This is a genomic window from Pseudomonas sp. WS 5410 (assembly GCF_012985645.1).
In the GTDB taxonomy this organism is placed as follows: Bacteria; Pseudomonadota; Gammaproteobacteria; order Pseudomonadales; family Pseudomonadaceae; genus Aquipseudomonas; species Aquipseudomonas shahriarae.
Genome location: NZ_JAAQWS010000014.1, coordinates 115,012 through 172,682, shown reverse-complemented (window position 1 = coordinate 172,682; position 57,671 = coordinate 115,012). Strand labels below are relative to the sequence as shown.

The 57,671-nt window shown below is 59.9% G+C and carries 49 protein-coding genes (2 of these 49 only partly in view); 30 read left to right on the top strand and 19 right to left on the bottom strand.

The window, feature by feature from the left end:
• On the bottom strand, window positions 1–295 hold the beginning of the coding sequence (locus tag HBO24_RS20325; RefSeq protein ID WP_057960624.1) for a LysR family transcriptional regulator. It extends 581 nt beyond the left edge of the window; 295 of the gene's 876 nt are visible here — the first part of the coding sequence; the start codon lies at window positions 293–295; its stop codon lies off the left edge, out of view.
• Between the two features lie 114 nt (window positions 296–409).
• On the opposite strand from HBO24_RS20325, the gene HBO24_RS20320 reads away from it, so the two are divergent.
• Genes HBO24_RS20320 through catA form a run of 3 tightly spaced genes read left to right on the top strand, consistent with a single transcriptional unit; the run spans window position 410 to window position 2,813 of the window.
• Window positions 410–1,537 (top strand): muconate cycloisomerase family protein, encoded by a 1,128-nt coding sequence (locus HBO24_RS20320; protein WP_057439315.1) that lies wholly within the window; start codon window positions 410–412, stop codon window positions 1,535–1,537.
• A 13-nt stretch (window positions 1,538–1,550) separates the two neighbouring features.
• Window positions 1,551–1,841 carry a muconolactone Delta-isomerase gene (catC, locus tag HBO24_RS20315; protein WP_029299901.1) on the top strand — a complete coding sequence of 97 codons (291 nt, stop codon included), beginning with the start codon at window positions 1,551–1,553 and terminating at the stop codon, window positions 1,839–1,841.
• 42 nt (window positions 1,842–1,883) lie between these two features.
• Complete coding sequence (gene catA, locus HBO24_RS20310; protein WP_057439314.1) at window positions 1,884–2,813, top strand: catechol 1,2-dioxygenase; 930 nt, start codon at window positions 1,884–1,886, stop codon at window positions 2,811–2,813.
• A 153-nt stretch (window positions 2,814–2,966) separates the two neighbouring features.
• Here catA and HBO24_RS20305 read toward each other — a convergent pair whose 3' ends face one another.
• Complete coding sequence (locus tag HBO24_RS20305; RefSeq protein ID WP_170060185.1) at window positions 2,967–3,440, bottom strand: Lrp/AsnC family transcriptional regulator; 474 nt, start codon at window positions 3,438–3,440, stop codon at window positions 2,967–2,969.
• 143 nt (window positions 3,441–3,583) lie between these two features.
• Between HBO24_RS20305 and kynU the strand changes: the two genes are divergently transcribed.
• Together kynU and HBO24_RS20295 are read left to right on the top strand one after the other, a co-directional pair.
• The gene (gene kynU / locus HBO24_RS20300) at window positions 3,584–4,834 is read left to right on the top strand and encodes a kynureninase (RefSeq protein WP_170060184.1); all 1,251 of its coding nucleotides are present in this window, start codon (window positions 3,584–3,586) and stop codon (window positions 4,832–4,834) included.
• A 178-nt stretch (window positions 4,835–5,012) separates the two neighbouring features.
• Window positions 5,013–6,419, top strand: coding sequence for an amino acid permease (locus HBO24_RS20295; RefSeq protein ID WP_057439312.1), 1,407 nt, complete (start codon window positions 5,013–5,015; stop codon window positions 6,417–6,419).
• Here HBO24_RS20295 and HBO24_RS20290 read toward each other — a convergent pair.
• On the bottom strand, window positions 6,365–7,261 hold the full coding sequence (locus tag HBO24_RS20290; RefSeq protein WP_057960621.1) for a LysR substrate-binding domain-containing protein: 897 nt from the start codon (window positions 7,259–7,261) through the stop codon (window positions 6,365–6,367). The genes HBO24_RS20295 and HBO24_RS20290 overlap by 55 nt on opposite strands.
• Window positions 7,262–7,449: 188 nt before the next feature.
• Between HBO24_RS20290 and HBO24_RS20285 the strand changes: the two genes are divergently transcribed.
• From HBO24_RS20285 to HBO24_RS20270, 4 genes are all read left to right on the top strand, one after another.
• Entirely contained in the window at window positions 7,450–8,214 is a 765-nt protein-coding gene (locus tag HBO24_RS20285; protein ID WP_170060183.1) for a sulfite exporter TauE/SafE family protein, read from the top strand.
• A 123-nt stretch (window positions 8,215–8,337) separates the two neighbouring features.
• The gene (locus HBO24_RS20280) at window positions 8,338–8,928 is read left to right on the top strand and encodes an NAD(P)H-dependent oxidoreductase (RefSeq protein WP_170060182.1); all 591 of its coding nucleotides are present in this window, start codon (window positions 8,338–8,340) and stop codon (window positions 8,926–8,928) included.
• Window positions 8,929–8,969: 41 nt separating this feature from the next.
• Window positions 8,970–9,866: a LysR family transcriptional regulator gene (locus tag HBO24_RS20275; RefSeq protein WP_057440214.1), complete on the top strand. Its 897-nt coding sequence runs from the start codon at window positions 8,970–8,972 to the stop codon at window positions 9,864–9,866.
• Between the two features lie 76 nt (window positions 9,867–9,942).
• Window positions 9,943–11,388: a SulP family inorganic anion transporter gene (locus HBO24_RS20270; protein WP_057440213.1), complete on the top strand. Its 1,446-nt coding sequence runs from the start codon at window positions 9,943–9,945 to the stop codon at window positions 11,386–11,388.
• A 23-nt stretch (window positions 11,389–11,411) separates the two neighbouring features.
• Here the strand turns inward: HBO24_RS20270 and HBO24_RS20265 are convergent, their stop codons facing one another.
• Window positions 11,412–11,795, bottom strand: coding sequence for a lysozyme inhibitor LprI family protein (locus HBO24_RS20265; RefSeq protein WP_170060181.1), 384 nt, complete (start codon window positions 11,793–11,795; stop codon window positions 11,412–11,414).
• 195 nt (window positions 11,796–11,990) lie between these two features.
• Between HBO24_RS20265 and HBO24_RS20260 the strand changes: the two genes are divergently transcribed.
• The 5 genes from HBO24_RS20260 (at window position 11,991) to HBO24_RS20240 (ending at window position 16,682) form a co-directional block, all read left to right on the top strand.
• Window positions 11,991–13,394: a gluconate:H+ symporter gene (locus tag HBO24_RS20260; RefSeq protein WP_057440211.1), complete on the top strand. Its 1,404-nt coding sequence runs from the start codon at window positions 11,991–11,993 to the stop codon at window positions 13,392–13,394.
• 26 nt (window positions 13,395–13,420) lie between these two features.
• Window positions 13,421–14,281, top strand: coding sequence for a MurR/RpiR family transcriptional regulator (locus HBO24_RS20255; RefSeq protein ID WP_170060180.1), 861 nt, complete (start codon window positions 13,421–13,423; stop codon window positions 14,279–14,281).
• A gap of 1 nt (window position 14,282) precedes the next feature.
• Entirely contained in the window at window positions 14,283–15,746 is a 1,464-nt protein-coding gene (locus HBO24_RS20250; protein ID WP_170060179.1) for a D-aminoacylase, read from the top strand.
• 199 nt (window positions 15,747–15,945) lie between these two features.
• Window positions 15,946–16,224, top strand: a complete 279-nt coding sequence (locus HBO24_RS20245) for a DUF6543 domain-containing protein (protein WP_057440210.1) — start codon at window positions 15,946–15,948, stop codon at window positions 16,222–16,224.
• A gap of 89 nt (window positions 16,225–16,313) precedes the next feature.
• A complete protein-coding gene (locus HBO24_RS20240) occupies window positions 16,314–16,682 on the top strand; it encodes a glyoxalase superfamily protein (protein ID WP_057960612.1) in 369 nt (122 codons plus the stop codon).
• 155 nt (window positions 16,683–16,837) lie between these two features.
• On the opposite strand, the gene HBO24_RS20235 is transcribed toward HBO24_RS20240, so the two are convergent.
• The 4 genes from HBO24_RS20235 to HBO24_RS20220 all read right to left on the bottom strand — a co-directional run bounded on the left by HBO24_RS20235 (window position 16,838) and on the right by HBO24_RS20220 (window position 23,437).
• Entirely contained in the window at window positions 16,838–18,757 is a 1,920-nt protein-coding gene (locus HBO24_RS20235; protein WP_120731518.1) for a methyl-accepting chemotaxis protein, read from the bottom strand.
• Between the two features lie 300 nt (window positions 18,758–19,057).
• Window positions 19,058–20,878: a CocE/NonD family hydrolase gene (locus HBO24_RS20230; RefSeq protein ID WP_170060193.1), complete on the bottom strand. Its 1,821-nt coding sequence runs from the start codon at window positions 20,876–20,878 to the stop codon at window positions 19,058–19,060.
• 19 nt (window positions 20,879–20,897) lie between these two features.
• Window positions 20,898–22,337: an AbgT family transporter gene (locus HBO24_RS20225; protein ID WP_057440207.1), complete on the bottom strand. Its 1,440-nt coding sequence runs from the start codon at window positions 22,335–22,337 to the stop codon at window positions 20,898–20,900.
• A 197-nt stretch (window positions 22,338–22,534) separates the two neighbouring features.
• Window positions 22,535–23,437, bottom strand: coding sequence for a LysR family transcriptional regulator (locus HBO24_RS20220; protein ID WP_170060178.1), 903 nt, complete (start codon window positions 23,435–23,437; stop codon window positions 22,535–22,537).
• Window positions 23,438–23,609: 172 nt separating this feature from the next.
• Here HBO24_RS20220 and HBO24_RS20215 point away from each other — a divergent pair, with 172 nt between their 5' ends.
• Entirely contained in the window at window positions 23,610–24,833 is a 1,224-nt protein-coding gene (locus HBO24_RS20215; RefSeq protein ID WP_170060177.1) for an OprD family porin, read from the top strand.
• Between the two features lie 3 nt (window positions 24,834–24,836).
• On the opposite strand, the gene HBO24_RS20210 is transcribed toward HBO24_RS20215, so the two are convergent.
• On the bottom strand, window positions 24,837–26,252 hold the full coding sequence (locus tag HBO24_RS20210) for a glycosyltransferase family 39 protein (protein WP_170060176.1): 1,416 nt from the start codon (window positions 26,250–26,252) through the stop codon (window positions 24,837–24,839).
• Between the two features lie 192 nt (window positions 26,253–26,444).
• Here HBO24_RS20210 and HBO24_RS20205 point away from each other — a divergent pair, with 192 nt between their 5' ends.
• The 3 genes from HBO24_RS20205 to HBO24_RS20195 all read left to right on the top strand — a co-directional run bounded on the left by HBO24_RS20205 (window position 26,445) and on the right by HBO24_RS20195 (window position 29,752).
• Window positions 26,445–26,903 carry a GNAT family N-acetyltransferase gene (locus HBO24_RS20205; protein WP_057440203.1) on the top strand — a complete coding sequence of 153 codons (459 nt, stop codon included), beginning with the start codon at window positions 26,445–26,447 and terminating at the stop codon, window positions 26,901–26,903.
• Window positions 26,904–26,993: 90 nt separating this feature from the next.
• A complete protein-coding gene (locus HBO24_RS20200; RefSeq protein WP_170060175.1) occupies window positions 26,994–28,496 on the top strand; it encodes a PLP-dependent aminotransferase family protein in 1,503 nt (500 codons plus the stop codon).
• Window positions 28,497–28,549: 53 nt separating this feature from the next.
• Window positions 28,550–29,752 (top strand): benzoate/H(+) symporter BenE family transporter, encoded by a 1,203-nt coding sequence (locus HBO24_RS20195; RefSeq protein ID WP_170060174.1) that lies wholly within the window; start codon window positions 28,550–28,552, stop codon window positions 29,750–29,752.
• Here HBO24_RS20195 and HBO24_RS20190 read toward each other — a convergent pair.
• Entirely contained in the window at window positions 29,749–30,252 is a 504-nt protein-coding gene (locus HBO24_RS20190) for a hypothetical protein (protein WP_115127349.1), read from the bottom strand. The genes HBO24_RS20195 and HBO24_RS20190 overlap by 4 nt on opposite strands.
• 157 nt (window positions 30,253–30,409) lie before the next feature.
• On the opposite strand from HBO24_RS20190, the gene HBO24_RS20185 reads away from it, so the two are divergent.
• The 3 genes from HBO24_RS20185 to HBO24_RS20175 all read left to right on the top strand — a co-directional run bounded on the left by HBO24_RS20185 (window position 30,410) and on the right by HBO24_RS20175 (window position 34,398).
• The gene (locus HBO24_RS20185) at window positions 30,410–30,919 is read left to right on the top strand and encodes a sigma-70 family RNA polymerase sigma factor (protein ID WP_057440199.1); all 510 of its coding nucleotides are present in this window, start codon (window positions 30,410–30,412) and stop codon (window positions 30,917–30,919) included.
• Complete coding sequence (locus tag HBO24_RS20180; protein ID WP_170060173.1) at window positions 30,916–31,884, top strand: DUF4880 domain-containing protein; 969 nt, start codon at window positions 30,916–30,918, stop codon at window positions 31,882–31,884. Before HBO24_RS20185 ends, HBO24_RS20180 begins: the two co-directional genes overlap by 4 nt.
• Window positions 31,885–31,989: 105 nt before the next feature.
• Window positions 31,990–34,398 carry a TonB-dependent siderophore receptor gene (locus HBO24_RS20175; protein WP_170060172.1) on the top strand — a complete coding sequence of 803 codons (2,409 nt, stop codon included), beginning with the start codon at window positions 31,990–31,992 and terminating at the stop codon, window positions 34,396–34,398.
• On the opposite strand, the gene dapF is transcribed toward HBO24_RS20175, so the two are convergent.
• Genes dapF through HBO24_RS20155 form a run of 4 tightly spaced genes read right to left on the bottom strand, consistent with a single transcriptional unit; the run spans window position 34,395 to window position 38,934 of the window.
• A complete protein-coding gene (gene dapF, locus HBO24_RS20170; protein ID WP_170060171.1) occupies window positions 34,395–35,195 on the bottom strand; it encodes a diaminopimelate epimerase in 801 nt (266 codons plus the stop codon). The genes HBO24_RS20175 and dapF overlap by 4 nt on opposite strands.
• Before the next feature lie 44 nt (window positions 35,196–35,239).
• Window positions 35,240–36,175, bottom strand: coding sequence for a DNA-binding transcriptional regulator DsdC (gene dsdC, locus HBO24_RS20165; RefSeq protein WP_170060170.1), 936 nt, complete (start codon window positions 36,173–36,175; stop codon window positions 35,240–35,242).
• 33 nt (window positions 36,176–36,208) lie between these two features.
• Window positions 36,209–37,564, bottom strand: a complete 1,356-nt coding sequence (locus HBO24_RS20160; RefSeq protein ID WP_170060169.1) for a D-serine ammonia-lyase — start codon at window positions 37,562–37,564, stop codon at window positions 36,209–36,211.
• 26 nt (window positions 37,565–37,590) lie between these two features.
• Window positions 37,591–38,934 (bottom strand): gluconate:H+ symporter, encoded by a 1,344-nt coding sequence (locus HBO24_RS20155; RefSeq protein WP_170060168.1) that lies wholly within the window; start codon window positions 38,932–38,934, stop codon window positions 37,591–37,593.
• A 189-nt stretch (window positions 38,935–39,123) separates the two neighbouring features.
• Between HBO24_RS20155 and HBO24_RS20150 the strand changes: the two genes are divergently transcribed.
• Window positions 39,124–39,423: a hypothetical protein gene (locus HBO24_RS20150; protein ID WP_115127356.1), complete on the top strand. Its 300-nt coding sequence runs from the start codon at window positions 39,124–39,126 to the stop codon at window positions 39,421–39,423.
• Here HBO24_RS20150 and HBO24_RS20145 read toward each other — a convergent pair.
• Together HBO24_RS20145 and HBO24_RS20140 are read right to left on the bottom strand one after the other, a co-directional pair.
• Window positions 39,380–39,850 carry an N-acetyltransferase gene (locus HBO24_RS20145; protein WP_115127357.1) on the bottom strand — a complete coding sequence of 157 codons (471 nt, stop codon included), beginning with the start codon at window positions 39,848–39,850 and terminating at the stop codon, window positions 39,380–39,382. The genes HBO24_RS20150 and HBO24_RS20145 overlap by 44 nt on opposite strands.
• 64 nt (window positions 39,851–39,914) lie before the next feature.
• The gene (locus HBO24_RS20140) at window positions 39,915–40,199 is read right to left on the bottom strand and encodes a DUF6124 family protein (RefSeq protein WP_170060167.1); all 285 of its coding nucleotides are present in this window, start codon (window positions 40,197–40,199) and stop codon (window positions 39,915–39,917) included.
• Between the two features lie 1,114 nt (window positions 40,200–41,313).
• On the opposite strand from HBO24_RS20140, the gene zorA1 reads away from it, so the two are divergent.
• The 7 genes from zorA1 to HBO24_RS20105 all read left to right on the top strand — a co-directional run bounded on the left by zorA1 (window position 41,314) and on the right by HBO24_RS20105 (window position 53,611).
• Window positions 41,314–43,506 carry a type I Zorya anti-phage system protein ZorA1 gene (gene zorA1, locus HBO24_RS20135; protein WP_056741004.1) on the top strand — a complete coding sequence of 731 codons (2,193 nt, stop codon included), beginning with the start codon at window positions 41,314–41,316 and terminating at the stop codon, window positions 43,504–43,506.
• Window positions 43,507–43,519: 13 nt separating this feature from the next.
• Complete coding sequence (gene zorB1, locus HBO24_RS20130) at window positions 43,520–44,263, top strand: type I Zorya anti-phage system protein ZorB1 (RefSeq protein ID WP_169989867.1); 744 nt, start codon at window positions 43,520–43,522, stop codon at window positions 44,261–44,263.
• Window positions 44,260–45,888: a type I Zorya anti-phage system protein ZorC gene (gene zorC / locus HBO24_RS20125; protein WP_170060166.1), complete on the top strand. Its 1,629-nt coding sequence runs from the start codon at window positions 44,260–44,262 to the stop codon at window positions 45,886–45,888. The genes zorB1 and zorC overlap by 4 nt, the downstream gene beginning before the upstream one ends.
• Window positions 45,888–49,136, top strand: a complete 3,249-nt coding sequence (zorD, locus tag HBO24_RS20120; RefSeq protein ID WP_170060165.1) for a type I Zorya anti-phage system protein ZorD — start codon at window positions 45,888–45,890, stop codon at window positions 49,134–49,136. The genes zorC and zorD overlap by 1 nt, the downstream gene beginning before the upstream one ends.
• Before the next feature lie 270 nt (window positions 49,137–49,406).
• Complete coding sequence (locus HBO24_RS20115) at window positions 49,407–50,816, top strand: DUF262 domain-containing protein (protein WP_170060164.1); 1,410 nt, start codon at window positions 49,407–49,409, stop codon at window positions 50,814–50,816.
• Complete coding sequence (locus tag HBO24_RS20110; RefSeq protein ID WP_170060163.1) at window positions 50,809–52,782, top strand: DUF262 domain-containing protein; 1,974 nt, start codon at window positions 50,809–50,811, stop codon at window positions 52,780–52,782. The genes HBO24_RS20115 and HBO24_RS20110 overlap by 8 nt, the downstream gene beginning before the upstream one ends.
• A gap of 619 nt (window positions 52,783–53,401) precedes the next feature.
• On the top strand, window positions 53,402–53,611 hold the full coding sequence (locus HBO24_RS20105; RefSeq protein WP_106111445.1) for a hypothetical protein: 210 nt from the start codon (window positions 53,402–53,404) through the stop codon (window positions 53,609–53,611).
• Here the strand turns inward: HBO24_RS20105 and HBO24_RS20100 are convergent.
• The 3 genes from HBO24_RS20100 to HBO24_RS20090 form a co-directional block, all read right to left on the bottom strand.
• Complete coding sequence (locus tag HBO24_RS20100) at window positions 53,608–54,285, bottom strand: hypothetical protein (RefSeq protein WP_169989871.1); 678 nt, start codon at window positions 54,283–54,285, stop codon at window positions 53,608–53,610. The genes HBO24_RS20105 and HBO24_RS20100 overlap by 4 nt on opposite strands.
• 90 nt (window positions 54,286–54,375) lie before the next feature.
• Window positions 54,376–55,026 (bottom strand): HEPN domain-containing protein, encoded by a 651-nt coding sequence (locus tag HBO24_RS20095; RefSeq protein ID WP_169989872.1) that lies wholly within the window; start codon window positions 55,024–55,026, stop codon window positions 54,376–54,378.
• Between the two features lie 36 nt (window positions 55,027–55,062).
• Window positions 55,063–56,076 carry a WYL domain-containing protein gene (locus HBO24_RS20090; RefSeq protein ID WP_170060162.1) on the bottom strand — a complete coding sequence of 338 codons (1,014 nt, stop codon included), beginning with the start codon at window positions 56,074–56,076 and terminating at the stop codon, window positions 55,063–55,065.
• A 371-nt stretch (window positions 56,077–56,447) separates the two neighbouring features.
• On the opposite strand from HBO24_RS20090, the gene HBO24_RS20085 reads away from it, so the two are divergent.
• Window positions 56,448–57,671, top strand: partial view of a hypothetical protein gene (locus HBO24_RS20085; RefSeq protein ID WP_170060161.1) — the 5' portion only. The gene runs 258 nt beyond the window's last position; 1,224 of the gene's 1,482 nt are visible here — the first part of the coding sequence; the start codon lies at window positions 56,448–56,450; its stop codon lies off the right edge, out of view.

The following is a 57,671-nucleotide window of genomic DNA, read 5'->3' as shown; positions in this document are numbered from 1 at the left end:
AGGGGGCAAAGCCGATGCCCAGCCAGGTCTTCTGCCCCAGGCCGATGCGCCGCGTGTTGTCGCAGGTCTTGGCCAACTGCTCCAGCAGCACATTGGCGTGTTCATAGAAGTACCGCCCGGCCTCGGTCAGCCGCAACGGCCGGCCCCGCTCCAGCAGCACCACACCCAACTCATCTTCCAATTGCTGGATCTGCCGGCTCAACGGCGGCTGGGCGATGTGCAGGCGTTCGGCGGCGCGGGTGAAGTTCAGGGTTTCCCCCAGCACCTGGAAATAACGCAGGTGGCGCAGTTCCATACGGATTCCTCTCATACCTTGAGGGTATTGTTCAAGACCAATTCTATATTGGAAGCCAGCAAAAATGGGCGACAGAATCGGGCAAGACCTATAAAGAACCCAACGGGTATTGCCATGCCGATTTGCGCCATCGAGTCGATCGAGACCATCATCGTCGATCTTCCCACCATCCGCCCGCACAAGCTGGCGATGCACACCATGCAAAACCAGACCCTGGTGATCATCCGCGTGCGGTGCGCCGACGGTATCGAAGGGATCGGTGAGTCCACCACCATCGGTGGCCTGAGCTACGGCAACGAAAGCCCCGACAGCATCAAGATCAATATCGATCAACACTTTGCGCCGCTGTTGATTGGCCAGGATGCCAGCAACATCAACGCCGCCATGTTGCGCCTGGAGCGCAGCATTCGTGGCAACACCTTTGCCAAGTCCGGCATCGAAAGCGCCTTGCTCGATGCCCTCGGCAAGCGCCTGAACCTGCCGGTCAGCGAGCTGCTCGGCGGCCGAGTGCGCGATGCCCTGCCGGTGGCCTGGACGTTGGCCAGCGGCAATACGCAAAAGGACATCGACGAAGCCGAAAAAATGCTCGACCTGCGCCGTCACCGCATCTTCAAGTTGAAGATCGGCGCCGGTGAAGTCAGCCAGGACCTGGCCCATGTGATTGCGATCAAAAAAGCCCTGGGCGAGCGCGCCAGCGTGCGCGTCGACGTCAACCAGGCCTGGGACGAAGCCGTGGCCCTGCGCGCTTGCAAGGTGCTGGGCGATAACGCTATCGACCTGATCGAGCAGCCGATCTCGCGCAATAACCGTGGCGGCATGGCCCGGCTCAACCTCTCGAGCCCGGCGCCGATCATGGCCGACGAGTCCATCGAGTGTGTCGAAGATGCCTTCAACCTGGCCCGCGAAGGCGCGGCCTCGGTGTTCGCCTTGAAGATCGCGAAAAACGGCGGCCCGCGCGCCGTACTGCGCACGGCGGCGATTGCCGAGGCGGCGGGTATTGGCCTGTATGGCGGCACCATGCTTGAAGGCGGTATCGGCACCCTGGCCTCGGCCCACGCGTTTCTCACCCTCAATAAACTGGCGTGGGACACCGAGCTGTTCGGGCCGCTGCTGCTCACCGAAGACATTCTTACCGAGCCGCTGCTGTATCGCGATTTCCACCTGCATGTCTCGACCGCCCCGGGCCTGGGCCTGGCCATTGATGAGGAGCGCCTGGCGTTCTTCCGTCGCGACAAACATTAAGAGGACGCCTGCGATGTTGTTCCACGTAAAAATGACCGTAAACCTGCCTGTCGATATGAACCCCGAGCGCGCAGCGGCCCTCAAGGCCGACGAAAAAGCCCTGGCCCAACGCCTGCAGGCGCAAGGAAAGTGGCGCCACCTGTGGCGCATCGCCGGGCTGTACGCCAACTACAGCGTGTTCGATGTCGACAGCGTGCAGGAACTGCATGACCTGCTGATGCAACTGCCGCTCTATCCCTACATGGCCATTGAAGTGAATGCCCTGTGCCGGCATCCGTCGTCGATCCATGAGGATGATCGCTGAGCCTGTCTAGCCCCCTAATAATTACAAGATGAGGATTGCACCATGTCCATTCGACTGTCCCAGACTGCCCACGCCCAGCGCTTCCTCGAAGAAGCCAGTGGCAACCTCAATGACGCCGGCAACCCACGGGCCAAGGCGCTGATCTACCGGATCCTGCGCGATACGGTGAATATCATCGAAGACCTGGAAGTGACCCCGGAAGAGTTCTGGAAGGCGGTCAACTACCTCAACGAACTGGGCAAAAACCAGGAAGCCGGGCTGCTGGCCGCGGGCCTGGGCCTGGAGCATTACCTGGACCTGTTGATGGACGCCGCCGACGAGGAAGCCGGCAAGTCCGGCGGCACCCCGCGCACCATCGAAGGGCCGCTGTACGTGGCGGGTGCGCCGCTGTCCAAATACGAAGCACGCCTGGACGATGGCCTGGATGCGGCCGTGCCGCTGTTTATGCGCGGGCAAGTGCGCGACATCAACGGCAAGCCGCTGGCGGGGGCGATTGTGGATGTGTGGCAGGCCAATACCGGCGGCACTTACTCCTGGTTCGACCCATCGCAATCGGAGTTCAACCTGCGTCGCCGGATCGAGACCGATGCCCAGGGCAATTATCGTTTCCGTAGCATCGTGCCGTCTGGCTACGGCTGCCCACCGACCGGCCCGACCCAGCAGTTGCTCGATCAACTGGGGCGTCACGGCCAGCGGCCGGCGCATATCCACTTCTTTATCTCGGCACCGGGGCATCGGCACCTGACCACGCAGATCAACCTGTCGGATGATCCGTACCTGCATGATGACTTTGCCTACGCCACTCGGGATGAGCTGATTGCCGAAATTCGCTTCAGCGAAGACCCGCAACTGGCGCGGGAGTTTGGCGTGGAGGGCAAGTTTGCGCAGATCGACTTTGACTTCGAGTTGCAGCCAGCGGTGGCCCCGGTCGAGCAAAAACGCATGCAACGCGTGCGCGCCCTCGAAGACTGAACGCAGTAAACAATGTGGGCGCTGGCTTTTGTGGGAGCTGGCTTGCCTGCGATAGCCTCGCCTCGGTATTGCAGATAAACCGAGGTGTCTGTATCGCGGGCAAGCCCGGCTCCCACAAAAGCCAGCGCCCACAGGTGTTCAGCAGTGCTTTGCCTATTTGCGTACGACCAGGTCCAGCACCTCATCCCGGTCCTTGATCTTCTGCAACACGATCTCCGAACGGATATCCATCACCCCCGCCGTGCGGTTGAGGTGGTTCACGATAAAGTCGGAAAAGTGCTTGAGGTTGCGCGCCTGCACCCGCAGCACGTAGTTGCTGGCGCCGGTGATCACATAGGCACTGGCCACTTCCGGCCAGCCCTGGACCTTCTCGATAAAGGTCTCGTGCCAGTCCTCCATATCCTGGCGCAACGACAGGTGGACGATGGCTTCCAGCTCGATCCCCAATTGCTCGGCATTGAGCACCGCGCGATACCCGCTGATCACCCCCTCACTTTCCAGCAGGCGCAAGCGGCGCAGGCAGGCGGACGGCGACAGGGCGACTTTCTCCGCCAGTTCCTGGTTGCTGATACGGCCATCCTGTTGCAGGAAATGCAGGAGGCGCAGGTCGGTGGCGTCGAGAATCATGCTTAGAATTAATCCGCGTATTTAGAGGTTAAATTCGAATTTCCTACAGCTTATTAAGCCAGTTGTAGCGCACTTTGCACGAAAATTCTGCAAATCTTCGTTCATTATTTGGTCCATCGTCATCTATAAAAACAGGACTTTCCATGACCAGCCGAACTCATTGCCAGACCCTCGATGCCCAAGACCCGCTGGCGCCCCTGCGCGATCAATTCGCCCTGCCGGAAGGGGTGATTTACCTCGATGGCAACTCCCTCGGCGCACGTCCGGTGGCGGCACTGGAACGGGCGCAAGCGGTGATTGCCGAGGAGTGGGGCAATGGTTTGATCCGCAGCTGGAACAGCGCCGGCTGGGCCGACCTGTCCCAGCGCCTGGGTAACCGCCTGGCGCCGCTGATCGGCGCGGGTGAGGCTGAAGTGGTGATTACCGATACCACCTCGATCAATCTGTTCAAGGTGCTCAGCGCCGCCTTGAGCGTGCAACGCCAGCGCCAGCCGCAGCGCAAGGTGATTGTCAGCGAAGCAAGCAACTTCCCCACCGACCTGTACATCGCCGAAGGCCTGGCGGCGCTGCTGCAACAGGGCTACAGCCTGCGCCTGGTGAACAGCCCCGACGAACTGCCGGCGGCCATCGACCAGGACACCGCCGTGGTGATGATCACCCACGTCAACTACAAGACCGGCTACATGCACGACATGCAAGCGCTGACCGCCCTGAGCCATGAATGCGGCGCGCTGGCGATCTGGGACCTGGCGCACTCGGCGGGCGCGGTGCCGATTGACCTGCACCAGGCCGGCGCCGACTACGCCATTGGCTGCACCTACAAATACCTCAACGGCGGCCCGGGTTCCCAGGCGTTTGTCTGGGTCAACCCGGCGCTGGTGGAGTTGGTGACGCAGCCGTTGTCGGGCTGGTTCGGCCATAGCCGCCAGTTCGCCATGGAGTCCAACTACGTGGCCGGCAAGGGCATCACCCGCTACCTGTGCGGCACCCAGCCGATCACCTCGCTGGCGATGGTCGAGTGCGGGCTGGATATCTTCGCCCAGACCGACATGGCCAGCCTGCGCCGCAAATCCCTGGCGCTCACCGACCTGTTTATCGAGCTGGTACAAAGCCGCTGCGCCGCCCATGACCTGACGTTGATCACCCCGCTCGAGCATGCCAAGCGCGGCAGTCATGTGAGCTTTGAACACCCCGAAGGCTACGCCATCGTCCAGGCCCTGATCGCCCGTGGCGTGATTGGTGATTACCGTGAGCCGAAGATCATGCGCTTTGGCTTCACCCCGCTGTACACCAGCTTCACCGAGGTGTGGGATGCAGTAGAAATCCTTGGCGAAATCCTCGATGACAAAACCTGGGACCAGCCACAATTCAAGGTGCGCCACAGTGTCACCTGAGTAAACACCGAACCCAATGTGGGAGCGGGCTTGCTCGCGATAGCGGTGGGGCAGTCAAAGAATCTGGTGACTGACCCACCGCTATCGCGAGCAAGCCCGCTCCCACAGGGGGACAGTGTTCCCATCGAGATGGATATCGGCCAAAAAAGTGCAATCACAATAATAAAGGGGCACGCACGTGACCACGCCAGACAACGGCTTTGCAGCAATCACCAACCGCGAACTGGGCCTGCGGCGCCAGCTCACTTCCGGGCAGATGAGCATGATCGCCATCGGTGGCGCCATTGGCACCGGGCTGTTTATGGGCAGCGCCTATGCCATCGGCTATGCCGGGCCCAGCGTGCTGGTCAGCTACGCCATCGGCGCGTTGATCACCCTGCTGTTGATGGGCTGCCTGGCGGAAATGACGGTGGCCCATTCCACCTCCGGCTCTTTTGGCGCCTATGCCGAGTTCTATATCAGCCCCCTGGCCGGGTTCCTGGTGCGCTATGCCTATTGGGCGGCGATTGTGCTGGCGGTGGGCGCCGAGGTCACGGCGGTGGCGATGTACATGAAGTACTGGTTCGCCAACGTGCCGGAATGGGTGTGGATCGTCTCGTTCTCCAGCGTGCTGATCGTGCTTAACGCCATCAGCGTCAAGACCTTTGGCAACTTCGAGTACTGGTTCTCGACGATCAAGATCAGCGCGATTGTCGGCTTTATCATCCTCGCGGTGTATGTGGTGTTCGGCTCTGGCAACCCGGATTACGGGGTGCAGAACTACACGGCCCACGGCGGGTTTTTCCCCAATGGCCTGAGTGGCATGTGGATCGCGGTGATTGTGTCGATCTTCAGCTACCTGAGCGTGGAGATGATCGCGGTGGCGGCGGGTGAAGCGGCTGACCCGGAGCAGGCGGTGAAAAAAGCCTTCCGCGCGACGATTGTGCGGCTGGTGGTGTTCTACCTGTTGACCCTGGCGCTGATGCTGGCCATCGTGCCGTGGAACCAGTCCGGGCAGAGCCAGAGCCCGTTTGTCACGGTGATGCAGACCATCGGCATTCCCGGCGCCACCGGGGTGATGAACTTCGTGATCCTGATTGCCGCGCTGTCGGCCATGAACAGCCAGCTCTACATCACCACGCGCATGATGTTCAGCCTGTCCCGCGCCGGCTTTGCGCCAAAATCCATGGGCGCCCTGAGCAAGAGCGGGATCCCGCTCAATGCCCTGTTGCTGTCCAGTTCGGGCATCGCCCTGGCGACCCTGCTCAACGTGGTGTACCCGGAAAGCTCCTTCACCTTGATGATGGCCATCTCGATGTTTGGCGCGATCTTCACCTGGTTCATGATCTTCCTCACGCACCTGTTCTTCCGCCGCTACCGCAAGCGCCACGGCGGGCCGAAGTTGTCCTTCCAACTGCGGCTGTTTCCCTACAGCACGCTGCTGGGGCTGGTGCTGATGGGCGCGGTGATGATCACCACGTACTTCACCGAGGCGTTCAAGATGACCCTGGTGTTTGGCGTGCCGTTCCTGCTGATTCTCTCGGTGGTGTATTACGTGTTCTTCCGTAAAGGCACGGACAAGGCATCGAGCAAGGCCTTGGCGTAAGCCGGCAATTGCTCGAACGAACGCGCGCACAACAGCAGTCTGCGACAGGCCCAGTCTTCCGTCAGCGGCTGGGCCTGGAATGGCTGCGCGTGGGGCCAGCGTTGTAACGCGGCCAGCGGCACGATTCCCAGGCCCGCGCCACGGGCGACCATGCGCATCACCCCATCAAAGCCATCGGCCCGCACCCGGGTCTGCAAGCGAAAACCCGCGTGCAGCGCCTGTTCCTCCAGGTACACCGCCAACGCGCTGTCGGCGGCCAGGCCTACATAGTCGTAGGGCAGGCTGTCGATAAAACTCACTGCGCCGGCTGTCAGTGGGTGGCCTGTCGGTAGGATCAGCACCAACGGGTCGTCGCGAAACGGCCGGGTCTGCAAGCCGTGGCTGTCCACTGCATCGGAAATAATCCCCAGGTCCGCCGCGCCCTGGCGCAAGGCGTGGGTGATGCGCAGGCTGGGCAGTTCCTGCAGGTCGATATCGAGGTTGGGGTGGGTGCAGAGAAAATCCGCCAGCAACTCCGGCAGGTATTCGCTGAGGGCGGTGGTGTTGCACAGCAGGCGCACCTGGCCTTTGACGCCGTTGGCGTACTCCGCCAGCTCCTGTTGCAGGCGTTCGGCCTGTTGCAACAGCAGGCGTGCGTGGCGGGCCAGGGCGTTGCCGGCGGCCGTCGGGGTCACGCCTCGGCGGCCGCGCTGCAGGAACTCGACGCCCAGTGAAGCCTCCATTGCGCGAATGCGCGCACTGGCGGCGGCCAGGGATAGGTGGCTGCGGGCGGCGCCGGCGGTGATGTTGCCGGTGTCGAGGATATGCAGGTAGAGGCGCAGGTCGATCAGGTCAAAGTGCATGGCTGGTTCTCGGGTGCCTGGACGGGCCTTATCGCAGGCAAGCCAGTTCCCACATTTGGAAGGGTGAACACATTCAGAATGTGGGAGCTGGCTTGCCTGCGATAGCGGTCTCAGCCTCACGCAAAACAAGAGGCTGCCTCAGTATATGGCGAATTTCCAACCCCACGCCAAACCCGCAAAATCCCCCCATGACAACCTTCCTCGCGTTCTACCAAGACCTCGGCCCAGCCCTGACCCTGCTGGTGATCGGCACCTTCCTGCTAGCTGGCACCGTCAAGGGCGTGATTGGCCTGGGCCTGCCCACCGTCGCCATGGGCCTGCTCGGTCTGGCTATGTTGCCGGCGCAGGCTGCGGCCCTGCTGATCATTCCTTCGACCATCACCAACCTCTGGCAACTGAGCTTCGGTGGGCATTTGGGCGCACTGAGCAAACGCCTGTGGCCCATGCTGTTGCTGATTTTTCTGGGGACCGGGCTCGGTTCGCTGTGGCTGGGCATGGACGGCGGTCCCTGGGTGGTGCGGGCCTTGGGCGGGGCGTTGCTGGTGTATGCGCTGTGCGGACTGTTGCTGCCGACGTTGCGCGTGCCCGTCGGCAGCGAGCGCTGGCTGGGCCCGCTGTGTGGTCTGCTGACGGGGATCGTCACTTCGGCCACCGGCGTCTTCGTGATCCCGGCCGTACCCTACTTGCAAGCACTGGGCTTGCACCGTGACCAACTGGTGCAGGCGCTGGGCCTGTCCTTCAGCGTGTCTACCCTGGCCCTGGCCGCCGGGTTGTTCTGGCACGGCAACCTCGGGGCCGGCGAACTGAATGCCTCGCTGCTGGCGTTGGTGCCGGCGCTGCTGGGCATGTGGCTGGGGCAAAAGCTGCGCCAGTGCATCAGTGCTGTGCTGTTCAAGCGCGTGTTTTTTATGGGCATGGCGGCCCTGGGCGGGCACCTGCTGATAGGTGGTTGAGGCAATAATCAGATGATCACTCGTGCCTGAAGGTCAAAAGTGTTTTGCCGGTCCGTGGCTTACTCACCCGAGGGGTTGCCCGTAGCCTGCGCTCATCCATTTTCAACCTTCAGGTACAACCCCATGAAAAAAGTTCTGTTGCTCAACGGCGGCAAGAAATTCGCCCACTCCGATGGCCGCTACAACAACACCCTGCATGATGCGGCGCTGGCCGTGCTGGACCGGGGTGGGCTCGACGTGAAAGTCACCCATATCGATGCCGGCTACGACGTGGCCGAAGAAGTCGCCAAGTTCCTCTGGGCCGACGTGATCATCTACCAGATGCCCGGCTGGTGGATGGGCGCCCCATGGATCGTCAAGAAGTACATCGACGAAGTCTTCACCGAAGGCCACGGCAGCCTGTACGCCAGCGATGGCCGCACCCGTTCCGATGCGTCGCAGAAGTACGGCAGCGGCGGCCTGATCCAGGGCAAGCAGTACATGTTGTCGCTGACCTGGAATGCACCACAGGCAGCATTCGATGACCCGAGCGACTTCTTCGAAGCCAAGGGCGTGGATGCGGTGTACTTCCCGTTCCACAAGGCCAACCAGTTCCTTGGTATGAGTGGCCTGCCGACGTTCCTGTGTGTGGACGTGATGAAGCGCCCCTCCATCGAGGCTGATGTGCGGCGCTACGAGCAGCATCTGGCCCAGGTGTTTAACCTGACGCTGTAATACGGCTAGTATCCACGCAGCCGTATTCACGAGGATTCACGTTGAAAGCCCGATCCGATGAGCTACAGATCTTCGTCTGCGTGATTGAATGCGGTTCGATTTCCGCTGCCGCCGAACAAGTCGGGCAGACGCCTTCGGCGGTCAGCCGCACTTTGTCGCGGCTCGAAGCCAAGCTCGACACCACCCTGATCAACCGCACCACGCGGCGCATGGACCTGACCGAAGAGGGCAAGTACTTTTTCGAGCAGGCCAAGCTGATCCTGGAGCAGATGGACGAGCTGGAAGAGCGCCTGTCGTCACGGCAGAAAACCCCGTCCGGGCGCTTGCGGATCAACGCCGCCTCGCCGTTCATGCTGCATGCCATCGTGCCGTACGTCGCCGAGTTCCGCCGCCTGTACCCGGATATCCAGTTGGAGCTCAACAGCAACGACCTGATCATCGACCTGCTGGAACAGAGCACCGACATTGCTATCCGCATCGGTGCTCTGGCGGACTCGACCCTGCATGCTCGCTCCCTGGGCTGCAGCCCGCTGCATATCCTCGCCAGCCCGGCGTACCTTGAGCAGCACGGCACGCCAACCACAGTGGCGGACCTGGCCAATCACACCTTGCTCGGCTTTACCCAGACCGAAACCCTCAACCACTGGCCGCTGCGCCATGTGCAGGGCGACCGCTGGCAGATCGAGCCGGGCATTGCCGCGTCCAGCGGGGAAACCCTGCGCCAACTGGCGTTGGAGGGGCAGGGGATTGCCTGCCTGTCGCACTTCATGACCATCGAAGACATCAACGCCGGCCGCCTGCAGTCGATCCTGGCGCCGTTCAACAGTGGCTATCGCCAACCGATCAACGCGGTGTACTACCGCAACTCGCAGTTGGCCCTGCGTATCCAGTGCTTTTTGGACTTTATCCAGGAAAAGCTCGCGCGCTACGCCTGTTGACCGGCTCCTACTGGTCCGGTGTGGTGGTTTTCCGTACCATCGCCCCCTCATTTCCCGCAACGCCCCCGGTAAACCCATGAAGCTCTCTCGTCTGCGCGCCGACGCCCTGGCCGGACTCACCACGTCTTTTGCCTTGTTGCCCGAATGCATCGCCTTTGCCCTGGTGGCCCACCTCAACCCGCTGATGGGCCTGTATGGCGCTTTTATCATCTGCACCCTGACCGCGTTGTTCGGCGGCCGGCCGGGGATGGTCTCGGGGGCGGCGGGGTCGATGGCGGTGGTGATCGTCGCGCTGGTGGTGCAACACGGCGTGGAGTACCTGCTGGCGACGGTGTTGCTCGGCGGTCTGATCATGATTGCCTTCGGCCTGCTGCGCCTGGGCAAGCTGGTGCGCATGGTGCCGCACCCGGTGATGCTCGGTTTCGTCAACGGCCTGGCGATCATCATCGCCCTGGCGCAACTGGAGCATTTCAAGAGCGGTGAGACCTGGCTCAGCGGCACGCCGTTGTATGTGATGACGGGGTTGGTGGTGGCGACCATGGCCATCGTCTACCTGCTGCCCCGCCTGACCCGCGCGGTACCACCGGCGCTGGTGGCGATTCTCGGTGTGGGGCTGGCGGTGTACCTGCTGGGCTTGCCCACCCGCACGCTGGGCGATATGGCCCATATCGCCGGCGGCCTGCCGACTTTTGCCCTGCCGCAGATCCCCTGGACCCTGGAAACCCTGGGCATCATCGCGCCTTACGCTTTCCTGATGGCCATGGTCGGGCTGCTGGAAACCCTGTTGACCCTCAACCTCACCGACGAAATCACCGAGACCCGTGGTTACCCCGACCGCGAAAGCGTGGCCCTGGGCGCGGCGAATATGGTCAGTGGGGTGTTTGGCGGCATGGGCGGCTGCGCGATGATCGGGCAGACGGTGATCAACCTCAGCTCGGGCGGGCGCGGGCGTTTGTCCGGGGTGTTTGCCGGGGTGATGATCCTGCTGTTTATTTTGTTCCTGTCGCCGCTGATCGAGCGCATTCCCCTGGCAGCGCTGGTGGGGGTGATGTTTGTGGTGTCCCAGCAGACCTTTGCCTGGGCGTCGCTGCGGGTGATCAACAAAGTGCCGCTCAATGATGTGCTGGTGATCATCGCGGTGACGGTGATCACGGTGTTCACCGACCTGGCCACGGCGGTGCTGTGCGGGATTGTGATTGCCGCGCTCAACTTTGCCTGGCAGCAGGCGCGGGAGTTGTACGCCGATGAACATCTGGAGGCCGATGGCAGCAAGCTCTACCGGCTGCACGGCACCCTGTTCTTTGCCTCGACCACACCCTTTCTGAACCAGTTCGACCCGGCCAACGATCCGGCCCAGGTAACGCTGGATTGCCGTCACCTGAGTTTTGTCGACTATTCAGCGATTGCCGCGCTGATGACCCTGCGCGAACGCTACAGCAAGGCCGGCAAGCACCTGCGGGTGCTGCATTTGTCGGAGCGCTGCAAGAAGCTGCTCAAGCGCGCGCGAGTGCAGCACGACTGATCCTGCAGGTGTAGGCGAGGGGGTTATGGGCCGACGAGGTTTTCCAGTTCATCGGCGCGGGTCTGGGTCATGTCCAGCACACAACCCGAGCCGTTGACCTGGTCAATACTGCCGCCGGTCGCGGAGCCGGCGAAGGCGCAATTGGCATCCCGGTATTTGATCCACAGGCGCTGTACATCTTGCAGTTGCTGCTTGCGCGGGCCTTGCTGGGCCTGCAGTGCGGTTTGGTAGGCGCTGTTCAGGCGCTTGTCCTGCACCTTGGTTTCCTGGGCGTTGCAGCCGACCATCGCGGCCGTGGTGTTGGCGGCGTCCAGGCACTTTTGCAGGGCCGGGCTGCTGTCGGCGGCCGTTGCGGTGCCGGACAAGGCCAGCAGTAACGCGCTGAGGGCAAGGTTTCTACGGTTCATGACGGGCTTCCTGAGGATGATTCGGTGTGCAATCTGAGACCGGACAGTGGCCGTTGAGTTTCCCGCATTGGGCCCGGCCTGCATGTAAGAACGATCCCCTGATTTTCATCCTGAGTCTGCGGGCATGTCCCAAAGCGACAGCGCTTATCTGTGGGCGAAAATTACTTTCATAAAATTTGAAAATACTCCTCGGCAATGATTTATGAGTTTCACAACCAATTCGACGTGACCCTTTCCGAGGAGTACCGCATGGCCGCATCACCGGGCGTCTGGCTGTTGGCATACGCTGCCATCGCCATCATTGCATTGATCGTGCTGATTGCACGTTACCGGCTCAACCCGTTTATCGTCATCACCCTGGTGTCCATCGGCCTGGCGCTGCTGGCCGGGATGCCGGCGGATACGATCATGGGTTCCTACGAGGCGGGGGTTGGCAAGACCCTGGGGCATATCGCGCTGGTGGTGGCCCTGGGCACCATGCTCGGCAAGATGATGGCCGAGTCCGGCGGCGCCGAGCAGGTGGCGCGCACCCTGATCAACCGTTTCGGCGAGCGCAATGCCCACTGGGCCATGGTGTGCATTGCCTTCCTGGTGGGGCTGCCGCTGTTTTTCGAGGTCGGTTTTGTATTGCTGGTGCCGATTGCCTTTACCGTGGCCCGGCGCGTGGGCGTGTCGATCCTGATGGTCGGTTTGCCGATGGTCGCCGGCCTGTCGGTGGTGCATGCCCTAGTGCCGCCACACCCGGCGGCAATGATGGCGGTGCTGGCGTATAACGCCTCGGTCGGGCAAACCGTGTTGTATGCGATTTTGATCGGCATCCCCACCGCGATCATCGCCGGCCCGGTGTACGCCAAGTTCATCGTGCCGCGCATCCACCTGCCCGCCGAAAACCCGCTGGAACGCCAGTTTATCGAGCGCGAACCGCGCACCCGCCTGCCGAGCTTCGGCCTGACCATGGGCACCATCCTGTTGCCAGTGGTGCTGATGATGATCGGCGGTTGGGCCAACCTGATCTCCACGCCCGGCAGCGGCTTCAACCAGTTCCTGTTGTTTATCGGGAACTCGGTGATCGCCTTGCTGTTGGCGACCCTGGTCAGCTTCTGGACCCTGGGCCTGGCCCAGGGCTTCAACCGCGAGTCGATCCTCAAGTTCACCAACGAGTGCCTGGCGCCGACCGCCAGCATCACCCTGCTGGTGGGCGCGGGCGGCGGCTTGAACCGGATCCTGGTGGACGCCGGCGTGACCCATGAAATCCTCGGCATGGCCAACGCCTTCAACCTGTCGCCGCTGGTGATGGGCTGGTTGTTTGCCGCGCTGATGCGCATCGCCACCGGCTCGGCCACCGTGGCCATGACCACCGCGTCGGGCGTTGTCGCCCCGGTGGCCCTGGGCCTGGGTTATCCACACCCGGAATTGCTGGTGCTGGCGACCGGTGCCGGTTCGGTGATCTTTTCCCACGTCAACGACGGCGGCTTCTGGCTGATCAAGGAATACTTCAATATGACGGTGATCCAGACCTTCAAGACCTGGACCGTACTGGAGACTTTGATTTCGCTGGTCGCCTTCGGTCTGACCTACGGCCTGTCTCTTGTTTTATGAGCCTCATCCTGTAACCCGGAGACCCCATGGACATCCTCTACCAGATCCGCGCCCGCCAGGATTCCTTCAGCGCTGGCGAAGGGCGTATCGCCCGGCTGATGCTCGATGATGTGGGTTTTGCCGCATCCGCCAGCCTGGAAGAGTTGTCCCAGCGGGCCGAGGTCAGCACCGCGACCTTGTCGCGCTTTGCCCGCAGCGTCGGCTGCCGTGATTTGCGCGACCTGCGCCTGCAACTGGCCCAGGCCAGCGGTGTGGGCAGTCGCTTCCTCGACCCGGCGGGGTTGCCCGAGCAGTCGGCGTTTCATCGGCAGATCCTCGGCGATATCGAAGGGACGCTGCGCCAGCACCTGTCCGGCTTCAATCAGGCCAGTTTTGTCGATGCGGTGAACCTGCTGGGCAAGGCGCGGATGATCCACGCCTTTGGCATGGGCGGCCCCTCGAGCCTGTGCAGCGAAGAGTTGCAGGTGCGGCTGGTGCGCCTGGGCTATCCGATTGCCGCCTGCCGCGATCCGGTGATGATGCGGGTCACGGCCGCCACATTGAGTGCCGAGCACGCCCTGATTGTCTGCTCCCTGACCGGCCTCACGCCCGAACTGCTGGGTGTGGTGGAACTGGCTCGCAACTATGGCGCACGGATTGTCGCTATCACCCTGGCCGACTCGCCGCTGGCGCAGTTGGCCGACGTGCTGCTGCCGCTGCAACCGGCCGAAACCAGTTTTATCTACAAACCCACGGCGGCGCGCTACGGCATGCTGCTGGCCATTGATTTGCTCGCCACTGAACTGGCCCTGGCCATGCCGGACGACAACCAGGAACGCCTGCGCCGGATCAAGCTGGCCCTGGACGACTATCGCGGCGGCCCTGACAGCCTGCCGCTTGGAGATTGAGATGAAGTACCACACGCTGATTCGCCAGGCGCTGATCATTGATGGCAGCAACACGCCGGGGTATCTCGCTGACGTGGGGCTGCGCGCGGGGCGTATCGAGAAGATCGGCGACTTGTCGGCGGCCCAGGGCGAGCATGAAATCCAAGCCGATGGGCGTGTACTGGCGCCGGGTTTTATCGACGTCCACACCCACGATGACACGGTGGTGATCCGCCAGCCGCAGATGCTGCCCAAGCTCAGCCAGGGCGTGACCACGGTGATCGTCGGCAACTGCGGCATCAGCGCCTCGCCGGTCAGCTTGCGTGGCGATCCGCCAGACCCGATGAACCTGCTGGGTAATGCCGAGGCGTTTGCCTATCCGCGTTTCCTCGATTACCGCGCGGCGGTGGAAAACGCTCACCCGGCCCTCAACGTCGCAGCATTGATTGGCCATACCGCTTTGCGCAGCAACCATATGGACGAACTGCACCGCACCGCCACCGCCACCGAAATCGCGGCGATGCGCGAGCAACTGCAGGAAAGCCTCGAAGCGGGCGCCCTCGGCTTGTCCACCGGCCTGGCCTACGCCAGCGCGTTCAACGCCGACACCGACGAAGTGCTGCAATTGAGTGAAGAACTGACGGCGTTTGGCGCGGTGTACACCACCCATCTGCGCAGTGAATTCGAACCGGTGCTGGAGGCCATGGACGAGGCGTTTCTGATCGGCCGCCATGCCCAGGCACCGGTGATTATTTCCCACCTCAAATGTGCCGGCGCCGGCAACTGGGGGCGCAGCCCGCAATTGCTGGCGTCCCTGGAGCAGGCGGCGAAGACCCATCCGGTGGGCTGCGATTGTTATCCCTATGCCGCCAGTTCCTCGACCCTGGACCTCAAGCAAGTCACCGATGCCTTCCGCATCACCATCACCTGGTCCACGCCGTACCCGGAAGTGGGCGGGCGTGACTTGCAGGACATCGCCGCCGAGTGGGGGGTATCCCTGCTGGACGCTGCCCGTCGCCTGCAACCGGCGGGGGCGGTGTACTACGGAATGGATGAGGCCGATGTGCAACGCATCCTTGCCCATCCGCTGTCGATGGTGGGCTCCGACGGCTTGCCGGAAGACCCGTTCCCCCATCCGCGCTTGTGGGGCGCATTCCCGCGGGTACTCGGACATTTCAGTCGTGACCTGGGACTTTTCCCGCTGCACACAGCGGTACACAAAATGACCGGCTTGTCGGCCGCGCGCTTTGGCCTGGCCGAGCGCGGGGAAATCCGCGAGGGGCATTGGGCCGACCTGGTGCTGTTCGACCCGTTGCGGGTAAGGGATGTAGCGGACTTCAAGGACCCGCAACGTGCCGCCGAGGGCATTGATGGGGTGTGGGTCAATGGTGTGTTGAGCTACTGCGACGGGCAGGCGAACGGCCAGCGGGCGGGGCGCTTCCTGGCGCGCAGTGGTGATTTGCGGCGGGGTTTTGCCCAGGTGTGACAGGCCATGAGGTGTGTCAGATTGTGCTCAATGAGGGCTTACAAAACGCAGGTTGTGGCTGTGGGAGCGCTGTCTAAGATGGACGGGACTTCTTACGGAGAGCCTGTATGCACAATCAATATGAAGCGTCAGTCATTTCGGTAACCCATCCATCTTCACTGCCTCGGTGCGCGTCGGTGACCATACGGGCGAAGCTAATGTGCCAGCCGCCAACACGCTGGCCACCTTTCCTTTTCCCCGGGATATGATCAAAGGCTGGATCCAGGAAAAAGTCTGGAACCTGACCCATCAATGGATCGACCCTGACAAGGTCTACCTGCATAAATTCTCGTCCGCCAACAGCACGCACAGCAGTGGCGCGGTGACCGGCTGGGCGCATAGCGGCACGCCCGAGTCCTCCATGACCCTCACCGAGGCGGTCGCCAGCGATTTCTTTTCGGCACAGCGCTATGGCACCGCCGGCAGGGCCCACGGTTGAATCCAGCCTCGACTGGCGTTCACAGCACGCTCGCCTTGGGGTAGGGTGGTGGCCTGACAACAGGACGTTTTGTGGATTTGGAGAGCCTTATGCAGTTAGGAAAAGTCACCCCCATCCTGCGGATTTTCGACGAGGCCAAGGCGCTGGAGTTCTACGTCGACTTCCTGGGATTCAAGGTAGATTGGCAGCATCGGTTCGAAGCGAATTTTCCGTTGTACCTGCAAGTGTCGCTGGGCGAGTGCGTGCTGCATCTATCCGAGCACCATGGCGACGCCTCGCCGGGCGCGGCGGTGCGGATCCAGGCACCAGGGGTGGATGGGTTCCAGCAGCAATTGCAGGCCAAGAATTATCGCTTTGCCAAGCCGGGCGTGGAGGAAACACCCTGGGGCTCGCGGGAGATGAGCATCAAGGACCCGTTTGGTAATCGGCTGGTGTTTGTCGAGGAAGGCCAGGCCTGATCGACAAATGGCAGGGCATCAGCCGCTGTTTGTCACACCTCGTGGTGAATGGCCTGCGTGTTTAGCACGTCTGGCGATTCCTGCGAGACAGCTTCGATGACCGTCAAGGCCTGAGAAGTGGAGCCGCCCCGGTTTCGGCCGGGGCGGCTTTTTGTTTACACCCGGAAATGGCTGACCATCTGCTGCAACTGGCTGCCCAGTCGTGCCAGTTCGACGCTGGACTTGGCGGTCTCGTCGCTAGCCGTTGCGGTCTGCTCCGACACATCACGCACATTGACGATGCTGCGGCTGATTTCTTCGGCCACGGCGCTTTGCTGTTCGGCGGCGGCGGCGATCTGTTGGTTCATCGACTGGATGTTCGACACCGTGCGGGTGATGTTCTCCAGGGAGACGCCGGCCTTGCGGGTCAGTTCGACGCTGCTGTCGGTCAGGCTGCGGCTGTTGTTCATCACCGTGGCCACTTGCTGGGTGCCGTTCTGCAAACCGGCGACCAGGCCTTCGATTTCTTCGGTGGACTTCTGCGTGCGCTGGGCCAGGCCGCGGACCTCGTCGGCGACCACGGCAAACCCGCGGCCGGCTTCACCGGCACGTGCGGCTTCGATGGCGGCGTTGAGCGCCAGCAGGTTGGTCTGTTCGGCCACGGCCTTGATCACGTCCATCACACTGCCGATCTTGTTGCTCTCTTGTTGCAGGTGCGCCATGGCGTCGGTGGAACGCGCCACTTCGTCGGCCAGGCGTTCGATCTGGGCGATGGCTTCGGCCACCACCTTGTCGCCTTCGCGGGCCTGGCCATCGGCGGTGGATGCGGCCTGGGAAGCCTGTTCGGCGTTGCGCGCCACTTCCTGCACGGTGGCGGTCATCTCATGCATCGCGGTGGCCACTTGATCGGTCTCGATCTTCTGGCTGTTGACCCCGGCGCTGGTCTGCTCGGTCACGGCCGACAGCTCTTCGGCAGCGCTGGCGATCTGCGTGACGCCGTCGCGGATACCGGAAATCAGCTCGCGCAAGGTGCTGCCCATGCGCTGGATGCCTTGTTGCAGCACGCCCAGCTCATCGCGGCGGGTCACCTGGATGTTGTGGCTCAGGTCTCCGGAAGCGATGCGCTCGACCACCGCCAGGGTTTCCTGCAGCGGGCGGGTGATCTGCCGGGTGATGACCAGCGCGGCGATAATCCCCACCAACAGCGCGAGCACGGTGCTGATCAGTTGCAGGCTGCGGGCCTGGACGCTTTCGGCGTCGCGGCGTTGCAGTTGGATGTCATACAACGCTTCGCTGCGCGACACGATATCGGCGCCCTGCACAGTCATTTCCTGGCGGGCGAGAACGATATTGGCGTTGGCGGCTTTATACGCCTGCAGCGCAGTGCGGTAGGCGCCCAGGGCGTTTTCCAGGGCGGTCAGCTCGGCTTGCTGGGCTTCACCGAACACGTTCTTCAAGCCTTTGAGGCCATTGATTGCCGATTCGATTTGCGCTTCTGCACGGGCTTCGGTGTCTGGGTTGACGTTACCGGTGTAGCCGCGCACTTCATAGCGCGCCACTTGGAACTCTTCCTTGGCGTGGTTGACGGCTTCGTACTGGGCGAAGCGCTCACTGCTTTCAGGCATCTGCCGCACGCTGCGGTCCAGGGCTGCAATCACCAGGCCGGCGGCGTCGGCGCGTTCGCCCATGGTCTGGCGTGCGGCGTTCCCGTTGCGGTAGGCCTCGCGCATTTTGTTCAGCGACTGCCGGTAGGCGGTGATGGTGTCTTTCTGCTCGTTGAGCAGCTTGAGGTTTTCCGGGCTCTTGAAGCTGTTGACCAACTGTTGCTGCTGCGCGGCAAAACTGTCGAGGGTGGTCTGCACATTCTGCGCCACGGCTTCGTCGCCGTTGGCGAGCATGTACTGCAGGCGCACGATGCGCAGTTTGGTCAGCGATGAATTGAGCTGGGTGATGTCGCTCATCCAGTTGCTGCGGTCGATCAGGCTGCCCAGGCTGGTCCAGCCGGTGAGTGCGAGGATCGAGGTGAGCACGAGCACCAGGCCAAAGCCCAGGCCCAGTTTCAAGTTGACGCTGATGTTGCCAAACCATGTATTCATCGAATTCCTCCAGGAACAGATTGCGTGTACATCAGTTGCTGGAAGGTCGCCCAGCCGATGGATAGTCTGGGGATATCGGCAGGCAGGGCGAGAGCTGAAACGGTTTTTTAATCAATGTGGGATTCGTGGATGAGTGGTCACTTTTGAAAAGCTGACTTCCCTTTGTGGCGAGCGGGGCTTGCCCGCGTTGGGGGAGGAGTAGCGCCCCCCAGGAGAGGGGACTGCTGCGCAGTCCAACGCGGGCAAGCCCGCTCGCCACAACAAGCCCGCTCGCCACAACACGGCCGCTGGTCAGGGGGATCAGCTTGTGGGCAGGATGCTCAGGACCAGGCACGACGCCGCATCCCGGCTCAAGTGCAGGCGATTGTGCGCAATGCGCGGATGGCTGGCCTGGCCCTCGTTCTCGCCGCTGTTAGGGTTGACGTCGAAGCGCGGGAAATTGCTACTGGAAATGTCCAAGCGCAGGCGATGGCCTTGTTTGAACAGATTGCAGGTGGCAAATGGCTCGATGTTTACCTTCACCCGCTCGCCGGGTGTCAACGGTCTGGGCTGCTCCCAATCGTCGCGATAGCGGCAGCGGTGGATGCCGTCGGTGATGTTCATCGCAAAGCCTTCCGGGTAAGCGGCGCTCGGCGGGTAGACATCCACCAGCTTGGCGGTGAAGTCGGTGTCCGGCGCGTCGCTGTCGATCCACAGCTCGATCTGCACCGTCCCGGCGACGATCAGGTCTTCGCTCAGGGGCGCGGTCTGAAAGCTCAGCACATCGTCGCGCTCGCACAGGGGGCGATTGTCACCCCGGGTGCCAAAAAAGTCCGGGCGTTCACGCTGGTCGAAGGCGCCGCCGACAAAAATCGGCGCGCCGGATGTCAACGCACCGCCCACGGTCGGCACCGGGTTGGCCGGGTCGGCGTAGTAACCCAACACAGCTTCGTCAGCGCTGGGCGCAACCTCGGTCAGTTGCCGTTGCGCATCCAGGTACAAGGTCAGCGACTGGGTGCCAGGCAGTGGCCATTGCTCGCCCTGCAGCCAGCGACCGCCATGTTGCAGGCGGCCCTGCTCATCCGGCAAACCGCTGCCACCGCCCATCAAGAACACCTGCACCTGGGCTGCCGGTGGCTGCGTCCCGGGCTTGAGGGATTGCTCGAACCATTGCAGGCGGCAACTCAACCAATCCTGCGCCACCTGGCCGTCAAACGCGGCCTGGGCGCCGAACTCCACATCGCCGCTATGGCTGATATTGCGGTCACCGTGCAACCACGGCCCCATGATCAACCGTTGCGGCGCGCTGCTGGCGCGGTTGAAGGCGGTGTAGTTGGCCAGGGTCGAGCTGACATAAGCGTCGTACCAACTGGACATGAACAGCACCGGAATATCCGGCAAGCGCCCGTAGTGACCTTCGGCATAAATCCCCGACTTCTGCCAGTAGGGGCCGAAGGTGCCCTGGGCCCATTGCTCCAGCAAATAGGCTTCGTACTCGGGCACATGACGCAACGGCGATTGGCCCGCCTGCCAGGGCATGCGGCGGAACCATTCATGGATGTCTTCGTCTTCCAGCGCCTGGCGCACCTGCGGGTCGGCCAGGGCGAGCGGGCTTTCTTTGGCCTGGCGAAACGCCCAGGTGGCCTGCTTGAGTTCAAACGCACCGCCCTGGCGAATCCCGCATTGGTAGGCGTTGGCGAAGCCGCCGCTGTCGAGCACCATGCTGCTCAGGCCCGGCGGATGCAGGCAGGCCATCGCCAGTTGGGTGTGGGCCGCGTATGACAGGCCCATGCTGCCGATCTTGCCGTTGCACCATGGCTGGCGAACGATCCAGGCCAGGGTGTCGAAACCGTCTTCGCCCTCGGCGGTGTACTTGGTGAACACCCCTTCGGAAGCGTAGCGCCCGCGACAATCCTGGAAGATCGCGACAAACCCCTGGGCGGTAAAACGCGCCGCCATTTGCTCGCGGGAGATGTGCTGGCCGTCGAGCTGTTTTTCCGAGCGCGACGGTTTGCACTTGTCATAGGGTGTACGTTCGATCACCACCGGATACGGCCCTTCGCCGCCCGCCGGCAGGTAGATATCGGTGGCCAGGTGGATGCCGTCGCGCATGGCGATCATCTGGTTGTGCAGGGTTTGCATAGGTAAAACACTCATCGACTCAGTATCCGGTTTGCACGGCAATGGCCAGCAGCACCATCGCCAGTACCGCATAGATCAGGAACAGCGGCAGAATGTAGCGCGCCCATTGGCCCCAGCCGACGTTGGCGGTGGCCAGCAGCACCAGCAGGCCGCTGGAGGTCGGGGTGATCATGTTGGTCAGGCCGTTGCCCATCAAAAAGGCAAACACTGTGGTTTGCGGGCTGACGCCGGACAACTGGCCCAGTGGCCCGAAGATCGGCATGGTCACCGCGGCCTGGCCGGAGGTGGAGGGGATCAGCACGTCCAGCCCCAGTTGTGCGAAGAACATGCCGTAGGCCGAGACCACCGGCCCGTGGTCGCCCACCAGGTTGGCCAGGCTGTTGACGATGGTGTCCAGTACCTGTCCGGTGCTGAGGATGATTTCCACGGCGGTCGCCAGGCCGATCAGGACGCCGGCGATCAGCACCTTCTTCATGCCATCGACAAACGCGCTGGCGGCAGTGCTCGCGGCCAGGCCGGCGATCACAGCGAAGGCCACGGTCAGCAGCAGGTAGAACGCCGACAGCTCATGGTATTTCCAGCCCCAGCGGTTCGAGGCATACACCAGGAAGCCGATGCCGCCGCCCAGCACCAGCAGGTTCAGCAGGTGGCGAATCGGCAGGGGTTTGCTTTCGAAGGTGATCTGCGCGCTGGCATCAAAGCCGTGCTTGCGAATGCTCCACAGCACAAACGCGATACCCACCAGCAGGAAGGTGCAATAGGCCGCGACGCGCATGCTCAAGCCGCTGAAGATCGGCAGGCCGACCATCGGCTGGGCCACGGACAAGGCCACCGGGTTGGAGATGGACGCCAGGTAGCCGATCTTCACCGAGATGGTGACGATGGCCAGGCCAATCAGGTTCGACAGCCCCAGGCGGTTGGCCATGGCCACCATCAACGGCACGATCAGGATGAATTCCTTGGCCAGCCCCATAAAGGTACTGCCAGCGGAAAACACCAGCATCAGGCTCGGCACCAGCACGTAGATATTGCCTCGTGTCATGCCTAGCAGGCGCTCCAGCCCGGCGTCGATCACCCCGGCCTTGTTCAGCACGCCGAACATGCCGCCGATGAACAGCACCATGAAAATCAACGCCGCACGCTTTTCGATGCCTTGGGGAATGGCCATGAAACCTTCCACCAACGATACCGGTCGGGCCGTTGTGTCGCCGGCCTTGCGGGGTTCCAGGGAGAACAGTTGGCTGAAGGAGTCCTGCTTTTCCAGCACCTGATACGAGCCCGGCACCACCAGGCCATTCTGGCGCTGGAACTTGCCGGCATTCACCGCGTAGGTGAAGGCGACGGCGAGCAGGACGATACTCAGCAGAATGATCGCCGGGTTGATTTGCTTGCGTTGCACGGGTTTGTCTGCGGCCGCCTCGGTGGGCGACGGGGTACGGAGGATCTGCGGTTCGGTCATGCTGGCGGCCCCGGCGCGGCCCCCGTCTGAGCGGGGTGCGTGCGCTGTTATTGTTGTGGGTAGTGACGCTTGGTTGGGCGGACACTAGGGCATCGCGCGCAGGCCCACAACGTTATGCGTGGTGCGGGTTGGGGTATGCGTTTTACGCAGCGCTCGGGATGCCGAGAGGGGATTCTGGTCTCCGACCGCGCAGAGGGTTACGGGATTTTCGCAATGGGATTCAGGCGCTGCTTGAGGTGCTTGGCAAATGCCGTTACCAACTGCGGGCGCGGCTCGTCGGCACGAAATGCCAGGCCAAATTCATAGGGCAATGCGGGGCGAAACGGCCGGCTGACAATCGGCAGGTGCATGAAGTGGCTGGCCAGCAAGCCATTGACGATCGACACCCCCAGGCCTTCGGCGACAAAGCTGCAGGCGGCGCCCACCGAGTGCACTTCGACCCGTACCTGGGGTGTCAGGTTGGCGGCGCGGAACATCTGGTTCAACTCGGTACGCACCGCCCGTTGCCGGCCCAGCATCACCAACGGCACATTGCGCAGATGCTGCACCTCGATGAACGGGTGGCGGCTCAGTGGATGGTCGGCCGGCATCACGCACACGCCTTCGGTGTGCAGTACCGGCTCGATATCAAAGTCGGGGATCTCGGTGGGCAGGCGCACAAAACCCAGGTCGGCGGAGCGGTCCAGCACGGCGCGCTCGATCATGTCGTAGGAACCGGTCAGCAGTTCGACCACGGTGTCGTCATGGTCCTTGAGAAAGTCCGCAACAATACGCGGCAACAATTCCTGGGTCATGCTGGTGGGTACGCCGACTTTTAGCAGGCTTTTGCGCGAGCGGCCGACGCGCATTTCATCCGCCAGACGCTGGATCCGTTGCATGCCGTCCACCAGGCCGGCGACTTCGGTGAGCAGTTCCTCGGCCTCTGGCGTGGCCATCAACCGGCCCTTTTTGCGCAGGAACAGGGCAAACCCCAGGGCGTCTTCCAACTGGCTCAACAGGCGGCTGACCGCAGACTGCGACAAGCCCATACGGGTGGCTGCGCCGATGGTCGAGCCGGTGGACATGATTGCCTTGAAGGCTTCGAGTTGCTTGAGATTCACCGTGGATTTCCTGTCGAAGGGCGGCTTTGCGCATAGCGTCATGCGCTTCTCGCATAACGTTGTGGGGCGTTCGGCAAGCCGTTAGTGTCCGCCCCAATGTGACCTGGCGTCCAGCCTGGCACACGGAGCAACTGCCCATAAAAATCGACAATACGGCATTGAGGAAACAGTTATGCGTGAGCTTTTCACCAGGGGTGGCGTGGTCACCGTCGGGGTGCTGGCGAGTCTGTCGCCGTCGCTGATGGCCCAGGGGTTCTGGGAGGATTCCCATGGCAAGCTGACCCTGCGCAATTACTATTTCAACGACGGTTATCGCGACGGTGGCGAGGACCGCAAGGAATGGGCGCAAGGCTTTTTGCTCAACCAGCAGTCGGGCTACACCGAGGGCACCGTCGGCTTTGGCCTGGATGCCCAGGGGCTGTCGGGGATCAAGCTCGACTCCAGCCGCACCCACGCCGGCACCGGTTTGTTGCCGGTCCACGATGATGGGCGCGCCGCCAATGAATTCTCCAGCCTCGGCGTGACCGCAAAAATGCGCATCGGCGCTGCCGTGGTGAAAACCGGCACCTTGCTGCCCAAGATCCCGGTACTGGTGCATAACGACGGGCGCCTGCTACCCCAGACATTTCGCGGCACCCAGATCGAATACACGGGCATCCGCAACCTGTACCTGCACAGCGGGCACCTGGATCAATTCAAACTGCGTAACTCCAGCGACAGCGTGGATATTTATCCACAGGGCTACAGCGGCAAAAAGGGCAGCGACTTCGATTTCGCCGGCGCCACCTATGCCTTCACGCCTACGCTCAGTGGCACCTGGTACTACGGGGAAATGCGCGAGTTCTATCGCCAGCAATTCCTCGGCCTGGTGCATAAGCAGCCGTTGGGCGCGGGGAGCCTGACCAGTGACTTGCGCTACTTCATCAGCAATGAGGCCGGCGAGGCGCGTAACGGCAAGGTCGACAGCGACATGTTCAGTGGTCTGTTCACCTATCGGCTGGGGCCACAGGCGTTGGGTGTGGGCTACCAAAAGGTCAGTGGCGACACCGCGCTGCCCTATGCCAGCGTGTCCACCGTGTACTCGTTCAGCAACGCCGGGGTCGGCAAGTTTATCCAGGCCGGTGAGCAAACCTGGATGCTGCGCTATGACTACGATTTTGCCGCTGTGCTGCCGGGCCTGAGCTTTATGACCCGTTACTACAAGGGCCAGAACGGCGACTTCAAGGGCCGCGAAGCCCGCGAGTGGGAGTCCGACACTCACCTGCGCTATGTGATCCAGGACAGCACCCTCAAAGGCCTGGGCGTGGAGTTGCGCAAGGCCACCTACCGTTCCACCTATGCCAGTGACCGCGATAACTACCGGGTCTACCTGACGTACGATTTGGCGCTTTGGTAGGCCTTACTGTTCGACAAAGGAGTAGGGCCGGCTGCCCACGGTGATCTGCTTGAGAGCGGTGACCGGGGTGGTCAGTTGCTCAATGCGGTCCAGCAACGCCAGGTTGCCCGGCCTGGCATCGAGATAGGCACGCAGTTGTGCCTCGGTCTGCAGGATCGGCAAGTTGTTCTGGGTGTAAAAAACGGTGGCGCCGGCCACACGCTCGTTGGGCTGGTACAGCACCACCCTGTGGCCTTGGGCCTGAAATGCCTGGATTTGGCGGGTCAGCGGTACAAAGGACTCACGCCGGTCGGCCTTGGGCGCATACCAGAGAGCAGCGCCCAGGTAGCAGGCAATCACCACGGCAAACACGCCGTTGATCAAGCCACGGCGATAGGCGGGCACGCGGCTGAGCAGAACCGCGCCATATTCGGCCGCGAGGACCGCCGCCGCCGGGGTCAGGGCCATCAGATACACGATGCGTTTGCTCGAGGCGAAGGTCAGCAGGGTAAATTGCGCCACCAGCCACAGGCTGAAAAACAGCAGGTACCGATTGCTCGCCAGGCTTTTGCGAAAGTGCCACAGGCCCAGGTACACCAGGATATTCCAAGGCAAAAAGGCCTCGGGCAGTTTGGCCAGGTAGTAGTAGATCGGCTCGTAATGCCCGGCTTCGACGAAGGAGCCGCTGAAACGTCCGACGCTGTTGGTCCACAACACCTCACCGACCGCCTGCATCCCACCCCGTTGATACAGAAACCCCAGCCAGATAAACAGCGGTACCAGCGCCAGTAAGGTGAACATGCCCGGGCGCAGCCATTGGCTGGGCCGCACGCGCTTGTCCAACAGGCTGGTGCAGGCCAGGTAGGCAAAAATCACAATGCCCGGCATCGCCAGGCCCAGCACGCCTTTGCTCAAGGTGGCGATGGCCATCCCCAAGGTAAACAGCAGCCATGTGCCGATATTGGCGCCGGGCTGGGACTCCGGGCGGGTGGCCTGGTAGAAGGCGAGCAGCGCCAGGGTCACGCCGAGGCTGAGCAACGCATCCTCACCCACGCCGCGCACGTTGCTCCAGTAACTGGCCATGGTCGCCAGCACTAGCGCGGCGCCAAACGCCAGGGACGTAGGCCGGCCGAAGCGGCGCAGCATGCCGTACAGCAGCATCACACTGAACAACCCGGCAAACGCCGAGGCCAGTCGTACCGCGCCGGTGCTGGCGCCAAACAGGCGGATCGCCCCGGCATCCAGCCATAGGCTCAGGGGTGGTTTTTCCAGGAAGGGTTCACCGAACAGGCGCGGCACCACCCAGTCGTTATCCAGGTGCATGGCCATGGCAATCCCGGCCACTCGGGCTTCGGTGGAGCCTTGCAACTCGTGATTGCCCAGGGCCACGAAGAACAGCAGACCGGCAAGCAGCAGCAACAGCGGGGCAGGGCGTGTCATGGGGTGAGTTACCGGATGCTAGGGGACAGCGTTGGAGTATACGAAGGCAATCCTTAACGAATTGTGAACGTAGTGCCCGTTGCGGATTGGCCTGCCAGGTGGTCTGGAAGTGGTCGGTTCGCCGCCGCCTTGGAAACCTACCATTGCCGGGTCCCGATCCATCCCGGAACGGGCTTCCGATAGGAGAACGCGATGAGTAACGATCCACAGGCAATCGTGGTCAGGGCAGTGCAACCTGAAGACTATGAGCAATGGCTGCAACTGTGGCTGGCGTACCAGGACTTTTATCAAGTCAGCCTGGATGAGACCACCACCCGCACTGCCTTCAGCCGCTTGCTCGATACCGATGAAGCCATGGCCTGTGCCGTGGCGGTGCAGGGCGATGAGTTGGTGGGGCTGGTGCATGCGCTGTTGCATCGTTCGACCTGGGCGGTCGCCGACTTCTGCTACCTCGAAGACCTGTACGTGGCCCCCACGGTACGCGGCGGCGGTACCGGCAAACTGTTGATCGAATGGGTCCAGCGCTATGCGCAACACCACGGCTGCGCCCGGTTGTACTGGCATACCCAGCAGACCAACAAGCGTGCGCAGAAACTCTACAACTGGATCGCCGAGGACTCGGGCTGCATTGAGTATCGGATGGCTCTGTAACACCCGACGGCAAAGCTCGCCGATATTGCTCGTGGACATATCGGCGGCATCGCACAAAGATGCATGCTTTTTTACCCCTTGGCCAAGTCAATGACCCACAACCTTGAACTGGACACGCTGAAGATCCGCCTGACGGACCCCAAGCTGGCCTCCCTGGATTTGCGTGTGCGGGTGCAGCGCGTGCTGCGTCAGCTGATCCTGGAGGGCATTCTTGCTCCCGGCAGCCGGTTGCCCGCCACGCGTACGTTGGGCAAGTCACTGGGCATTTCCCGGGATACCGTAGAAATGGCCTACGTCCAACTGCAACTGGACGGTTACCTGTGCCGGCGTGAAGGTTCGGGTAGCTACGTTTCCGAGAAGATCGGGCCGAGCCTGCTGGGCGCACGCAAGCGCCAGCCAGTGGTGGCGAACCAGGTTGCGGCGCTGAGTGCCAGGGGTGCGCAGATCCTTGCCAGCGGCGGGGTGACTGACCAGCAGGTGGTCAAGGCGTTTGCCACAGGGCTGCCGGAAACGCGGACCTTCCCTGTGGGCATCTGGGAGCGCCTGCACCGCCAGGCATTGAAGGATTACCGCCCGAACCTGCTGTTGCATGGCGACCCGCAAGGCGCCGAACCCCTGCGCCAGGCCATCGCCGACTACCTGAACCTGGAACGCGGGGCGCGGGTCACGCCGGATCAGGTGCTGGTGCTGTCGAGTACGCGTCAGGCCCTGTATTTGTGCGCACAGGTGCTGGTGGATGAAGGCCAGCCGATCCTGATGGAAGACCCCGGTTACTTCGGCGCCCGCAAGGCGTTTGAAATGGCCCAGCTCAAGGTGGTACCGGTTGCGGTGGACGCCAAAGGCCTGTGTATCGACGCCCTGCGCGCCGACCGCAGCGGCGCCAACGCCGTGTATGTCACGCCGTCCCATCAATACCCCACTGGCGCCACCCTGGCGCTGGAGCGGCGCCTGGACCTGATCGCCTGGGCCGAACAGCGCCAAGGCTGGATTATCGAGGACGACTACGACAGCCAGTTTCACTATGAAGGCTTGCCGACCGCCTGTGTGCAGGGCCTGGACAGCTCCCAGCGCACGATCTACCTCGGCACCTTCAGCAAATCCCTGTACCCCGGCTTGCGCATGGGTTTTATGGTGCTGCCCCGGGAGTTGGTCAAACCCATGACCTACGCCCGCAGCATCCTTGACGGCCATACCCCGCAAATCGCCCAACTGACCCTGGCGCGGTTTATGAACGACGGGCATTTCGGCAGCCATATCCGCGCAATGCGCAAAATCTACGGCGAGCGACGTGATGCCATGGCCGAGGCGGTGGAGCGCCACTTGAGCCATGTGGTCACCGCCAGCTTGCCGCCCGGGGGCTTGCAGTTGCCTTGTGTGCTGCATGAGGGATGGTCGGAGCTGGAGACGATTCGCCAGGCGGCGCGGGTGGGTATCCAGTTGCCGGGCCTGACGCGGCTTTATGCCCGGCCACCGGCACGGGGCGGCTGGCTGCTGGGGTTCTCGGCGCTGACACCCAGTGAAATCGAGAGTGCCAGCCGGCAGTTGGCCAAGGTGCTCAAGAGTGGTCTGGCGCAGGGCGGCGAAGTGGACTGAAAGGGCGGGCCGGTGCTTGTTAGCCTGTGCGGCCTCAACAAAAGGAACGCGCCATGAACCGACCCGCCCCACGCCTACGCCTCGCCGACTACCTGTCCCCCAGCATCAGTGCGCTGATTTCGGTCATCGTCAATTACGCGGGCACCTTTGTCCTGGTGTTCCAGGCTGCCCACCTGGCGCAGTTGAGCGCGGCGCAAACCGCTTCCTGGGTCTGGTCGGTGAGTATCGGCGTGGGCGTGACCGGCGCGTGGTTGAGCTACCGCTACCGCGAGCCGATCATCACGGCGTGGTCGACGCCGGGGGTGGCCTTTCTGGCGACAGTCATGCCGTTTACACCGTATGCCGAAGTGATCGGCGCCTATGTGATGTGTGCCATCGGTTTTATCGTACTGGGCCTGAGCGGAGCGTTTGAGCGCTTGGTGCGGCTGATCCCCGGTGGCATTGCGGCGGGTTTGCTGGCGGGGATTCTCCTGCAATTTGGTGTGGCGGCGTTTGGTGGGGCCAGTGCGGACCCGCTGCTGGTGATTGTTCTGGTGGTGTCCTACGCGGTGCTGCGCCGCTTCACTTCACGGTATGCGATGGTCGGGGTTCTGTTGATTGGCCTGGGGCTGCTGCTCGCCCAACAGCGCCTTGACCTGCAGAGCCTGGAGCTGCAACTGGCCGCCCCGGTGTTTGAAATGCCGCACTTTTCCATCGCGGCGTTTTTTGGCGTGGCCTTGCCGCTGTTCGTGATTACCCTGACCGGGCAATACATCCCCGGCATGCTGGTGCTGCGCAACGACGGGTTCAAGACCAGCGCCAACCCGATCATCACCGTCACCGGGCTGGGGTCTTTGTTGATGGCACCGTTCGGCGCCCACGCGTTCAATGTCGCAGCGATTACGGCGGCGATCTGCACCGGGCGCGATACCCATCAGGACCCGTCCAAACGCTACATCGCCGGGTTGGTGTGTGGGGCGCTGTACATCCTGGTCGGGGTGTTTGGCGTGACGTTGGCAACCTTGTTCATGGTCCTGCCCCGCGCGTTTATCACCACCTTGGCGGGCCTGGCGCTGCTCGGCGCCATCGGTTCAAGCCTGGCCAATGCGATGGCCGATACACGCACCCGGGAAACCGCGTTGATCACCTTTTTGGCAACGGCGGCCAATGTCACGTTGCTGGGCATTGGCGGCGCGTTCTGGGGGCTGGTGGCGGGGTTGCTGGTGCATGGGGTGATTCACGGTGGGCGCCGGGTTGAGACGCGTGCGGCGGGCTAAAGGAGTTCGGCGCGCTTCACCGTGATACCCAACGGGCCACTGCGCTTTTCGACCCTGACCTTGCCACCCGCCCCAAGCGCATCCGGGTGGCAGATTTTTATATGTTTTTCGAGTTCTCGATCGTAGACCTGCAACCCGCTGCACCGCTTGCCGCCGGAGGTGTATTCGTAGCGGGCGATGTAGTCACCCGGTCTTGTGCTGGAAAAAAATACAAGCAATGACAACACGAAAAATTCGGCCACGGCGATAACGGCGAGCGCCGAGATCGCCTCTTCCAGCGAGTCCATTATTGTAAATTTGAGGCGCGGATTCCTGCGCCGCACCCCCATCACAAATGCCACCGCAGCCAAAAGGGGCGATGTCACCAGGCAGATCATCACGCTCAACGTATTGAAGTACACGATGCGGTCGAGCCAGAACACCCATAACCCGATTGTTGCCACGAAAAGTAGTACGCCCAGGCCGACGAGCAGGCGTGTAGAGGTCAGCGGTCTTCTCAATTCAAATGGCTTCCATGCATTGAAGGAAAGGGGTAAACGCGGCAGGCACTGTGTTTGGGTCGGATAAAACAGCAGGGAGTATAAACTTCTATTTGTCTCTAATGAGAAGTATTATCATACGCGCTTCCCGTCAGCTGCCAGTCCGGAAATCACCTCGATGGCCTCATCCTCTTCCTCCCACCGCGCTGTGGGTGAGCTCTACGCCCAGCATCACGGCTGGGTGGTGCAGTTGCTGCGGCGCAAGCTGGGTGGGCAGGAGCAGGCACTGGACCTGGCTCAGGATACCTTCGTGCGCATCCTCAGCAGTGGGCCCTTGCCGCTGTTGCGTGAGCCGCGGGCTTATCTCACCACGGTCGCCAGCCGCCTGTGCGGCCAGTATTTTCGCCGCCAGGCCCTGGAGCGTGCGTACGAACAATCCCTGTTGATCCTCGAGCCGGAACACGCGCCGTCGCCGGAGACCCGCTTGTTGGTACTTGAAGCACTGGATGCGGTCGGGCAGGTGCTGGACGGGCTGGGGAGCAAGGTGCGGGAGATTTTCCTGCTGTCGCAGTTGGACGGCCTGACTTATCCACAGATCGCCGAGCAACTGGGCCTGACCGTGAATGTTGTGCAAAAGGCCATGCTCAAGGCCTATCGGCATTGTTACCTGGCGGTGTACCAGGCATGACGATGTTCCAGCCAACCGACGATCAATTGTTGGATGAATACGTGCTGGACCAGGCGCTGATGTGGATGGTCACCCTGCAATCGGGCGTCAGCGGCACCGCCGAGCAACGCGCGTGTGCAGCCTGGCGCAATGCAAATCCCCAGCATGAACTGGCCTGGCAGCGCTTGACCGGCTTGAGCCGCGACCTGCGTAGCAGCACCGGTGCCCTGCCGGCGCCCGCCGCCCGCCAGTTGTTGCGGGCGCGCAGCCTGACCTCGCGGCGCACGCTGCTCAAGGGTTTCGCCGGCCTGGGGATTGCGGCGGCCATGGGCCTGGGTGTGCGCGAGCGCGTGGTGTTGCCGGAGTTGTTCAGTGACTACCGCACCACCACCGGCGAGCGGCGGCCCTTGCAGTTGGCCGGCGCTGGCGCGGTGCAACTGGACACCCAGACGGCGGTGGATGTGCGCGGCCCGCAATTGGCCCTGAACCAGGGTCGCTTGCTATTGGCGACGGCGGCGGACACCTTCGTCGGCGTCAAGACCGCCCATGGCTGGGTGCGGCCGGTGGCGCTGTCGCGGCTTATTATCAGCCAGGATCTGCCAGGCCAGCGCGGGACCCTGGTGCAAGTGCTCGCAGGCCATGTCTCGATCGAACCGCAGCAAGGTGGCCGGGTGTCGATCGGCGCCGGCCAGCAGTTGGCCTTCGACAGCCGCCAAAGCGGCCCGGCACAACCCCTTGCGCCCGCCGCCGATGCGTGGAGCCGTGGCTTGCTGATTGCCGAGCGCATGCCGCTGGCCCAGGTGGTCGATCAGCTCAACCGTTACCGGCGCGGGGTGTTGCGCTGTGACCCGGCGGTTGCCGGTCTGCAAGTCTCGGGTTCGTTCTCCCTCGACCGCCCGGATGCCAGCCTCGACCTGCTGGCCAAGGTGCTGCCGGTGCGCGTGCAGCGGGTCTTCGGCTACCTGGCGACGGTGGTGGCGGCCTAGGTAAAAAAATTTCCATGGGGCCGGCAGTATTTGCCATCTCGTGCATCAAGACAGGGAAGACGCTGAATAAGAGCGCCCCCAACCTTTCACCACAGGACAGTCTTTATGCACAGCCGCGTCACTCCGCTTGCCAGCGCCCTGCGCGCCATAATCGTTGGTTTAACTGTGGCAACGGCCAGCCACGGCGCCATGGCCGCCACTGCGCAACCGGCGACCGAACAGGCCTCGCGCCAGTCCTACGACATTGCTGCCGGCAGCCTGGATCGCGTGCTGGGTGCTTTCGGCAATCAGGCGGGCGTAATGATCGCCATCGATTCGGCGCTGGCCAAGGGTGTGCACAGCCAGGGCTTGCACGGCAGTTTTGCCCTGGCCGAGGGGCTTGAGCGCCTGCTGGCACCGCTGGGTCTGCAGGCCGAGTATGAGCAGGGCAGCTATCGCGTGGTGGCGCGGGCCGCCGCAGACGGGCAAGTGCAATTGCAGGCCACGCAGATCAGCGCCAACCAGTTGGGCTCGATCACCGAAGGCACTGGCTCCTACACCCCGGGCACCATTGCCACCGCCACGCGGATGGTGCTCACCCCACGGGAAACGCCGCAATCGATCTCGGTGGTCACGCGCCAGGTGATGGATGACTTCGGCCTCAATGCCATCGACGACGTGATGCGCCACACGCCCGGCATCACCGTGTCGACCTACGACACCGAGCGCACCAACTACTATTCCCGTGGTTTTTCCATCGTCAACTTCCAGTACGACGGCATTCCCACCCTGCGCGACGCCCAGTACTCGGCGGGGCAGACCCTGACCGACATGGCCCTGTATGACCGCGTCGAAGTGCTCAAGGGCGCCACCGGCCTGCTCACCGGCGCGGGCGGCCCGGGCGGTACCATCAACCTGATTCGCAAGAAGCCGACCTCGGAGTTCAAGAGCAGCATCGAACTGGGCGCCGGCTCCTGGGACAACTACCGCTCGCAGATCGACGTCAGCGGCCCGTTGACTGAAACCGGCAACGTGCGCGGCCGGGCCGTGGCGGCGTACCAGGATAAAAAATCGTTCCTCGACCACTATTCGCGTAAAACCGGCGTTTACTACGGCATCCTTGAATTCGACCTTGATCCCGACACCCTGCTGACCCTGGGTGCTGACTATCAGGACAGCGATCCGAAAGGCTCCAGCTGGACCGGTACGCGGACCATCTTCGATCCGGCCGGCAACAAACTGGACCTGCCGCGCTCGTTCAACAACGGGCCAAAGTGGAGCAGTTGGGAGCAGTACACCCGTACCCTGTTCGCCACCCTGGAACACACCTTCGACAATGGCTGGGTGACCAAGGGCCAGTACAACCATCAGATCAACGGCTACAACGCGCCCCTGGGCTACATCTCCCAGGACTCCCTGAGCGCCAGCTCCATCTTTGCGCGTAAATACACCGGCGAGACCACCAGTGACAGCGTCGATGTGTACGCGTCCGGGCCGTTTGAGTTGCTTGGCCGTGAGCATCAACTGGTGGTGGGCCAGTCGTTGTCCATCTCCAAATGGAAGGGCAAGGACTACGGCAGCGCGACCTATTTCGACAACTCCTACGACTTCTACAAGTGGCACGGCGAAGCCATTGAGCCGCTGTGGAACCAACCGACCAGGATCAACGACGAAACCACGCGCCAGACCGGCAGCTACATCACCGGGCGCTTCAGTCTGATGGATGACCTGCACTTGCTGCTGGGCACGCGCATCGCCAACTACCAGGTCACGGGCACCAGCGACACCCGGGAAAGCGGCAAGGTCGTGCCCTATGCCGGCCTGACCTACGACCTCAACGACAACTTCACGGCCTACGCCAGCTACACCGAAATCTTCCAGCCACAAACCCAGTATCGCGACCGTACGCGCACCATGCTTGATCCCAACGAAGGCAAGAACTACGAACTGGGCCTCAAGAGTGAGTTCTTCGACGGGCGCCTGAACGCCAGCCTGGCTTACTTCGAGGTCCACGAAAAAAACCGCCCGGTTGCTGATACGGCCTACAACTCCCAGCCGGGCGTGGACTACTCCTACATCGGCACTAAAACCGAGACCAAGGGCTACGAAGCGGAAATCTCCGGCGAACTGAGCCCCGGCTGGCAGCTACAGGCCGGCTACACCCACAAGATCGCCCGCGATGCCGACAAGAAAAAGGTCGCCACCTGGGAGCCGGAAGATCAACTGAGTTTCTACACCAGCTACAAACTCCAGGGCCGCCTGGACAAACTCACCCTGGGCGGTGGCGCGCGTTGGCAGGCTGCCGGTTGGCAAAACGTCAACAACCCCGGCACGCGCCAGAGCGAAAAATTCACCCAGGACCCGTACTGGCTGGTGGACCTGATGGCCCGTTATCAATTGACGGAAAACCTGTCGGCCACGCTCAACGTCAACAACCTGTTCGATAAGGCGTACTACACCAACATCGGCTTCTACGACTCGGCGTATTACGGCGATCCGCGCAATGTGATGGTGACTACGCGCTGGGATTTCTAGGCCGCAAACGTCCCTGAAAACACCCATTCAACCGGCCCGGTAAGCAGCACCGGGCCGGTGCCACGCCATTGCACCGTGACGCTGCCCCCATCACATTCAACCTCAACGCAATCGTCCAGCAGCCCCCGACGTATCCCATTGATCGCCGCACCACACGAGCACGAGCCAGACCCCAACGGCACGCCACCACCGCGCTCCCAAATGCGCAGCCGGATATGCCTGCGGTTGATGACTTTGACGAAATGCACATTCGTGCGCGCGGGAAACAGCGGGTTGGTTTCAATCAACGAGCCGACGGCCGCGATGTCAATGTTCGCCAGATCATCGACAAAATAGGTGCAGTGCGGATTACCCATGCTGCATGCGGTGGGCTCTCCGGCCAGTGGCAGCCGTAGGCTATCCAAGGCCGTGGCCAAGGGGATCTGCGACCAGCTGAGCAGCGGTTCGCCCATGCTCACGGTAATCGCGCCGCTGGTGGTTTGTTCGCAGGTCAGCAGGCCACGGTTGGTTCGCAGTATCACCGAGGTGCTGTTGGATTCGCGCATCAAGCGCTCGGCAACCCCTCGCGTGGCGCTGCCACAGGTATCCAGCGCAGAACCATCGGCATTCCAGAACACCACCCGCGCCTGTGCATCGTCGCAATCGAGCATCACCGCCAGTTGGTTGAAGCCAACCCCACGGTGGCGATCCCCCATGCGCTTGGCCAGGGCGCTGGTGATAGGGTTGGTGGCGTTGCGTGCGTCGACAACGACAAAATCATCGCCATTGGCGTGCATCTTGTGAAAGTTCAGCGGCATGGCGGAGTCCTGAGGTCATCGTGATTTGCACGCGGGTAGAGGCGTCAATTGTCGGCTTGCTCGACCAGCCAGTCGATCAGCGCCTTGAGCCGTCTGGGCAGGGTTTCGTGGGCGGGGTGGACCAGATAGTAGCCATAGTTGAACGCCTCCCTGAACCCGCCGAACGGCAGCACCAGTTCGCCATCTTGCACACGCTTGCGCACCAGTTGCTCGCGGCCAATGGCCACGCCCGCATGGTTGATCGCCGCGAGGGTGCTCAAGTCGGAGCGGTCAAAGGTCATGAAGCGGCTTGGCAGTTCGCTGCTGTCGCCCACGGCATCCAGCCATAAGCGCCATTCTGCATCAAATGAAATGTTGTCCCACGCCGCCACATCGTGCAGCACCGTGCACTGCACCAGGCGTTCCGGATGCCCGATCAAGCCATGGGCCTGGGCATATTGCGGGCTGCACACCGGGGCAATCCGCTCGGGCATCAGGCGCAGGCTTTCCAGGCCCGGATGCTCGCCGTTGGAGTAGCACAGCACTAGGTCGATGCGCCGGGTGCGGTAGTCGATCGGTTCGTTGCCGACCCGCACATCCAGTTGAATCCCGGGATAGCGTGCGGTGAAATCGGCCAGCCTGGGGACCAGCCAACATTGCGCGACGGAGGGCCGTGCGTAGAAGCACAGCTGGCCTTCGATCTGGCTGTCGGAGCGTTCTTGCACGGCCTCGGACAGGGTGTCCATGGTGTGCTGCATGACCTTGAAAATACGCTCGCCGTCATCAGTCAGGTCGACCTTGCGCGGCAAGCGATGGAACAGCTTGAGCGACAGTTCTTCTTCCAGGCGCGCTATGCGGTGACTGACCGCACTGGCGGTCAGGCACAGCTCGTCAGCGGCGCGGGCAAAGCTGAGGTGGCGGGCGGCGACCAGGAAGGTGTGCAGGTTGGACAGGTGGGCGCCGGTGAGCTTCGGCGCTTTGCCCAGGCCAAGTGCTGCCATGTGGGTGTCCCTCTTCGCGTCAACCGTCGGCGATCAACGATGGATTGTGGTTTGCAGAGCGCGCCCCTTATCCAGGTAGGTGGCGAACTCTTCGGCGGGAACCATGCTGCCGCCGGTGCCCCAGATCAAGTGCGTGGCGCTGGCCAACTGTGCCGCCGAGACGCCAATGCGCTGCAAATACTGCGCGTCCTTGAGCACCCGCACAATGCCTGGCGCGCCGGCCAGGGCCGAAGGTTCGAGTTTTACCCCTTCAAGGTCGTGGGCGAGGAACATCAGGCGGTAGAGTTCTTCGTCGGTGACGGTGTAGTAGCCATCGACCAGGCGCTGCATCGCCTTGCCGACGAAGCCGGAGGGGCGGCCCACTGCCAGGCCGTCAGCTGCGGTGACATTGTCGATGCCGAAGTCCTGCACGCTCACCTGGTCATGCAGCCCGGTATACACACCGAGCAGCATGCACGGCGAGTGGGTCGGTTCGGCAAACACACAGTGCACGGCATCGCCAAACGCCAGCTTCAAGCCAAACGCCACGCCACCAGGGCCGCCGCCGACACCACAGGGCAGATACACGAACAGCGGATGCTCGGCGTCCACCCGCACCCCGGCCACTTCAAATTGTCGGGCCAGGCGCTCGGCGGCCACGGCATAGCCAAGGAACAGGTGGGGCGAGTTTTCATCGTCGATGAAATAGCAGGCCGGATCGTTTTGCGCCTGTTGGCGGCCGTTTTCCACGGCAACGCTGTAGTCGGAGGCGTATTCCACCACCGTCACGCCGCTGGCGCGCAGTTTGTCCTTCTTCCATTGGCGCGCATCCGAGGACATGTGCACCGTCGCCTGGAAACCCAGCGTGGCGCTGATGATGCCGATGGACAGGCCAAGGTTGCCGGTGGAGCCCACGGCGATTTTGTACTGGCTGAAAAAACCCAGTGCGCGCTCGTCGGCCAAGGTTGCGTAGTTATCGTCGAGGGTAATCAAGCCTGCCTGCAGGGCCAGGTCTTCAGCGTGCTTGAGCACTTCATGAATACCGCCCCGGGCCTTGATCGAGCCGGAGATCGGCAAGTCGCAGTCTTTTTTCAGCCACAGCGCGCCGCAGTCGGGGAGGGCGGCTTCGCTCAACAGCGCGTGCTGCATGGCCTTCAGCGGCTGGATCGCGGACTCGATGATGCCACCCGCCGCCGCCGTCTCCGAGAACACCTTGGCGAGATAGGGCGCGAAGCGAAGCAGGCGCGCGCTGGCGTCTTGTACATCCTCCAGGGTCAGGCCGACATCCTCAAGCGCTACAGCGGCCGGGGCGATCGCGGGGTTGAACCAACTGAGCGGCTCAAGTGCGACCAATTGCTGGATGACGGGATGGCTTGCATACCAGGCGTCTAGGGTTTTGCCTTGAATCATGGGAACTGCCTTTGAAGTGGGGTTCATCACACAAACCGGGAAAGGATGAGGGTAAAGACCAGGGCTGCCACCGAGGCGAGCACGGTGGCGCCGGTGAATTTCTTGAGGGCTTCGGAGAGGGAAATCCCCAGGTACTCTTTTACGACCCAGAACGCCGAGTCGGTCACGTGGGTCCAGCCGATGGCGCCGGCACCGATGGCGATCACCAGGATCTCGGGGCTGTATTGTGGGTTCTGTCCGAGGATCGGCAGCACCATGCCGGCGGTGCTGATCATGGCCACGGTGGCCGAGCCCACGGCGAAGTGCATCAGCCCGGCGATCAACCACGCGAGGATGATCGGGTTGATGTTGGACTGGCCCAGCACGTCCGCCAGGACTTTGCCGATGCCGCTGCCGACCAGCATATCGTTGAACGCCCCGCCGGCGCCGATCACCAGCAGAATACCGGCCAGCGGCGGGAAGCAGCGGTGGGTTAGGTCGAGCAAATCGCTCATGCCCAGCCCACGGCGCAGGCCCAGGGACCAGTAGGCAAAGCAAATCGACAGCGCCAGGGCAATCAGCGGGTTACCTATGAAAGACACCCACTCAAACGCCATCGAGCCTTTGGCCAGCAAGGGGATGGCCAGGGTTTTGCCGACCATCAGCGCCAAGGGCAACAGCACGGTGATCATCGCAATCGCGAAACCGGGGGCCTGGCTGTCGTCGATGCTCCCCTCACCACGCTCAGCCAAAAACTGCGCCTGGTTGGCCGGGGCCTGCCGCGCACAGGTCAGCTTGACCCAGATCGGCCCGGCGATCACGGCAGTGGGCAAGCCGACGATCAGCCCGTACAAAATCACCTTGCCGATATCGGCATTGAGCATGCCGGTAATGGCCGTGGCGGCGGGGTGCGGCGGCAGGATGCAATGCACCACCATCAGCGAAGTCGCCAGCGGCACACCCAGGTACAACAGGTTAATCCGAGTCTGACGGGCAACCACATAAATCAGCGGGATCAGCAGCACAAATCCCACCTCGAAGAACACCGGAATCCCGGCGATAAAACCCACCAGCATCATCGCCCACGCGGCGTTCTGCTCACCCAGCAGCCGCAGCAGCGTGGTCGCAATGCGCTTGGCGCCGCCAGACTCCTCCAGCAACTTGCCGAGAATACTGCCCAACCCAATGATGCCGGCAAGAAACCCGAGCGTGCTGCCCATGCCCTTCTCAAATGCCGAGACAATCGCGGTGGGAGTCATGCTCGTGCCGACCCCCACCAGCAGGCTGGCGGCGATCAGGGCCAGGAACGGATGCACGCGGCATTTACCGATCAGCACGACAATCAACAGAATGGACGCGCCAAGGATCAATAGAGAAAAGGTCGGGGACATGGGTGGGTCTGCTCCAACGCAGTTATTGTTAGTTGTTTGCGATGGATTAGATTTCAGGCCTATGGCGGGGACAAACGATGATTCGTCAGGCGCTAGCTGACGCCTGTTCACTTATGGCCAGGGGCGGCCGATTGCATGACAATGCGCGGCGCCTGCGTAATTGTCAGGTCATTACAGGAGTTCGAACACTTGAAAGCATTATTGTTAACCGGATGTATTGCCCTGACCCTGACGGGTTGCACCTTCACCGGCGTCAATGAAATCGCGCCCGGCCAATACATGATCACCAGCCACGGCAGCATCTTTAACTCCCGCGAAGGCTTGCTGGAAAACATCAACCAGAAAGCCGCCAAGGCGTGTGATGGCAAGCCATACCATCTTGAAGGTGATACCGGGGCCAATATGGTAGTTGCTACACAGACGCACCTTGGCAGCACGCCAACGACTATTTTGGGGTTGAAGGCTGTTTGTGAAGAGCGCGCTCAGTAGGCTCGGCGACCCAGCGCATCACCTTCTCTAGATGACCCGTGTGCTCGTCCAGTTGCTCCCCGAGCACTACAAAACCTTGAGCTTCATAGAAGCGAATTGCAGGCGCATTTGCCGAGTACACCGTCAACTGAAGCGTCGACCTGGCCAGCATGACATCCGCGAGAAGCTGCCGGCCTATACCGCCCCCCTGACGCGCCGGCGCGACAAAAAGCGCCGCTAGCGTGTCGCCGTACACAGAGCAGAATCCTGCTACTGCACCATCGGCCTCAAACACCCGGGTGGTGGCGCTGGGGAGGTAGATGTCACGCATAGCTTCAAGCTGCTCATGCCAGAATGTTGAGGGTATGAAGTGATGGGCCTGGGTGGATGCGAGTAGCCAGATGTTTAGGACGGGGTCCAGGTCGGGGGTGTGGAAGTTGCGGATCATGGGGGCGGTCGATGGCTGAGGTGGGAGGGGGCTATTGTGGACTAACTGGGGGTGGCAGGCATGCTCAACCCGTTAATCCCGCAGCCTCTGAATTTGCCGTTGGCACAAGAAGGTCCAGTGCGCGCGTCACGAGTAACTCACCTAAGACACTCAATTGCTGGGTGGCCAAAAGCTTTTGGCGAAAAGCACCATCAAACTCGAAAGCCAGATCAGTAGTGAGCGCGTTCAGCGAGGCGAGGGTTTCGCAGGTCTGCACGAGTAGAGTTTCGGTATCAATATTCTGAGCGATGGTGAAAATTTCGGCTGCGCAATGGTCGAGCCTTGGCGGATTGGGGGTGATCTTTTTCATGAGTGAAGCTCCTACACTGGTAACGGGAGCTGCCATTCCCCTGCTGTCAAACAGGTTTGGGTGGCAGCTGTACGCAGGTTGACAGACCGGAAGTGTAGGAACCCGGCGCACCCGAAGATGCCCCACGCACAGCCGCCATGAGCAAGGCGGAATGCGCGAAGCATGCCGCTTAATCAAGGGGTGTGAAAGGTTACACTTTTCGGCCTGTCAAAGCCGGTTGCTGAAGAGCAGCAACCAGGGGAATTTATCGCTGTGTTGAAAGGGGCGCCAGTTCATCGACAGCGCGAAAGGTTGAAGGAAAAATCCGAAGTGCGCTGGGTGGTGGGCTCCAGGTCCAGAAACGACAAAGTTCGTGGTGGGTGGGGGTTGTTGATGATTTGTGTTTGGTGGGCCGGGGTAATCTGAATTGATTCTGTATCGTATTGATTTTTATTGATTATTTTCGGTTGGATTTTCTATTGGAATACCTTATGGAATACCATTCGCGAATCTTCTTAAATTCCTGCCTTTACGTCGACCAAAGTTCAATTCCACAGCTGTACTTCGGATTTCGCCTTTGAGTGGAACCAACGGCTACTGATAGCGATTGCTGGCGCTTGGTTCATTCCTTCACTCGCTCTGGCGAGTCGGCGCGTGCCTTATTGCTGTCGCGTACGGCAAATGCGCTCGTGCTCCAACTCCTCAAGATGTCGCTCGTATTGAGCTGATGGTTCGCGAATTGGCTGTGCAGAATCAAAGTTTCGACACGGATTAAATTGCAGAGGGGCTGGAGGGGATTTGGTGTCTCTGTACAGTGGTCGCGGAGCACACACCCGATAAGCCTATCGGATCTCTCAGATCAGGGATCCATTGATCGCGTCCGGCTTTACGACGGTCAAGGCTCAGGCTAAGGTGCTGGCATAAGGACATGATTTTCTAACATTTGTCCACGGAAGGTTCCTGATTAGCCGTAGTGAAACTACCGCCCTTCCTTTCCGACTTTGTTGTGCCCTAAAAAACGCGTGCCGAGCAAGGTGCTGTCATCGATCACCAACGGGATTGGCGATTGACGCATCAATGTGGGTGTTGCAGGCGTCCCGAACATCAAAAAAATGCTAAATTGAAGGCGGAAAGTATGGATTTTTCGACGCTGTTGCATCTATGGGGTGCAGCAAGCTCCGAGCAACTGATCGCGCCAATAACGGTAGTTGGCTTCGTTTTCATTTTGTGCGCTTGGTACTTTGTCCGTTATTTTTGTCCATCCTTCAAACTTAGCAGTCAGCTGAAAAAACTGACTAAACGTGTGCACGGTGTGAAAGCGCTCGCCCCGTCTCAACGGCGCTCTGAATTGGAGCGACTGTTCAATGGAAGCAAGCTGGAGCACTCCTGGCACGAGTACGCTGAAACGCTGCACGACCAGTTTGAGTTTCAAGAAGGCGAACAGGTTCTTGTCCGGTCGCGCGCCACCGCCGGAGCCGCGCATTTTTTCTCACCTCAAAGCGTGGTTGATACCCCGCTGGGAACCGAGTTTTATAAACACCTGCCTGGTATTTTGACCGGCATCGGTATTGTCGGCACCTTCTTCGGCTTGATGCTAGGCCTACAGCATTTTGATCCAAGCACCCCTGAGCAGGTAAATGCCAGCGTCGATAAGCTGCTCAAGGACGTGTTGTTTGCGTTCATCGGCTCCTTTATTTCAATCATGGCCTCTATAGCCGTCACGATTACTGAAAAGTGGCGTCTGGGCCAATGCTACAGGCTTCTTGAAGCGTTCAACGAAACCATCGACGGGCTTTTCGACAGTGGTGTCGGTGAGGAATATCTAGCGGAGCTTGTGCGCTCGAGTGCTGAAAGCTCCGTGCAAACCCGTCAGCTCAAGGACAGCCTGGTAACCGATCTGCGGGAAATGCTGCAGAACCTCGTTGATACCCAAGTCCGCGAAAGCCTCAAATTAGCGGATACCTTGTCTACGACTTACCGTGACTCTGGGCAGTTGTTGGCCGATCAGGTAAGCAGTGCGATTGAGAACAGTCTCAAATCCCCCCTTGAAGCTATCGCGGGTGCGGTTCAGGCCGCCAGTGGCGACCAGTCAGGGCAAGTACAGAACCTTCTTCAGGATGTTCTAGTTGCCTTCATGAACAAGCTGGAAGGTACGTTCGGCCAACAGTTCAACGGTCTACACGAACTGATGGGTCAGTCCGTTGCCGCCATGCAGTCGATGCAGCAAGGCTTTTCGACGCTGATCCAAGATATGCGTTCGGCTAGCGAGTCCTCGACCCAAAACAGCTCGACTATGATCGCTCAGTTACTCTCCGATATGCAGGCCGGACAGAACGCCATGCAAGCGGGGATGAACGAGATGCTCGCCAATCTCCAGGCTTCGGTTGCCCGTATCGGCAACGAAGGGGAGGGGGCAGGTGCTCGAATGGCCGAGCAGTTGGAGAAGTTGTTTGCTCAAAGCGAGGCTCGCCAACAGGCAATGGCTGAGAATCTCCAGGCTTTTGTTGAGTCGATCAAGCAGAACATCGGCCAAGGTCAACAGGAAACCATGGCGAAAATTGCGGGCTCCGTTGAGGTGCTGGGTGAGCAACTCTCGGCAGTCTTCAAGCAATTGGAGCACGGCCAGCAGCAGATGGATCAAACCACCCGCGCTGCACAGGCTGACCTGCATCAAGGCACCCGCGACCTGGTGGGCGGCCTTGACGAGCAGGTCAAGGCGTTGCTGCAAACAGTGTCAGAGCAACAGAAGTCTGCACAGGACACCGTTAAGGCGTTGAGTGCCCAAACAGAGCAGCATTTGCAAAGCATGCAGCTAGGCGCAGACAAGATGCGGGCGGCGGCTGAGCGGTTCGAAACGGCCGGACAAAGCGTTGCGCGAGCCAGTGAGTCGACTGCGGGGCTGATGGGCACAGTCCAGGGCGCAGGTACTGAGCTTGCACAAGCATCACGTGAGTTGAACACCGTGGTCGCGGACTATCGAAACAATCGTGAAGCGCTGGCGAAAACTCTCGCGGTCATCGAAGGGGTTGTCGCAAGTGCACAAGGGGAGGCCAGCGGCCGCAGCCAGTATCTCCAGGACCTGAAGGTTCAAAGCGAGCGGATGCAGGCGCTTAACCGTGAAGTTTATGAATACCTGGAAAACATCAGTGGTGTGTTGGGTAACGGCTTTAAAGAGTTCGGTGATGGCATGGATCGGACCTTGAGACAAACGCTGGGTAGTCTGGATGCCGAGCTAGATAAAGCAGTCAAGAGCCTCGCTGGCGGTGTAGAAGGGGTCAAGGAAAGTCTCGAAGACTTCGGCGACATCATGGAACGAATCAGGCAGTAACGGAGACTAGTCGATGTTTGGTAAGCAAATGCCTTCGGTTGTCCGTTCAAAAGACGAGGGAGAGAAGCCGTTCTGGATCTCCTTCGCTGATTTGATGACTGCGATGATGATTCTATTTCTGGTGGTCATGGTGGCGGCTTTGAGTTCTGTGACGCAGCGTATTAACCAAGCGGAGCAAGGAGAGAAGCAACGTAATAGGGACATCAGTCAGATCTGCGAGCACCTGAGCCTTAAGGCGAAGGCTGCCAGTAAAACCATCGTTGTAGACTGCAAGGACAACCGGATTAGCTTCGGCGATGCTGGCCGCTTTGGGCATAACCAGTACGCGCTGAGCAACGATGGCCAGTCGGCACTCCAAGAGGTTGTGCCGATGATTCTGGACGCGGCTAACAGTGAAGAAGGCCGTAAATGGTTCAAACAGGTTGTGATCGAGGGATCGACCGACACCGACGGCTCTTATCTTTATAACCTGCACCTTTCACTGCAGCGTTCAGAGTGGGTGATGTGTAGTCTGCTCGATAGCCGCAGCCCGCTCCAAGTCGGATTGTCGGCGGAGCACCAACAGCAAATCAGATCGATTTTCCTGGCGGGCGGTGTGTCTTTCAATAATGCAAAGGACACTAAGGAAGAAAGCCGGCGAGTGGAGTTGCGCATGCAGTTCTTTGGCTTGAAGGAAAAGGAGGACAACCTCAAGCCAGAGGTCCCGGTGTTCAACAACACTGATATGGAAAAGTGTCAGTTGGCGATGAACCGATGACCAGCCCAATCGCGAGGCTTTCCGCCGCTATCAACCTGAGTCTTTCCGCGCATCGAACGGGGCCGGCGCCTGAACCGTTGGCGCGATTCCCCCGTCTGGGTGCTGCGGGAATTGATCTTTACGAAAGATTCGAGCGCGCTGAAAAGGCTTTGCCGCCACCTCAGGAAAAGCGCCGCGCTGCGATAAGCAAATTCCGCAATGTACTCCCACTCAACGCCTCAGAATGGCGCTTGGTTTTCGCCGGCCTCTCGGACAAGAGTGAGCGAGTCGGGCCGATACTGGACGATGACCAGCTCTTTGACCGAGTGCACAAAGAAATCTGTCACCGTATCGAAAAACGAAAGCTTAGCCGCCGCGATTGGTTGGCGCTGTGCTTTAGCTACTTTGGGTACGAGGCCGCCACGCCTGATAAGAGCGCCAATTGGTGTCTGTTGCGGGAAGACGTTCAGCTTGGCTTCGAATGCGTCAGAGGCCAGCAAAAACGCGAGAAGGAATGGGTTCACATCGTCCAGCAGCATCAGGAGCTTTTCTCCGAGCAGGCAGGTGCCAGGCTGGGTGACCAGATGTTCAAGGGAGAGATCAGCGACCTTTCGGCATTGCAGACGATTGCGCAGATCCCTGACAGCAGTTGGCTGTGGCGAAGGATCTTTAACGTACTTATCTCTCGTATTTTTATGTTGGATGACGCCGAGTTTTCTCAGCGCTTAGCCGACCTTGTCGATATCGGTCGGCAGCATCCGCGGTACATGAACGACATTCTGAGTGCATGTCTGTCGCGTTATCACTTGGCAGCCTATCGAGAAAAGCCGTCGTCGCTGCTCAAACAGGTTGCACTCGACAATTGGGGCAGCCCTCAGATCCGTTCCAGGCAAAACAGCTGGCTGCAGTATGTTGAAAAAGATGTCTGTGCAATGGTCGTTGCATGGTTCGCAAAGGAAGATCTTGAACACTTCTTCAACCTGTTGAAGGGAGACTCCGAGGTCGATCAATCGCGTCTGCACTATTGGCTGCGATTTGCCAACCAAATGAGCTACACCCGAATTGTTATGGGGGCGGATGCGTGGAATGACCGCGGGCGGGACTTCGTCCATTTCCGTGAGAAAAACAAAGGGCGCTTGAGCAAGCTGATAGGCGGTCCTGGGCACAACAACGCTGTAGTGATGCAGATTGGGAACTACTTTTTCGTGGAGTTCTCCGGCACAGGCAATGCCTGCTATGTGTACAAAGCAGATGATTCGCCATTCAACCCAGACAAATCCCAGCTTGAGCTGACCGCCGAGCTGAAGCAGGCAAATCGTGCGCTGGATCGAATGCGGCATTCACCTGCACCGAGCCGCCCAAACCGTATAGAGGGTTGGCTGAGCAAATTCGATGACTCTCTAGGGAAATTGGGCATTCGCGTGCAGAGTCAGGCCGGCACGCCAGGGTCATCCAAACCCATGGCTTTCGAAGACCAAGTCCGTGACGCCCTGAAGTCGGTCAAGCACAAAGTCTATGACCAGCGCGCGCGCGGTGGCGCGTTTCAGGTCCAGCTTGATGACAATGATCAGGCTGCCGTTGCAGCGCTCCAACGCCTGGGCTTCAAGCCCGTCAATCACCAGCCACTCAGGTTTTGGAGACAGTAATGCTCAAGCGTTTGCTGAAAGGCATCGGCCGGCAGCCGAATTCGGCGGTAGAAAATACTGAGCCTGTTTTTTCCATTGAGGAGCAGGGGTTTTGTTATCCCCTGAGCTTGGCGGAGAATGCGCAGTCCTGGCCGCTGGCAAGCTATTTGGATCAGTTGGAAGAGGAGGAGTTCGTCTCTCAGCTCAGCGATCGTTGGTTGCTGACGTGGGACGAGCTTTATCGGCTTCTTGATGAGCCAGAGCACTTAACAAGTCTGCCGCTATTGGGGTTGCCGCCACAGACAGCCCTCATCCCTCAATTGAGCAGCCAAGGCAGTCTTGCCTCTGACGACTTCAAGGTCGCTGTCAGTGGATGGCGCGACCCGCAGTCCAATGCAAATGTGCAGTTGCAGCGTACAGGTGCCATCGTCCAGCGCAACGGAATAATGGAAATTCTGCCCGAGTCGTCGTGGAAACTGACCGGTGCGGTACGGCAACTTTATCTGGCTCAGCAAAATGAGCCGGGTGAAGTAACTAACCAGATTGGCTGGGCTAGCATCAGGAAGTTGGCGCGCAAGGCTGGTGCCGGTATGGATGGCTTCTTGGATAAGACCGTCGTTATCAAACCTGAAAGCTTGCGACTCAACCCGCGAAAATCGACAGTAGGCAATATACCGGTTATCGAACTGGAACCCACCTTTGAAGGCCAGCCGGCAAACTGGCTTGAAAGTTTCGACGGCGCTAATCAGGTTCAGGATCGATATCGGGTGACTGGTGATGATGGATCGCTGACACACGTGCTGATTGATCCCGAAGTCAAATCTGTATTGGACTATGTGCGCTCGTTGCCCGGGCGTCGGGTCGCTGGGGACGATGCTCTTTCTTTCGTCCGCAACCCTTACAGCGCACTCGGCGAAAGTGCCGCGCAAGTGTTGGATGCCGAGACTTATGAAGACGACCTGGCCGAGGCTGGGATTTTCTTTCATCGCTTTCATCTGGAGCCCAAACTGGATGAAGCGGGACAGCGCATCGAGCAGGTAAATCTGACTCTCGAACCGATCTCGCCAACGCCGCAAGCGCCCATCGAAGTTGAATTCAAAGCGGCCTATGAGCTCGCGCCGTTCGTGCATGAATTGCAACTGAAGTTAGCCGCTGGAATGCCAGCTGGTTTCTGGCAGGGCTATGAGCTGGAACTCAGCGATTTTGATTTGCGCCAGTTGGCAGGCATCAGCGATCTGCTTAAGCGTTGGCAAAACGAAGCGGCCGGTATTGAGTTCGACTCAGTCCTAGACCTGTCTCTTTACGGAGACCGTGTGACTGGCATCGGGGAAGCGGAAAGAATTACTTCGCCTTTCCTCGTCAAGGAGGCGACCGAGAACTGGTTGCCGAAGGATGTGGCGGCGCTGGGCATTGACGCAGAAATTCTTGGGCGTTGGGATCCATCCGACCGTGCTCAATTTGAAGCGTTTGAGCAGCGGCTGGACGAAGCTCGCGCTGCCGGTGATGAAACGGTCTGTTTGCCAGAGTCCGAAACACCGCTGTCGATTGCCGCCGCCGAGCGACTGTTTAATGCCTGGTCCAAGAAGATCGCCCCTGTCGAGACCGGCCTGGTCCAGCAACAGGAAAAAGTTGGTCGCGCCGTACTGCAAATCGGCCACAACATCGACGAACCGACCTACGTTGAGATTCGCCAAGCAGCATTACGCGCCGCTTTGGATGCAATACCAGAGTTGCCCAGCTTGCTCAAGCCTGAGGTCGTATTGCGTGAGCACCAGCTTCAAGGCGTCGCGTGGTTGCAGCATTTGTTCCGCTTGTCCCCCGCGGACGTGTCAGGTTGCTTGCTCGCTGATGACATGGGGCTTGGGAAAACGATCCAGTTGCTCACCTTCCTTGTCTGGTACCTGGAAAAATATCCACAAGACAAACCGACACTTATCGTCGCCCCAGTTTCGTTGCTTGATAACTGGGAGCGTGAGCTTCATCGGTTCTTCTTCGCTGATGCACTACCAGTGTTGAAGCTGTATGGCTCAGCCTTGAGTGCAGTGAAGTTCAAGAAGGAAGAAATACCTGCTGACTTGAAAGCAAAAGGCATCAAGAATTTGCTGCGCCCAGGTTGGGTGGGCGGCGCCCGAATCGTCCTGACGACTTACGAGACACTTCGCGATCAGGAGTTTTCCCTGGCGCGCCAGCAGTGGTCGATCGTCGTGTGCGATGAAGCGCAGAAGCTGAAGAACCCCGCGGCACTGGTGACTCAAGCGATCAAAGCCATTCCTGCGAGATTTCGAGTGGCGTGTACCGGTACGCCTGTCGAGAACACCCTGATCGATCTCTGGTGTCTGTTCGACTTCATTCAACCAGGTTTTCTAGGTGGTTTGAACCAGTTCGGTCGCGAGTATCAGCGCCCAATCGAAGCCGCGTTGGAGCGTGACACGGTTGCCCTGGAGCGCCTTCGAGGGCTTATCGATCCGCAGACTTTGCGCCGAACCAAGCAGGACATTGCCAAAGACCTGCCCGCCAAAATCGAAGACACAGCATGCCGTTCACTTAGCATGCATGCCTTGCAACGCAATCTGTACCTGTCCGAAATATCCGCGTACAGCCAGAAGCAGCAGATTGAAGAACAGCTCGATCAAAAGACCTCCGGCATGCTCGGGTTGCTGCACAAGCTCAAGCTCATTTGTGCTCATCCTTACAGCGTTCATCCAGACAAGCGATTGCGCGACAACTCGCCGAAGCTGCAATGGTTGATGCAGACCCTTGAGTCGATCAAAAGAGCTGGAAATGGCGACAAGGTCATTGTCTTTACCGAGTTGCGTGATATTCAGCGGGAGTTGCAGCACTCGATCCAGGAGCATTTCGGGTTTCGGGCAACCGTCATCAACGGCGATACCAGTACCAGCAGCCAGAGTGCGAATAGCCGGCAGCGGCTGATCGACCAATTCCAGGAGCTGCCGGGATTCGCAGTCATCATTCTGTCGACCATCGCTGTCGGGTTTGGGGTGAACGTGCAGGCAGCCAACCACGTCATTCACTTCACCCGTTGCTGGAACCCGGCCAAGGAAGATCAAGCAACTGACAGGGCTTATCGGATTGGGCAGGAGAAGGATGTCTATGTGTACTACCCGACGGTTCGTGATGCGCAGATGCCGACGTTCGAAGCGACACTCGATGAGTTGCTGAGTAAGCGGCGGGCGTTGGCGCGGGACATGTTGAGTGGGGCTTCGGATATTCAGGCTTCGGACTTTGAGGCGCTGCTGAAAACACGCTGAGCCCGACTTGCAGGAAAACGTTGCTTGGCGATATGTCAAATATAAGTACAGGTAAGTTCCTGCTCGGGTTTGCAAATAGGCAAAAACCAGCCAAGTGGCGCTTGTCTGGTACAACCTGTGAGCGGATTGCTTACCTGTGCACACGTGCAGTATTGGCGCCGAAAGCTCAGCGGCTTACTGTGCGCAGCATCCGAGTCTGCTGCCCACCTTAACCCGCTCTCCTGAGCAAGGCATGATGCAAGAACTCCTAACCGGAAGAACCCGACTGCTATGACCAATCTGAGCACGGAAGCGATTCACCTGCCGCAACCCACTGAACTATCCAGCAAGATCGTCAGTGTCTATGAACTGCTTATGGATTCTGCGCTGGATGTTCCCCAGTACCAGCGTCCCTACAAGTGGACCGGGAAGAATATCAACCAACTGTTCTCCGATATCGCCATCCACAAGGACAAGTCCGCCTACCGCTTGGGCACTATCGTTTTTCATCAAGAGGGTGGGACAAGGAACATCGTCGACGGCCAGCAGCGGACTGTCAGCCTGCTGCTGGCGGCCCGTGCGTTGATTCAGCGTAACAAAGAAAAAAAGCTCGAACGCAAAGACCTGCATGAGCGCCTGCTTAAACTTGAGCAAGCGATGGTGAACCCAAGCTTTAGCAGCGAGATCTCGCAGAAGAACATCCACAGCAATTACCTTGAGGTGGCCCGCATCGTTTCCCGTGCGGACTTCACCGAGGTGCATATCGACTTCTTCCTGAACAAGTGCCAGGTCGTGGCCGTGGCCTTGAACGATGTGTCGGAAGCCTTCCAATTCTTCGACTCGCAGAATGCGCGGGGCCGGGACCTGGAGCCCCATGATTTGCTCAAGGCTTATCATCTGCGTGAGTTCGGCCCGCATGACGAGCCATTGAAGGCGGCAACTGTAGCGCGTTGGGAGAACAGCGACTCCAAGGAGTTGGCCACACTGTTCTCCCAGTACCTGTACCGCATCCGCAACTGGTCGAAAGGGGTTTCGGCTCGTTACTTCAGCAAAGATGACAGCGACTTGTTCAAGGGCGTGAACATCGACACGGTGGCCAGCTATCCCTATGTGGAGCAACTGCGCATCGCCCACCATTTTGTCGATAACTACAACGGGCAGTACGAGCGCAAGATCGACTCGCGCGAGCTCGGTTTTCCCTTCCATCTGGACCAGCTCATCATCAATGGTCGGCGCTTTTTTGAGCTGATCAGCCACTACCAGAGCAAAGTGGCGCGGATCAGCGCCGAGTCCTGGAACGGGCATGAACTGGTGGGGGCTGAAGGGCTCGATGGCTATGCGAAAACTATCATGGATACCCTCAACACTTACCCGGCAAGAACCCGAACCGGCGATTGTTATGTACGGGCGATGTTCGATTGCCTGTTGATCTATTACATCGACAAGTTTGGTCACGCGGATATCTCCCGCGCCATCGAAAAGGTTTTCATCTGGGCCTATAGCCTGCGCCTGAAGATGCAGGTAGTGCAGCTGGCAAGCATGGATAACCACGTGCTGGAGAACAATTTGTTCAGGTTGATCAAGGACGCCACACGTCCTGCCGACTTTACCAACTGCAGCCTGGCGGTGATGAGCGGTACGAAGTCAACCAGGACCGGTGAGATCGAGGCTCTGTTCAAGGCGATGAAATATTATGAGTAATGAAATCAGCCAGCTTTCCATCAAGGCGCTGCTGAGCGGTAGCGTTGAGTATGTTATCCCGATGTATCAGCGTAATTACGCCTGGGAGGAGGGTGAGATCACTCAGCTGATTCAGGACGTGATCGACTACCTGCCAATGACCTCTGATAAAGCGCGCAATTACTACATTGGCACTCTGGTGGTGTATGAGCGCCCGGATAGCAAAACCCCGGTGTTTGAAACCATTGACGGCCAACAGCGGCTGACGACCCTGTCGTTGTTGACGTCGTATCTGAAAAACACCCGGTTGGTGGATCTCGCGTGGTATTCGACTTTGAGCATTCACTTTGACAGCCGCGAACATTCGCGCGCGACCTTTGCGGCCATCTTCGAGGGGAAGTTCAACGACGATCCTGCCGAGGTATTGGTCGAGAGGCAGATCAATACCGGCATCCTTAACGGCTATCGGCTGATCCAGAAAATCTTGCCTCAGAAGCTGAAGGAGAAGAGGATTTCGCCTCAACAATTCGCCGATTACTTGTTTGACTACGTACAAATCATGCGGGTAAAGGTACCGGCTGATACGGACCTGAACCATTACTTCGAGATTATGAACAACCGCGGTGAGCAGCTGGAAAAGCACGAAGTGCTCAAGGCACGAATGATGGAGAAATTGCAGGGTTGCGAGCAGAGTCAGAATTGCTTGCACGCAGTATGGGAAGCCTGCGCCAACATGGAGCGCTATGTGCAAATGGGCTTCACGCCTGGCCAGCGAGGCAGCATTTTTGGCGAAAAGAACTGGGGACGTTTTGAACTCGCTGACTTCGATTCGCTTCGGGCTGCGTTGCACAGTACGCAAGAGATGGCTGCCCAGCAGGACACTCGCTTGACCCTTGATCAGATCGTTGCCAAGGCACCGGTCGCTGCGAAGCAGGATGAGCCAAGTGAGGACTCGCCAGAGCGTTTCAACACGATTATCAACTTCCCGAACTTCCTGTTGCATGTGCTGCGCGTCGATATCCAAGCGGACATCCCTCTGGATGACAAGCGCCTGCTCGACACCTTTGAAGAGTACGTATTAAAACAACCCGACCCAGTGGCCGCGGTGAAGCGTTTTACCTTCAGCCTGCTGCGCTGCAAGTATCTGTTTGACCAGTATGTAATCAAGCGCGAGTTCATCAAGGGCGCTGATGGCTGGAGCCTCAAACGCTTCAAGTGGAATGAGGGCGGTGAGCGCAGCCGCGCTGGTCGAGGAAGTTATGTGAATACCTTCGGCGAAGAGGACGGTAATGAAGGCATCAACCGTCGCATTCTGATGCTGCTGTCGGCATTTCATGTTTCTACGCCAACGCTGGTCTACAAACACTGGCTGAATGCGGCGCTGCATCACCTGTTTCATGCTGACCAGATTGACGCTCAAGCTTATCTTCAGCACATGGAGTCGGTCGCCAAGGCGTTTGTCTTTGACCGCTTTCTCGCTCCAGAGACAGGCCTGGATTACTACGCGATCATCTATCAGAACAAGGGTGGATGTCAGACACCCCGCGAAAGCATTACGGCGGAAAAATTTGAGTCCAAATTGACGTTTGGCAACATCGAAAACAACCTGGTGTTCAACTTTCTGGACTACCTGCTTTGGCTTGAGCACGGCGTAAGCGAGCCGGTTAAATCCTATGAATTCACTTTCCGTAGTTCGGTAGAGCATTACTACCCTCAGCATCCATTAGACGGACAAGCTCAGCTCGACGCTGGCACGCTGAATTCGTTCGGCAATCTCTGCCTGATCAGCCATGACAAGAACTCCCGCCTGAGTAATTTCATGCCCGCGGCGAAGAAGGAGTTTTATAAGAACAACACCATCGACAGTGTTAAGCAGTATCTGATGATGGAAGCAGAGCCTTGGGAAGCCGGCGCTATATGCACACATTCCAAACATATGAATAACGTGTTGCTCAGGAGCCTCGCCAGTAAACACGAAACCGAGTAAACCCTGCAGGATGCATTTGGTTACTCAACAACCTCGCTCTGAACACCGCATCCGGAATGGCGCTCAGGCCCAGGATGCGGTTCTCAGCGAAAACTGTCGGCTCAACCGATCACGACACTCCCTGTCGCGAAGGCCCCTCATGCTTGTTTCATCAACAGGCAAAACGATGGTTTTCATCGGCCCGAGCCACTGAGATCTGTAACCCCGAGAGGCAGCACCATGAAAAATCTGTTCGCAATTGTTGGCGTCATAGTCGTCGCCAAGAAAGGTTACGAGTTCTTCCGTGAATACATGGAGATGAAACAGGAGCTGGAAAAAAAGAGCGGCTGAATCGGCCTGACAACTGCGGCACTGTCGACCGCGTTTTTTCCACCACCAGCAGGTTCTTCTCTAATGCCCTGGCCACCACATCCCTTCACATTCACCTGCCCCCAATGCCATTGGCATAAAACAACTGTGCCACCCAGCGATGCGCTGCGTGAGGGCAAAGACTGGTTTTCAGCTTGCCCTGCATGCCAGCATGTCGACCTGGATGTCCGGCCTGCGACGGGGCTGGAAATCTTCAAGGCCAAGCTGGCGCGACCGTTCAGCTAAAGTCTCATTCAGTGCGAGGTTTGCGATGTGTAAAGATCAAGCTGAAGGTTACCCGGACACCCCATCACCCTCAGTAGTGGATGCAGAGGGTGAGGTCGAGTACAGCGAGGAGTTCGCTGCCATGATCCTCGAACAGGAGCAGAGCGGCTGTTTCCAGGAAATTGATGTCGATGACATGCTCGCAATGCTCGACCGCATGATCCTTGAGGCCCAAGGCTTGGGCAGTGTGCATTAGCTCTCCAGGCAGAGCGTCAACAATTGATCCAGCTTGCATGGCGATACCTGGCCGTCCATGCCCCAATGATCGCAGGAGTATGTGCCGCCGCGCACCGCTTTGCCCTCGTCGTCATAGACGGCAATGACCGCGTTCCACAGTGATGCCTTTGGCACCTCGCTGAGTGGGTCCAGACACAGTAGATGAGTGGGTTGGTAGACACCGTCATCCTCATAGCCCTGATGGCCCACGACCATCAACCAGTGGCCTTCCAGCTTCGACCAGCTCACGCAGATCAGGACGACAGCGTCGCTTTCGATGGAGTCCTGTACAGCTTCGACGATCTCTTTCTTATTGCCATTGATCAGCTCAGGCAAGATTCCCTCACCCCGAAAATGCCCCGCCAGGCCAATCAGGTCCTTGGTGGTCGTGCCCCGGGAAACCAGTGCGCCATGCTCTCGTAGTGCATTACGGAATCGGCCTTCGCGACTGCGCCCATCCCAGTCACCCATGTAGGCGATATGTTCCCGCTCAAGCGCACCCAGGGTGATCAGGCCCATCATGAGGGCGTAGGGGCCGCAAGCAGCGTCGGCATCACCTTGACGCATGTGTATCAGGCCCGGTTTGTCGAGGGCGCAGGTAACAGGGCCTTCGGGGGAAACCATTAGCCAGGGACTGACAAACATCTTGTTCATTGCAAATTTCCTTGTTGCACGATTTTTGAAAGGAAAGCGGTGCTTCACTTGTTAGATGGATGCGGCAATCAGTGGTACAGACTGAGGACGTCAGACCCGCACCACCGGGTAGCAGGCATCCCCCCAAAGGGTGTCGGGATTATCAAGCATCAACTCAATGATCAACGGGACCAGCTTGCCGAGCAGGCTGCTGCAGTCACGCAGCTGAGGTCGATTGACGCTGCTGTCACAGGTCGCACCGCCGTGCATGATCTGATTGCGCAAGGTGTAGATTCGGTTGAACAGCACCGCGAGCACTTCAGCGGTATCGCGTTGAGCCAGCGCTGCCTGTGCTCTGCGTCGGCCATCGGCAAAACGGTCGGTCCATTGCTGTTCGCTGATCTTGCCATTCTGGTAATCCCAGAAACTCTGAAAAACGTACTGATTGTCCAACAGCACGCGAATGCTTCCGGAAAATTCAGACCACACCAATTTCTCAATCTGCCGCCCCTGGTCCAGGTCGCACAGCTTGCGAAGAAAGGCGCGGAAGGTTTCCTGCTCGGAAAGTCGATAGTTCTCATCGATGTCAGTCGCATAGGCCGCGTTAAAGGCAATCCACAAGAAAACGAAACGGCCGTCGGCGTCGTCTGCCTGCTCTGCCCGCTGCAGCCAGCTCAAGGAGCGGTGTACACGCAAGGTGAGATTGACGTGGTGAGTATCGCGTTCAAGGCGGTGACGCGCCTTAAGGGTCTGGAAATCCATGAGTGCTGACTCGTTTGGCAGATAGATGGTTGTCGTTCAGATCGTGGTTTCATGCAGGGCCAGGCTTTGGCGCTGACTGTCGATCAAGGCCTGGCGTAGAGTCTTTGGCTTGTCGATACGGATGGCGCCAGCTTGTGACAGCAACCACCATTTCAGCTCCCAGCTGTTGTTTATCGTGGCGGTCAAGAGAGCACCGTCCGGTTGTTCAATCAGTTTCATATCCTCCGACAGGGGCGTCTCGCGAAGGCGTTTGGCGAGAGTAGGGTCGACCCAGGCGCGTAACTGGATCATCTGGACTTCGCCAAACTGCATGGCCCCATTCCGGACGTAATCGGATAGCTTGAAGTCCGCGGGTCTTCGGCCGGGCTGACTGATAAGGGTGACGGCTTCGAAGCGATGGGCTGCGTACAGTCGAACGTCGTCGAAGACCTCGGCGCAGGCGACCAGGTAGGTGATCTGTCCGCGCTGCACCAAACCCAGTGGACTGAGCGTGAGTTCATGCACGCGATTTTTATTCGCCGACCGGTACTGGCAGTGCAGTTGCAAGTCTTCGAGCAGTGCTCGATGCAGCTGGTCCAGATGCTCTGCATTGATTTCCGGGGCAATCAAGTTCAGTGCCGGTTGTACGCTGGCGACCTTGTCGACCCAGCGCGCCGAAGCGCTTTCCTCGCCAAGAGCCGTGAGCTTTTGTCGCGCTTGACTGAAGCGAGGCTCAAGGCTCTTGAGCATCAGCCCGGGTACCAATGGTCGAATGCTGTCCTCCACCAAACGCAGGGTCAGCGCTTCTCCCACCGTGATTCCAGGCAGGTCGATGGAGCGTCCGGGTTGCCAGTACCAACCATAAGGCGTGCCTTTATCATTGCAGTGCAATGGAAACACGCTCGACAGTTCGTTGAGGTCTCGCTCAACCGTGCGTTTGGTCGTGCGGTGGCCGGCCTCTTCCAACTGTTGATGGAGTTCGGCGGCGGTCAGGCCTGGGGCACGATTTGGTAGCAGTTTGAGCATTTCCCATTGGCGGGAGATGGTTGTGCGCGTGGAGTGCGTGGGCAACGCTGGTTTCCTTACTCTGGCTCACGAACCGCAGAGCATGGCGTCAAGCGTGAGTAATATCAACTAGCCATAAGTTCGAGGCGCAAAGGTCATCTCAATGCCGGGGAGCCTCTGCCTTCGGATGGAGCACATTGCACTCATGCGTGCCACACCTTGTCGCCGAGTGAGGAACAATGGATGTCGACTGAATGGATGGGGTGTGCCTGAATTCTTTACATATGGCCGCGGCAAACTCTGCGCACAGAGGAATAGTGTCTATCCGAGGCTTTAGGACCTGTTCCGTTTGTTTACCTGTATGAACAAACAACGTGGACGTAGCCTGTTCTTTTGCTTAGGGTGTGGCCTTTCGACACTACTTGGAAGGGCGCGGGATGAAGCGCAAACAGTTCCTGGCACAACCTGAAGTTCAGTCTTTCATTGCATGGCTGGAAGCGAATTTGCCGACGCTCACGTTCAAGCTGCGTTTCAAGTCCAGCAAGTTCGTACCTGACGGTTTGGTGACTGATGTCCAAGGGTTCGAGCAGGTCCTTGAGCACTATTGCTGGAAGGCAAGTTGGCTGGACACCCACCCAAGCGCGGTGGATTCACAAACCTGGCCTGAAACCCGGCGCTCTCTCGGGCAGCTTCGCGAGTGGCTGACAAGTGCAGTCAACGCGGGCGATGAACAACAAGCTTTGCAGGCGTGTTTGCAAATCCTTCGTTGGGGTGGCGTGCGTGGAGCCATTCCCTTTTTGCATCGTTTGGCCGCAAATAACGAGTTGTCGCGTTATTTGAAAAAGTTGGCCGTGCTTGTGTCGCTTGACGGTGGCAATGATCTTGATGATCTCGATACGAGTAGCGTCGAGCGTTTCGATGCTGGCCTGACCAAGATTCACGCCTTGTTGGATATCTCGGGATCCCCCATTTATGACAGTCGCGTAGGCGCTGCGATTGCCATGTTGTATTCGATGTTTCGTCAACAATGGGTGGGAGGTGGCAAACCCTTGCTCGCATTCCCGTCTGGGGCCGCTCGCGGCAGCCAGATTCGCAACCCGGGAGCTTTCTTGAACGGGCTAGCGGCGCCGCAGTTTTCGGCGATCGATTATGCAGAATGGGCACGTTGGCAAGTGCGCTTGGGCTGGATTATTCGAGACCTGCTTAAACGTACCAGATGGTTCGCCGAGCAAGGGACGTTGCCGGCGCGTTGCCACGCCTTCGAGGCCAGTCTGTTTATGCTCGGCTACGACCTGCGGTGCTTCGGTGCGACGCTGGCGACTGATCCGGACACAGCATTGCCGGAAATCGAGGTGAAGACGCGGGAAAGTGACGGCAATGGCTGGGTACCTACGGGGCACCCTTTCAGTCAGGTCCTCAAGGACTATCTGACCTTCCGTCACAGCGGCGCACTCGACAGTAAAGCGTCCTTCGTTGCCTGGCTGATGGCCGACCCAAACAATGATCAATCACTCAAGCGTGCTACCGCCCTGGGCTACTGTTTCCCGTTTACGATCCAGGAGTTCGACCTGTTCGGTCGGCCGCTCGAAGAGCTTGAGCGAATCGTTGCTGGTGGCAAGGATGGATTGTGTGCGGCACTGGCGACCGAGACATTGGAGCCA

Coding starts and splice junctions, on each gene's coding strand:
- HBO24_RS20110 (WP_170060163.1), top strand. CDS start 50,809: ATGAGTAATGAAATCAGCCAGCTTTCCATCAAGGCGCTGCTGAGCGGT.
- HBO24_RS20180 (WP_170060173.1), top strand. CDS start 30,916: ATGACGATGTTCCAGCCAACCGACGATCAATTGTTGGATGAATACGTG.
- HBO24_RS20280 (WP_170060182.1), top strand. CDS start 8,338: ATGAAAAAAGTTCTGTTGCTCAACGGCGGCAAGAAATTCGCCCACTCC.
- zorA1 (WP_056741004.1), top strand. CDS start 41,314: ATGGATTTTTCGACGCTGTTGCATCTATGGGGTGCAGCAAGCTCCGAG.
- HBO24_RS20305 (WP_170060185.1), bottom strand. CDS start 3,440: ATGATTCTCGACGCCACCGACCTGCGCCTCCTGCATTTCCTGCAACAG.
- HBO24_RS20260 (WP_057440211.1), top strand. CDS start 11,991: ATGATTTATGAGTTTCACAACCAATTCGACGTGACCCTTTCCGAGGAG.
- HBO24_RS20195 (WP_170060174.1), top strand. CDS start 28,550: ATGAACCGACCCGCCCCACGCCTACGCCTCGCCGACTACCTGTCCCCC.
- catA (WP_057439314.1), top strand. CDS start 1,884: ATGTCCATTCGACTGTCCCAGACTGCCCACGCCCAGCGCTTCCTCGAA.
- HBO24_RS20105 (WP_106111445.1), top strand. CDS start 53,402: ATGTGTAAAGATCAAGCTGAAGGTTACCCGGACACCCCATCACCCTCA.
- kynU (WP_170060184.1), top strand. CDS start 3,584: ATGACCAGCCGAACTCATTGCCAGACCCTCGATGCCCAAGACCCGCTG.
- HBO24_RS20225 (WP_057440207.1), bottom strand. CDS start 22,337: ATGACCGAACCGCAGATCCTCCGTACCCCGTCGCCCACCGAGGCGGCC.
- HBO24_RS20255 (WP_170060180.1), top strand. CDS start 13,421: ATGGACATCCTCTACCAGATCCGCGCCCGCCAGGATTCCTTCAGCGCT.
- HBO24_RS20175 (WP_170060172.1), top strand. CDS start 31,990: ATGCACAGCCGCGTCACTCCGCTTGCCAGCGCCCTGCGCGCCATAATC.
- HBO24_RS20205 (WP_057440203.1), top strand. CDS start 26,445: ATGAGTAACGATCCACAGGCAATCGTGGTCAGGGCAGTGCAACCTGAA.
- HBO24_RS20115 (WP_170060164.1), top strand. CDS start 49,407: ATGACCAATCTGAGCACGGAAGCGATTCACCTGCCGCAACCCACTGAA.
- HBO24_RS20240 (WP_057960612.1), top strand. CDS start 16,314: ATGCAGTTAGGAAAAGTCACCCCCATCCTGCGGATTTTCGACGAGGCC.
- dsdC (WP_170060170.1), bottom strand. CDS start 36,175: ATGGCAGCACTTGGCCTGGGCAAAGCGCCGAAGCTCACCGGCGCCCAC.
- HBO24_RS20160 (WP_170060169.1), bottom strand. CDS start 37,564: ATGATTCAAGGCAAAACCCTAGACGCCTGGTATGCAAGCCATCCCGTC.
- HBO24_RS20140 (WP_170060167.1), bottom strand. CDS start 40,199: ATGAAAAAGATCACCCCCAATCCGCCAAGGCTCGACCATTGCGCAGCC.
- dapF (WP_170060171.1), bottom strand. CDS start 35,195: ATGCCGCTGAACTTTCACAAGATGCACGCCAATGGCGATGATTTTGTC.
- HBO24_RS20200 (WP_170060175.1), top strand. CDS start 26,994: ATGACCCACAACCTTGAACTGGACACGCTGAAGATCCGCCTGACGGAC.
- HBO24_RS20290 (WP_057960621.1), bottom strand. CDS start 7,261: ATGCACTTTGACCTGATCGACCTGCGCCTCTACCTGCATATCCTCGAC.
- HBO24_RS20100 (WP_169989871.1), bottom strand. CDS start 54,285: ATGAACAAGATGTTTGTCAGTCCCTGGCTAATGGTTTCCCCCGAAGGC.
- HBO24_RS20235 (WP_120731518.1), bottom strand. CDS start 18,757: ATGAATACATGGTTTGGCAACATCAGCGTCAACTTGAAACTGGGCCTG.
- zorD (WP_170060165.1), top strand. CDS start 45,888: ATGCTCAAGCGTTTGCTGAAAGGCATCGGCCGGCAGCCGAATTCGGCG.
- HBO24_RS20230 (WP_170060193.1), bottom strand. CDS start 20,878: ATGCAAACCCTGCACAACCAGATGATCGCCATGCGCGACGGCATCCAC.
- HBO24_RS20095 (WP_169989872.1), bottom strand. CDS start 55,026: ATGGATTTCCAGACCCTTAAGGCGCGTCACCGCCTTGAACGCGATACT.
- HBO24_RS20145 (WP_115127357.1), bottom strand. CDS start 39,850: ATGATCCGCAACTTCCACACCCCCGACCTGGACCCCGTCCTAAACATC.
- catC (WP_029299901.1), top strand. CDS start 1,551: ATGTTGTTCCACGTAAAAATGACCGTAAACCTGCCTGTCGATATGAAC.
- HBO24_RS20155 (WP_170060168.1), bottom strand. CDS start 38,934: ATGTCCCCGACCTTTTCTCTATTGATCCTTGGCGCGTCCATTCTGTTG.
- HBO24_RS20185 (WP_057440199.1), top strand. CDS start 30,410: ATGGCCTCATCCTCTTCCTCCCACCGCGCTGTGGGTGAGCTCTACGCC.
- HBO24_RS20210 (WP_170060176.1), bottom strand. CDS start 26,252: ATGACACGCCCTGCCCCGCTGTTGCTGCTGCTTGCCGGTCTGCTGTTC.
- zorB1 (WP_169989867.1), top strand. CDS start 43,520: ATGTTTGGTAAGCAAATGCCTTCGGTTGTCCGTTCAAAAGACGAGGGA.
- HBO24_RS20265 (WP_170060181.1), bottom strand. CDS start 11,795: ATGAACCGTAGAAACCTTGCCCTCAGCGCGTTACTGCTGGCCTTGTCC.
- HBO24_RS20320 (WP_057439315.1), top strand. CDS start 410: ATGCCGATTTGCGCCATCGAGTCGATCGAGACCATCATCGTCGATCTT.
- HBO24_RS20285 (WP_170060183.1), top strand. CDS start 7,450: ATGACAACCTTCCTCGCGTTCTACCAAGACCTCGGCCCAGCCCTGACC.
- HBO24_RS20215 (WP_170060177.1), top strand. CDS start 23,610: ATGCGTGAGCTTTTCACCAGGGGTGGCGTGGTCACCGTCGGGGTGCTG.
- zorC (WP_170060166.1), top strand. CDS start 44,260: ATGACCAGCCCAATCGCGAGGCTTTCCGCCGCTATCAACCTGAGTCTT.
- HBO24_RS20270 (WP_057440213.1), top strand. CDS start 9,943: ATGAAGCTCTCTCGTCTGCGCGCCGACGCCCTGGCCGGACTCACCACG.
- HBO24_RS20250 (WP_170060179.1), top strand. CDS start 14,283: ATGAAGTACCACACGCTGATTCGCCAGGCGCTGATCATTGATGGCAGC.